We start from the raw sequence: 56,568 nt of genomic DNA on the forward strand, positions 1-56,568 counted from the left end.
CTTGAACGGACCTCGGATGAGGCATAGTAGCCTGAAAACTGTCGTTCGTGCAGGTCGCGGCAGCTGAAAAAGTAGAAACGATGGTAATCGTTCCGAGCCAGTTTGCTCTTAGAGCGTTTCCCTTTCATGTTGGATCGTAGCCACAGGAGTTGAAGAAATCTCGGGCCTATTGCGGCTCTATGAAATCAATCAGTTTTCCGATCCTGTCCCAGAGGCCAAGCCGCTCACCGCTCGCTCGGCTGCCTTTCGCAAAAGGGGCTTAAACTTGTCAAATCTGCTACCTTTTCAGAGTGTTGGCCCGTTCTACGTCAGTTGGCATCACGCCTCGCAACCCACTGCGTATGCTCCCGCGAGAATGCCAATTCGGCCTCATTGACGAAGTCAGAAAGCTCTTCCTCCGTTTTCACGGCATCTGAATTGCTCCTGATGATCCCAATCTCGTGGGCAGTTAGGTTGTAGCTTGCCATCAACTCGCCATGCCGTTTCATCTGCAACCAGCCCAGTGCGGAAGTGACTAAGACAATCATCGGGTCAAAGCCTACGGTAACATTTGGTAAACCTAGCTGCTCCGCGTTCAGTGCAATAGCAGCACCGATGTAGATGACAATAGTCAGGACCACCCAAAATTTGAGGGCGTTTTTGTTTGCCTTAGACTTCTTGGAATACCACGTACGTTGGCTGTCAACGCGGTTCGTAACATAATAGCCCCTACGGTCCTCAAGCGAAAGTTTCCGAATTGCGATCATGGTATCGGTCACTTGCTTAGTCTCAGCAGTTTCGATGTTCGCTGCAATATGCCGGTTCGACTGCAAAATATCGCGCAACAGAATCCGAAATTTATTTTTCGGAATGTTTATACTGCTGGTGTCCTCGAAGGGGTGCGCACGCATCGAAAATCGCCAAGTCGAGGTTTTGACAGACTCTGCTAACGCACGGCACCTATACCAATCCTGATCCAATTTCTTGACTATCTTGAAAACGAACAATCCGGCAAGAATTGCCAGCAAGAGCGTGACCACAATGGGATTTAAGCCGGACGCAGCGCGCGTAGCGCTTGCAACGCTGACGAAAAAAAGCAGGCAGTACTCAGAGCGCACCATCCACAAGAAGTAATTTTGCGCTCTTATCGCCCCTTCGTTTGCACTGCTATAGAGTGCGGGAAATTCGAGATGAGGTGCGCTCACGAAATCTCTCTGATGCCAGCCACAATAGAATCCGAATTCCAATTTACAGCCTTATTGGCAACCTCAGTGATGGCCATTGGCATCAACTGTGCGCCACGAGGACGCACGCCCAAAATTGGCTTACCAATGCTCACCGCGAAGTCTAATTCAAACTTGATCCAATCGCTATGATTGGCCCACATGCCGCCAATGATGATTGCGCAGTTGACGGGGCGTATCTGTTTGCGGAGTTGTTCTTGAAGCGCGGCCTTCGTCATCGACTCAAACGCCTTGTCAACAGGGACTGAATAATTTGTCCACGTGAAATAATTTCGGTTGTCCAACAAATCGACCATCGAGTTATAGCGCTCGCTGTATGACCAAGAATGGCTAATAAAAAGACGTTTTGACATGGAGTATTAAACTTTCCTAATTACGTATATTGCTACCAACATCGGCACTTAAGGTGAACCCTGAAAAACCATAGGCTGTCAGCGCATCTCCGTACATCCTCCGTGTTCCGCCTCCCATATTTTACGAAGATTCGGAGATTTGATATTCAACCCATCCGCTGCGCGCAGACTAAATTACACCAAGCAAAACGACTTCCTGACACGGATCAATCAGACGCTACATACCAGCCATCAGACTGTTTACTGTATTATCCGGCAAGCAATCCGTACTCGGGACACTGCAAGATTTTCATAATCAATTGTTGGCATCATGAAGCCCATCTACAGCCGCATCGTAATGCTGTCTCGCACTTCAGGCATTACGAATTATAGTAACTCGCATTTTCAACGGATATCTCGCTTGCATACATCAAGGCTAGCGTTTATAGTGAGAAGTAACAAGTTTTTTGCTAATATTGTAAGTTTCGATTTGCCATTTTGCTGGCTTTAAAGCTAAGAATTTTTTTTCATATTTCTCGTATTCTTCTATCTTACCCAAGGCTATGCTGCAATTCGCGAGTGTAGCAAAAATCCAAACTTGATCTGACCTTTCGTCAAAGTTGTCGCTCCCAGCAATCTCGATCAAGTTTTTAAAGATTGTTTCGCGAATCTTCGTAGCGGACATTTGATCATACATCGCCTCATCAACGTCTTCTTGCAGGCTCGTGCGGATTTCCAGACAAGTTGCTGCATTTTCACCGTTGTAGTAGTCGCCTCTGAGTTCGAAACCTTTTTCATAAAAACGAATAGCCTGGTCTAACGTTGCCGGATCATTGTTGTGGTCCCACAATCGTTTATAAATCGCACCAGACAAGCCAAGTGTCTCGGGGTCATTCGATCTTTCCGGCTCAAGCGGTTCCAATAGCGATTGCGCTTTCATCAAGGCAAGTGGCTCTGACGGCAACTTCGATTTATATGTGTGCAAGGCAGCTTGTTGACGCAAATACGAGTTGTCTGAACTCATTCCCAATGCTGCAATGAACTTGGTTGCTGCGACAGCATGGTCTGAATTATCCGCTGCTGCTTCTGCGTCACTAAGTAATGCGGAGAATTTTTCCTGCACTTCTTCTGCGTCCGCCAAGACCTCTTCAAACTCGTCGTCCGTAAAAGAGGGTTCCTTGAGGCGTGGGATGTAGGTGTACACCGGACTGTCCGGTTTCGGATCAGCCGAGATCGCTTTAATTAAGGCACCTAGTTCTTTTTGGGCACGCTTTGCCTCCCGGCTTCCAATATCTTCTCCGAGGTGCTCATACATAAACGTAGCTGTATGGTCCAAATCGAAGTGCATTTTGCCAAGCTTTTCCTTCATTACGATTGTCGAGTAAGGTCGCAGCGCATGCCTCACTCCGAGTTCATATACGGCGTTGACGTTACCTGTGGATATGTCGGCGACAACCAAATCGGCTCTTAAGAGCATCTCATACATTTTCAAGTCAATGACGCCCGAATGCAGAATCTCATTTGCGCGGATGCATCTAAAACCATTCGCCTCAACGGCAGGCTGAATGATGGCTTCGTATGTGGCATCCAAATCAAGTTTACGACCGGACTCATAGTCAGTCTTCTTCCCGAACCCCATTACTACAAAACATACTTTTTCTTTGTCGCTCATACCAAACCTACAATACTGTAATACTGAATTCGCAGCTTTTTGCGGAAGAAACCAAGTTCAACCCTAACGTGGTTCGCAGCCCTAGCACAGCCAGCGATTTTCGGGAAATTTTTTTGTTCAACTTCTCGCTTGTCAGGGGGCAATGCGCCTGGCTACGATCTCAATGCAGATATTTAGCAGCTTTCGACGAAATGTGGATTTGTCCTGCAAAACCAATATTGAAGTAAATTGCAACTTGCCGTCGCTTTTTTTGCCACAAACTCCTTTGTGAGCGTACCAATCAATGCGGCTTCATGGCAGCTGCGTTGCTTAATGGAAACCGTGAAGAAGTTGCGTCATCGAGTTCGAATCCTCTGCCTGCAAAGCAGGCCACTTTGCCGTCGCGAAAGGATGATCTTGCTCACCTGTCCAAAAATTATTTGAGCTCAGGAGCCAATCTGGCCCAAGGGACAACTTTTATTCTATTCTCGCCGATCCAACTTGGAGTTTTTCCTGTAAAGCTTGCCCCTGAATGTACAGCAACAACCTTTTTACCCAGTTCAATGCTCTTCTCTACCTCCCATTTTACCCAACGGCTCTTAGACGTCGCACTGGAAATGTAGACGACGGTCAATGACGAGCGATTGATGCGCTCGGTGATTTTTTTCCGAATGTATTCGGCGCGTTCGCTGTCGTAGGGTGCTCGAACCGAGTGATCGTTGAATTCGACATCGCTATTTTCATTTTTTGCTTGGGCACGAAGCAGGTTCACCTCGTTCATGTCTTCAGTGGCGAAACTAATGAAAACATTTCGCTTGCCCCTTGCGAGTGCTTCTCGCGCCTTTTGTTCGAGCGAACTGACATCGCCGAGCTGGTTCCAGCCGCCTCCACCGCCGCCACCCATTTACTCCTCCCCCAACTTAAATTCGTTACACGCGATACAGACACCGCACGCATCATCAAGTCCTAGATGGCAGGAATAGGTCCCGACGATCCCTTTCACCTGAGCCAGAGCCACGACGTTGACCTTGTGGAAAGAAGCAAGTGGTGCAATGACGCGAATGTCGCGGCCCATGCATCGCCTGATCATTGTTTGCGCATCGGAGAGAAAAGCCGATGTCTGATCGGGAAAGAGGCTAGTATCTTCGTGCAGCAACCCTATCGACACAGCATCGGCCCCGCACTGAAAAGCGTAACTCGCAGCTACAAGCAGAAATAGCATGTTACGACCCGGTGTGAACGCCTCATTGAGGACGTCTAGTTTAGGATCGGTCAGACCGGATCGAATAAGGGCCCCGAAGCCAGCAAGCCGAGCCACTTCGGGTGAAGGGAGCTCAAGCCGTGCCAACACGGCCCTGCAGGCCGAGAGTTCCTTCTCCATTGCTCGCTGACCATAGTCAATGAAAAGAGGGTGTTGAGTTAGGCCTTCTTCCTTTGCGAGCAATGCGACCAAGCTGGAATCAAGGCCGCCCGATACGAGTGTCACAACGCTCATGCTTGCTGAACCTCTGATTGTTTAGCGACGCGCATTACGATCCAGATTGCCCAGTCCATGATCCCGACAGAGCAGGTAACAGAATCGGCATGCGTTCTCAGTGTGCTCTCAGCGTTGCGATAACGCTTCAGAGAAGTAATCGCGCCACCATTATGTGGCAACACCCCAGTGATTTCCATATAGCGCAGGACATGGCGATCTATAACTGCAAGATCATAACTCGTGCCAATGTTGCGTAGAAACATGCTGGCCTGCTTAGGGCCTAGACCAGGTGCATGATCCACCAGCCACTTTCGGGCGTCGCTTGCAGTCGAGAACCCAGCAAGCAGTGAGGACAGACTATCGGCTTCGCAATGAATGCGATAGTATGTGCGAGCCAGCTGTGCTGCCTTTGCAGACGGAAATCGATAGGTGCGAAGCCTTCCTGCAATGGTAAGCGGCTTACGCAGTACGTCTTCTAAACGAACTTCGAGCTGATCATCGCAAACAGGATCGAAAAGCAAGTTGGACTGGTCGATCGCGTCGGCTGCGGCCGTTGCAAGCGAATACGGAACCTGACTGCTGAGAACACAGGATGAAAGTTCCCACCACAAACTGCGCTCATCTCCGCATGGGGTGGTCCGATCCACGCGCTGTTGGATTTCAGGGCAGATGCTTGCCACAGCCGTCATTATTTGCGCTGCATCATATTTCATCAATCAAACAGTCCCTCTGTAATGCGATGCAACATTTCGACCGCAACTTTTGGTAGACGCTTATTGACGAATCCCTCGATGCGCTTTTGAGAAACTGCGTCTCGGAGCTCTTGATTGTATCGCATGAAGTAGTCGATGTTATGGAAAGCCGCTTTGCCAGCAAAATCAACTTTGTCATCGTTCAACGCGTCCCTTGCGACCGCGAGGTCAGCAAATTGCGTCTGATCGGTGAATAAGTCAAAATGCTGAAAGTGATTTAGACGATCATCCTGATGATCGACAATTACACGACACCATTCAAGCCCATCAAAAGCATCCGCCCCAGCAGCTGTCATAATTGCAATAGTCCAAGGGTTCCCTGTCCCGAGAAGATGAACCGGTTGGTAGAATGTCAATTTGTTCAGCTCACGTCGAATAGCTTGCATTGTCTTTACGCGCTGTCCCATGCCCGCGCCAAGCTCCCGTTCAGGGATGCCAATCATAGCGGGCTGCAACGCCTCTGCTACACGCCGAGAAATGTCAGGAAGTACATCAACTAAATAGCCGCTTGAGGACAGCCGGGGAGCATGAACGACTGGCAAAATAGGAGCTGAAGTAAGAGCTTGGTCGCACTGGACCCTTTCGAGAATGGTCTCGGTAATTCTTTCAGCAGACATTTCTTTTTTCGGCCAAGATGCTCTTATTTTGTCGAATGCAAAGGCCCAGTCGGGTGGGAATGCCGCCAGAGCTTCTTGGAGGTCGTCAACACGCCAATGTTTCGTGGATAGACGTGACGCTTCGTAATTTCCAGAATCGAGCAAGATGAAGCCACCTGTTTGTCGGTACTCTCGAAGCGCTTCTATCAATGCTTCAGGTTTGCGCCTACGTACCAAGTCCCAGGCTGAGACCAGTATTGCTGGGGCCCTAGCTAGAGCCAGTGCCTTCACGGCTCCTTCTGGGACCAATTGAGTTTCGAAAGAAGATACCGATAAAAACATCGCAGGCAGTGGTATGCGACCATATGCTAACGAGTTCGGTTGAGATGGAGGTTGTGGAGCAGGAAGGACTGACATGAGCCGTCCAAAGAGTAACTTGTAGCCTGGATGATCGTTCTCGCCCATCCAGCCGCTCAGATCGGAAGTGCTATAGCCTCCAAATCCGTAAGCTGGTTCGCTGCCGTCCAATGAAGCACACACAATTTTTACGGATTGCTTCTGTGCAAGCTTAACTTCGTCGATCACTGTGTCCTTTATGCGTGACGCCTTTGACCAAAGGACAACCGCGCAGCGTGTTTTCGCCATTTCAGCAACAATTTCATCAGAAAAACGCTCTTTGACGAGCTGGTCCCACCATACACTCCATCGCGGACTCAGATTGTCGAACAAGTTGCGGGCTGCGCCCTCATCTTCCCGAGCGTAGATTAGGTAGACATCAGCCATACACAAACATTTCCCCCACTCTGCATCCTAAACTAGGATTGCGCTATCCAGCGCAACAATTCAAGGTTGATTAGCGTGTAGCTTCCAACTTCATTGCGGCCCAACAGGCATGATAGAGCGCAGTCGCAAAATCGGCGGTCACCGTCACATTACCACCTAGCCCAATACAATGGTGGTCTCGCGTTTCGTCGAGAATCACAACAGGTAGCCCGCGCTGCCTTTCAAGCACAGACTTAACCATTTCTTCTCCCATACCATCGGCGAGAATTAACATCGCAGAAGGTCTGCGATCATCACCTACATCGAAATGTGCTTGTACATCGGCACCCAGTTCGCGAAGCCGAAACACCGCCTCCTCGAAGGTATAATATCTTCCGATCGTATTCGCCGGGCCGAACACGTTGATAGAGCCTATCAGTTTCGAATTGACCGCGCGGTACTCACAAGTAGCGGTTTCTACTGGAAGTAGTTGTGTAGCGGCGTAGTGCGCAACTCCTTTTGAGGCTTCATACGCAGCATGCGCCGGACTGCGTCCGTGTTCTCCCCAATAAAGAGAAAACAACGCCGAGAAAACGTCGCCGGTACCAATCTTGAACACACGCTGCGACTTGAAGGCAGGAATTGCATAGGACTTTAAAGTTTGATCCAATACCGTCGCGCCAAAAACCCCCCGCTTGATTACTACAACGTTCGCCTGCCCTGATCGAATAAGTTTTCGTGCCGCTTCATTCACGGAGAGATCGGCTTCCATTCTGCTAAGCTCGGTTTCGTTGAGCACGAGAGCTAATTCTTCAGCGAATGACCCGTTGGCGCAAAAGCCCAAAGGGTCTCGCCAACCCTGTGGATCAAAAGTTGCTCGTCTTGCAGAAACGATGGCATCTCCTTCGACGAAACCGAAGCGGAGAACTACGTCACCATGTACTTGAAGCGGCTGACACTTTGTCAAATCGCTCTGCTCGAGGTGTGGCTTGGAAAGCGGGTGAAAATAGGCGAATGCTATGCCAGATTGCCTGGGAGATAGATCAAGTTTGATTCCATGATCACAATAGATCGCAAGATCTGTATTGTCAGCATCTTCAAAATAGCTGTGAAGCACGGGGCTATCAGACTGTCCGACAATTGCGAGCGCTGCTCGACCTCCAGAGCCAAACAAGCCATTCCATGCCGGTCTGAGACAGATCTCCCGGTAAAGCCCACCTGCAATTAGCATCAGATACCCTATAAGTTGCAGTGCCAGAATAAGCTGTCTTCTGTTTCAAATGCGCGCATGCGGCATGTCTAGTCAACGGTCGACAGAATTAATACAATTTCAAAAAAAGCCCCGCGTTGTCGTTCGGGAGGCCGCGAGCACGCTTTCTCACCTGCGGAAAATGCTAACCGGTCAAAGCAAGACCAAAACCTGAACAGGGCTAACTTATAGACGCGGACTCCATGGGGAGCAGGTCAGGTCGAGCGGTTCTAGTGGGACGGACGGCGTTCTTATCCGTGACCGTGAACTCGCGTGCTTGAGAATCGTACCCGTGCAATAACCAATTGTGCGTGCCTAGTGCGTGCCTAAGAAATTTGCGCTACCGCTTAGTATTTGAAAAATTTGGCTGGGGAACCTGGATTCGAACCAGGACTAACGGAGTCAGAGTCCGTGGGTCTACCGTTAACCTATTCCCCAACATGGGCGGACCGGAAAAAATCGGGTCAGCGCGGCGGCTTATAGCCAATAAACTCTCGGGATGCAAACCCGGATTGCACAGTTTTTTGAATTCTGTGCAAACTATATCGATGCGTGCGCAGCAAGGCCTGGGCTTGCACTCAACTGCTGACCGCACAAAAAGGGTTTTGCGTTATGGCCACCGCTTTGCTAATCTTTCCCCAACAACAAACCGTGAAGCGCAGTGCGGGCCTCTTGCTCGCCGCGCATGACAGGACAGACCGTGAAAGACCTTCGGGACGGCGACACGCCAGACGTAGGTGCATCACTGGCAGGTGAAGGGCCGTCTGAACGCGCCTCGAAGGCAGCGGCAGATGGCGTGAAGCAGGGACATGGCAAACCCGTGTCCCCAAGTTCGTCTTCTGATGCAACGCCATCAGAGCGATCTTCGGCCAGTGAATCCACCGACAAGAAGGGCGGCCAGGAGCCGTCGGGACGACGCAGACGGCGGCGGAGGAAGTCTGCGCGCAAGGTCGAAGAGAAGGGTGTTACCCTTCAGTCCGGCTCTGCCGAGACCAGCAACCCGCCGGTTGGCGCAGGTCCCGCAGCGCCCGCTGAAAAGAAGGGTCGCCGTCGCCGCCGCAAATCTGGCCGTGAAATTCAGGGCCGCCCGCTTGCGCCTCAGAAAGCCCCCGGCCAGGCGAAAGCCCAATCGGGTGGAGCGGGCCACGCCCACGCAACTGCAGCTTCGCCACAAGCAGTCGGTGCATCAGCGCCGATCGCGCGCAGGCCTGCCGATGATCTTTACGCAGCCCTTGACCTGGGTACCAACAATTGCCGTTTATTGATTGCCCAGCCCACGCGGCCGGGGCAGTTCCGGGTTGTGGATGCCTTCTCCCGCATTGTCAGGCTTGGTGAGGGGCTCGATGCCACCGGCGAATTGTCGCAAGACGCCATGGACCGGGCCGTCGAGGCCTTGAAGATCTGTGCCGGAAAGCTGAAAAGCCGCCCCGTGCGGCGCCACCGTCTGATTGCAACCGAAGCCTGCCGTTCGGCGCGCAACGGCATTCAATTTCTTGAACGTGTGCTGGCGGAGACAGGCCTCGAGCTTGAGATCGTCACCCGCGAGACCGAGGCCAGGCTGGCGGTCGCAGGCTGCTCGTCGCTTGTCGGGCGGGAGACCGATGGTCTGGTTCTGTTTGACATCGGCGGCGGCTCCTCCGAGATCGCCATGATCGACCTGACAGAAAACCGTTCGAATCGCCTGGCCAATCACATCAAGGCCTGGACCTCGCTGCCGGTTGGCGTTGTCACGCTGTCCGAGCGCCATGGCGGTTGCCTGGTGACGCCGGACGTATTTCAGGCGATGGTCGCGGAAGTCGATGCGATGCTCGCCAGTTTTGATCCGCCGCCATTGCCTGCGTTTTCAGGACGGGGCGAGAGCCGGATTCACCTGCTCGGCACATCGGGAACCGTCACCACGCTTGCCGGTCTGCATCTGGACCTGCCACGCTATGACCGCCGCAAAGTCGACGGGCTCTGGCTCTCGAACGATGAAGTTGACCGTATGCTCGACAGGCTGCTGTCCTGGGATTTTGAAGCCCGGGCCGCCAATCCCTGTATCGGCGCTGACCGGGCGGACCTGGTTCTGGCCGGTTGCGCCATCCTTCAGTCGATCCGAAAGCGCTGGCCATCGGAACGGATGCGGGTTGCCGACCGGGGCCTGCGCGAAGGTCTGCTCAATGAAATGATGGCGTCCGACGGTGCCTGGCGGCGAAGTGGCAGAAACTTCCGCTTCCGGAACCAGCGGTCGAGCCAGGGGGAAAATCCATGACACGTCCTCCAACAGGACCAACCGGGCGCAAGCTCGGACAGAAAGTAAAGCGAAAGAGCAAGCTCAAGGCGTCTTCCAGGCGCTGGATCGAGCGGCATCTCAACGATCCCTATGTCCAGCAGGCCAAGCAGGAAGGCTACCGTTCGCGCGCTGTCTACAAGCTTCTGGAAATCGACGCCAAGCACAAGATTCTCGACAAGGCCAAGCGGATCATCGATCTGGGCGCCGCCCCCGGCGGCTGGTCACAGATTTCAGCTCAGGTCACCGATTCCACCGATGAAGACCCGAAGGTTGTGGCTATCGATTTTCTGGAAATGGATGGCCTGGCGGGCGTCAAGTTCCTGCAGATGGATTTTCTCGATGATGCCGCACCTCAGGCCTTGAAGGACGCGCTGGGTGGCTCGCCGGACGTCGTGCTGTCGGACATGGCGGCACCCACCACCGGTCACCAGCGCACTGACCATCTCAGGACCATGCATCTGTGCGAAGTGGCTGCACATTTTGCAATCGAGGTACTCACGCCGGGAGGGCATTTTCTCGCCAAGACCTTCCAGGGCGGCACCGAGAACGACCTGCTGACCCTGCTCAAACAGAACTTCAAGTCGGTCATACACATCAAGCCACCATCATCGCGCGCCGAGTCGGTCGAGATGTTCGTGCTGGCAAAGGGCTTCAAGGGCCGCAGCCAACCGGAGCTAGCTGCGGACGGGTGATGCCGCGCGCCCGCCAGCCCGCTTGAGCGTGTGCCCTGAAACCTGACCTCCTGCGTCAGGCGGCAGGGCGAGAAACGGTATAACTGCGAAAGCCGTGATGGCTGCCACCACGAAAAACGCGGTGTGAAATGCGCTGAGGTCAAGTACTCCGCCGTTCATTGTGCTGACCACCTCGACAATGCCGCCGGCGACCGCAACCCCGATAGCGATGGCGACCTGCTGGAAAGCCGAGGTAAACGAGCTCGCCTGGGCCGCGGTTTCCGAACTGATCTCGGAAAAAGTCAGGGCATTGACCGACGTGAAGAACATTGACCTGACGAGGCCGCCGAAGAACAGGATGACCATCATGAGCGCAATGGATGTGGCTGGGGTGAAGAACCCGTTGACCGCAATGGACAGGGCCGCTCCCAAAGCGGCCACCAGGAGTGTGGTGCGAAATCCGACAAAGCTCAGGATCCGCTTGATGAGGAATTTCATCATGATGGCGCCGGCAGCCGACACAAAGGTTATCATGCCGGACTGGAACGGCGTCATGCCGAACGCGAGTTGCAGCATCAACGGCAGCAGGAAGGGAACCGCGCCTGCGCCAATCCGAAACAGGTTCGAGCCAAGCAGCGACAGAGCAAATGTCCGGTTCCTCAACAGCTTGGGGTCGAGCAGGGGTTTTGGATGAGCGCGGGCGTGTCTGAGATAGGCGACCAGGGACAGGATGCCGCCGACGGTCGCGGCGATCCCCCAGACAGGCGGCAAGACCGGAAGACTGATGACGGACAGGCCGAAAACAATCCCAGAGGCAGCTGCCCCCGACAGCAGGAAGCCCAGCCAATCCAGCCTGTCGCGAACGCGGACATTATCGTCGGGTAGAATTTTCAGCGCGAACACGATGCCCGCAAGTCCGATCGGAATGTTGATCAGGAAGATCCAGTGCCAGCTCAGGAAGGTGGTGAGAAAGCCGCCCACGGGAGGGCCGACCATCGGGCCGACCAGAGCCGGGATCGTTAGCCACGCCATGGCGCTGACCAATTGCGATTTTTCCGTTGATCTCAGCAGCACCAGCCGTCCAACCGGTGTCATCATGGCGCCGCCCATCCCTTGCAGGAAACGCGAGAGCACGAATTCGATGAGGCTGCTCGAGACCGCACAGGCGATCGATCCGGCCAGGAACACGCCGATTGCAATGGCAAAGATCCGCCGCGCGCCGAACCGGTCGGCCATCCATCCGGAAATCGGAATGAAGATGGCGAGTGACACAAGATAGGCGGTCAGTGCGAGCTTCAGCGAGATCGGGTTTGTCTGAAGGTCGGCAGCAATCGCCGGCAGGGCGGTTGCAATAACGGTTGAATCCATCTGCTCCATGAACAGGGCGACGGCCAGAACAAGCGGAATGGATCGGTTCAAGAGGCGTATCCGTTAGGGGAGGGAGGCTGTTTCGAGGTTGCTCAGCAACGCGGACAACCGGTATTGCAGGAATTCGCCGGTGTCGAAAGGGTGACAATATGTCAATTTTCTCACGCAGTTTGGCTGGGATTGAGTGTTGCGCACTCAAGAGGCTGCAACGAGCCACTGCGCAATTCATGTTCTGCAAAATCCGGAGAAATTCAAGCTTATTGCGGCCTGCGATTACTCTGTCGCGCTAGACGACCTATATGGAGGTAATCAAAAGCGCCATAGGCGCATTTACGCTCAACGAGATGACCGAAATCATTTGACTGACGCAGTCTGACCAGGAGACTTCACAATGAAAGCTGTTGCCCTCACACACTACCTTCCCGTCACTGATCCCAATACGTTTCTCGATGTCGAACTGCCAAAGCCGATTGCCGCGGGCCGCGACGTTCTGGTGTCGGTGAGGGCCGTTTCCGTCAATCCGGTCGACACCAAGGTCCGCGCTCCGAAAGACCAGGTTGAGGACACTCCTCGCGTTCTCGGTTGGGATGCCAGCGGCGTGGTCGAGGCTGTCGGTCCGGATGTCACGCTCTTTCAACCGGGCGATGAGGTCTACTATGCTGGAGACATCACGCGCTCGGGCTCGAATGCCGAGTTCCAGCTGGTCGATGAACGAATCGTCGGGTTCAAGCCCAAAAGCCTCAGCTTTGCGGAAGCCGCGGCTTTGCCGCTAACGACGATCACCGCCTATGAAGCGTTTTTCGACCGTCTGGGCATTGATCGCGATGGCGGCGACAAAGGGCAGTCCATTCTCATCGTCGGGGCAGGCGGTGGTGTCGGCTCGATTGGCATTCAATTGGCCAAGGCGGCCGGACTGGTGGTCATAGCCACGGCTTCGCGCCCCGAAACGACAGAATGGGTCCAGCAACTCGGCGCCGATCACGTCATCAATCATCGTGAACCGATGGTCGAGCAGGTGCGTGCGCTGGGATTCCAGCATGTTGATCACATCGCCATCTTCAATGACATGCGTCACTGGGAGACCGCGGTCGAATTGATCCGGCCTCAGGGAGGGATTGTCTCGATTGACAACACCGATCAGCCAATGCCGATGGCCGGCATGAAAACCAAGTCTGCCAGTCTGCATTGGGAATTCATGTTTGCCCGCGCGATGCACCAGACGCCGGACATGATCGAACAGCACAAATTGCTCAGCTATGTGGCCGTTGAAATCGACGCCGGACGTATTCGCACAACACTCGATACAGTTCTAAGTCCGATCAATGCGGAAAACCTGCGCAAGGCCCATGCGCTCATTGAGACCGGAACAGCCAAAGGCAAGGTCGTGCTCGAAGGCTTCTGATGGAAACCGCCGCCTGATCCAGGATCGTCTAAGGGGATAGAGATCCTGCGCACGGATGCCGCTATATGTAATTGGCCAGTGGTTAGGAAGGGGTGCACTTGCCGGCCAGTGTTGGCGGTGTGTGCTCCCGGAGGTCGTACCAGAACCACTTCGCCAACAGCTCTATGTAGTCGTATCCACCGTTCCGGCCGCCCAGGTGACGAGCGAGAAAATTCTCTGTCAGGCGCGCGACCTGAACCCGGGTTTGCCAATGGGAATAGCAATGGCGTTCATTGTCGAAAAAGACGACCTCGCTACCGTTGCTGGCCGCAAGAAGTTCCCGCGAATAGGCCTGCGCTTGTTCCACAGGGACCACAGTATCTGCATTTCCATGGGTCATCAGGATCGCGCCCCGAATCTTCCCGACCAGATCAACCGGAGATTTCGCTGCTGCATGCCTTGAATGCTGACCTGTCTCGGCAGGAGAAAAATCGTTCTTCATCACGGCTTGCTGCGTTTTCGCTATGAGGCTGTTTTCGGGACGCCGGTCGACCAGATCGATAATCGCAGCATGCACGATAGCTGCCTTGAACAACTCGGGTTCGAGTGACATCGTCATCAGTGCGAGGTAACCGCCGAAGCCTGAACCGATGATCGCAAGAGCCGATGGATCTGCAATTCCCTGGTCGATGAGAGCTCTGGCATCCTCTGCTATGGTGGCTTCGGCGCATCTGCCTGGCTCTGGATCAACAGTTCCCTGGTCTTTGTGAGATCTGTCAATGGTCCCGCAATCGATCGACAGCACCACATAGCCGCGATTGGACAGGAAGCGGACAGTTCGGTCACTATCCGGCCCAGTCCCGCTAGGCAGTTCGCTTTTGATCACGATGACCGCTGGCAATGGGCCGGAAACAGGCCCGGCAGACGGACGGGTCAGTTGTGCCTTGATCTCGCCCGCGCCGCCGCTTTTTGCCTCCCAGACGATTTTGGTTCCGGTCCCTAATGCCAGTTCATCACCGGCATCTTGGGAGGCGGGATACAAATCATGCATCGCAATCAGCGGTGGCAGGTCTGTAACGTTCAAGGTTGGATGTCGGGCAGGCTGGTCTTTGCTGACGAGAGCATACAGGACCAGAAAGGATGCGATGGAGGCGATAATCAGGACGAGCAGCTTCTTCACGATGTGGCTCCCTTCTTGCACACCCTATGCCGCGTACGGAGAAAAAAATTCAACCCTAAATTTACACGGTTGTTCGCCGAATTGCGGTTTTGAACCGATAAATATTTAGTTGTTTTTTAGATTGTTCACGGTGCGTGGACGAACCGTCACCAAGCCGAGCTTTCAAGTGGCACTTGTCGATGACAGGGACTGCGCCAAATCCGGAATGCATTTCCAACTGGCTCCCGGAGGACCTTCACGTGTCAATTCAATCCAGCCTTTCTCGCCGCAATCTCTTCAAGGCGACTGCGCTTGGCGCTGGCGCTTTAGCAGCTCCTCAGCTTCTTGTTCGCGCGGCCCAGGCCGAAGTGCCAATGGCGGCAGCACAGCCGGCGGCATTCAAACGCTTCTCCCTCGGCGACTTTGAGATTACCGTCCTTTCTGACGGGCATCGCGTCGTTCCTGGGCCTCAAAACATCTTCGGCACCAACAAGACCGAAGAAGAAGTGAGTGAACTTCTCAAGTCCAATTACCTGCCGGTCGACAAGATGCAGTTCACCTTCGCCCCGACGCTGGTAAACACTGGATCCGATCTGATCCTGTTTGACACCGGTAACGGAGAAGGCGGCCGCGAGGGCGGCGTCGGCCAGACGCTCGCCAATCTCATGGCATCCGGTTACACGCCGGAGCAGGTCACAGTGGTCGTGCTTACTCATCTGCATGGCGATCACATCGGCGGTCTGATGGAATCAGGTTCCCCCGCTTTCCCCAATGCCCGCTATGTCACCGGTCAGGCGGAATATGATTTCTGGTCGTCGGAAGATCGTATCGGAACGGGCGCCGAAAATGGTCACAAGGGTGTGGTGGCCAAAGTTGTGCCGCTTGCAGAAAAGATGAGCTTTATCGGCGACGGCGAAAGCGTGGTGTCAGGCATCACCGCTATGGCCGCGTTCGGCCACACGCCGGGCCACATGATCTACGGTCTGGAATCGGCTGGCCGCAAGCTGATGCTGACGGCTGACACAGCTAACCATTTTGTGCTGTCTCTGCAGCGGCCCGAATGGGAAGTCGTTTTCGACTCGGACAAGGCCATGGCCGCAAAGACCCGCACGGCCGTCTTCGACATGGTTGCCGCCGACCGCCTGCCATTTGTTGGCTACCACATGCCGTTCCCGTCGGTCGGGTTCATTGAAAAGGCTTCCGAAGGCTATCGCTTCATCCCCGAGACCTACCAGTTCGATCTCTGAAAGGTCGCGTAATCCCGGTGTGAGAGCCAGGGCCCGGGCAGCAATGCCCGGGTTTTTGTTTTATCGCTGCAGTGAATGTGTGCGCCGCAGCGAAATTTGCTGACCAAACGCTTCCCGGCTCTTTCATAAGCTGAGGAAGCGTGGTACTTGCCGCTGCCAACGCAAGACACCCGAAACAGCACCGGGCGGCCCGGTTCGGGCGGCCCCGAACAAGACGGAGCCGACAAGGCGATGGCGACCATTATCCAATCCATAACAGGCGCTGAAGCGCTGACTTTTGATGACGTGCTGCTGCAGCCAGCGCATTCGGAAGTGATGCCGGGCCAGGCCAATGTCGCGACCCGAATCGCCCGCGATTTTGATCTCAATCTTCCCATCATTTCGTCGGCAATGGACACGGTTACAGAGGCGCGGCTGGCAATCGCTATGGCCCAAGCAGGCGGCATCGGTGTCATCCACCGCAACCTGACACCTGAAGAACAGGCCGAACAGGTCCATCAGGTCAAGAAATTCGAAAGCGGCATGGTTGTCAATCCGGTGACCATCAGCCCCGAGGCGCCACTTTCCGAAGCGCTTGGCCTGATGAAGTCTCATGGCATTTCCGGCATTCCGGTTGTCGAGCACCGCGGCACTTCCAGCGGTCCGGGCTATCTCGTCGGTATTCTGACCAACCGGGATGTCCGCTTCGCATCCAATCCGGATCAGAAGATCCGCGAGCTGATGACCCATGAGAACCTGATCACCGTCAAGGAAGGCGTCGAGCAAACCGAAGCCAAGCGGCTTCTGCACACTCACCGCATCGAAAAACTTGTTGTCGTCGATGCCGAAGGCCGTTGCGTTGGCCTGATCACTGTCAAAGATATCGAGAAGTCGCAGCTCAATCCGCACGCCTCCAAGGACGAGCAGGGGCGGCTGCGTGCCGCCGCGGCAACATCTGTCGGTGAAGATGGATTTGAGCGTGCCGAGCGGCTGATTGCTGCTGGCGTTGATCTCTTGGTGATTGACACCGCCCATGGTCATTCGCAGCGGGTGCTCGACGCGGTCACCCGCGCCAAGAAGCTGTCCAACTCGGTTCGCATCATGGCTGGCAACGTGGCCACAGCCGAAGGCGCCAAGGCGCTGATCGATGCAGGCGCGGATGCGGTCAAGGTAGGTATCGGACCAGGCTCGATCTGTACCACGCGTATCGTCGCCGGTGTCGGTGTGCCGCAGCTGAGCGCAATCATGAGCGCCGTTGATGAAGCCCAGAAGCACGGTGTTCCCGTGATCGCTGACGGCGGCATCAAATATTCGGGAGATCTGGCCAAGGCCATCGCTGCCGGTGCATCTGCCGTCATGATCGGCTCTTTGCTGGCCGGCACGGATGAAAGCCCGGGTGAGGTCTATTTGCACCAGGGCCGTTCGTTCAAGGCCTATCGCGGTATGGGCTCTGTCGGTGCGATGGCGCGTGGCTCGGCGGATCGCTACTTCCAGGCCGAAGTTCGCGATACGCTCAAGCTGGTGCCTGAAGGTATCGAGGGCCAGGTTCCCTACAAGGGACCTGTCTCAGGCGTCTTGCATCAGCTCGCTGGCGGCCTCAAGGCGGCCATGGGCTATGTCGGCGCTGCCGATCTGCAGAGCTTTCATGACCGGGCGACCTTCGTTCGCATCTCCGGAGCAGGTCTGCGCGAGAGCCACACCCATGATGTGACCATCACCCGGGAAAGCCCCAACTATCCCGGCGCGATGTAATGAAACGCCTCTGGCCCGGCTGGCTGCTGTGTGTGCTCACGGCCGGGCTGCTCGCCTACATGTTCTACGTCAAGGCGCCCGACATCAGCGGCCTGGTGGGCGGCATGAAAATACCTGACCAGCTTCCGTTGGGTTACGATATGGACGGGGCCCGCGCACTGTTTATGGCTTTTGTCTCCGATCACGCCATTTCACTGGGAAAGAACAGGCCGAGTGCATCGGAAGCATATGTCCTGCTGCATGCGGGCTATGATCTGGTCTTTCCGCCAATGTTGACAGCCAGTCTCGGTTTTTTGGCGTTTGCCGCGCTTTACAGGTTGAGGCAGCCGATCCAGACTCCGCGTATGGCTGCCATCGGCTTTGGCCTCGTCCTCGCTCTGGCCTTCACTTACCTCGCATGCGACTTCATCGAGAACTCGGTTGCCGACGCGATGTTCGGCCCTAAGGCGCTCGAGCTCGCGTTCAACGAGCAGTTTGTTTTCGTGCTGCAGGTCCTGACCCGGGGCAAATTTGCCAGTGCCGGACTTGCCCTTGGTCTGATCGCCGCACTTTGGGTATGGCGATGGACAAACACTCTGAAAGCAGATCCGCCACTAACCGAGGCCTGAGAAACCCAACCCTTGCCGATGACGTGAATGCAGTTTAGGGAAGTTGGGACTTCAGCGACAACGGGCAGTTGGTACCATGACCTCATCTACTGCAATCTTCTGGCCGGTACTGGCTCAGGTGCTTCTGACTTATGTGGTTTATGCGACGGTGTCCGCGCGCCGCGTCGGTTCGATCAAGGCAGGCAAAGCCAAAGCGGCGGATTTCAAGGTTCCTTCAATCGAACCTGAGCCAAGCGCGACTGCGATCCGCAACCTGTCCAACCAGTTCGAACTGCCGGTGCTGTTTTTCGCAGCCAGCCTGTCGCTGTTTGTGACCGGTGCTGCCGGCATGGCAGCCGTCGTGGCTGGCTGGGCCTTCGTATTGGCACGTGCAGCCCACGCCTGGGTCCACCTGACGAGCAACCGCCTCAGGATCCGCCGCCCGCTATTCATCGTGAGCTTGTTGATCAATTTCGTTCAGTGGCTGCTGCTCGCGATCCACATCGCTTGACCACAGGCTCGCCAATAGTCCGAGAGCCTCTAAAGTGGGGTGCAGTCGCGCGGTCTGTCAGATCTACATTTTACGTGGATCTTTTCCTGCGGCCACCGCATCGAGATAATGGCCTGAGAAGTCTGTCTTGATCTCGCACCAGAGCAGGTTGTGGTCGGACAACTGGTGCTTGCGGTAGTAATTGCGGAAGTAGTCCATCGCCTTCTCTTCCGTGCGGGCCGCCCCGTCACTGGTGTTGGATATCTTCGCGATCCCCGACTTGCTCGCGTAGTGATCTGCGTCCTCGCTCCGATACACACTGCTGAAGATGTCCAGAACACCCGAAGCGCCGAGTTTCACTCTCCGCTCTGCGAGCTTGAAGACAATCTGGTCATAGTGGTGCTTGCCTGAAAGGCTGGTCGCAGCATCTTTGATGCCGTCGGTGGTGACAAAGCCGGCGTCCAGCAGCGCTTTCATGGTCCTGTGTTCCGGACTTATGATGTTGAAGTCACCGAGCAGGATCATGTTGGCGTCTGTGCCCGAGTTACGTTTTTCCGCTTTTTGCACATTTGCCAGAAAGCCCGCGATCTTCTCGATCTCGCCGCGACGCTGTTCCATTTCGGGAGAGCCGTCTGCCGACTTTCCGTAATAGATATGCACGGTACACAACTTGAATCGAAACCAGCCCGCCTGAAAAGTCACTGCGAAAGGTGTTCGCGCGAACTGCAGCTTGCGCGTCGCATTTTCCTGATCAGGCGCAACGATCTCCTGACCTTCAGGCAACACGATTTCACCTGCTTCGCGAAGGAAACGAACCTTCGCCTTGCGGTAGACAAAGGCCAGGCGTTCACGATTGCCGCTGGCGTCGGTGAGGATATAATCCCAGTCATCGCCAAGATAGCGCTGCATCAGGAGTTCGAACTTCCTCAGGTCGTGATTGACTTCCTGGATCGCAACCAGATCGAAATGGTCGATGATCTCCGCAATGTAGAGCAGCGATTCCGTCGTGCGATCGTAAGCGCCGCCATCAGAGAAATGCATGATGTTCCAGGTCGCCAGCCGCAGCGAACTATCGCTTGTCTTGGCGTGAATGTCGTCATCAAGCTGCTTCTTGAGTGCCTTGAGACGTTCAGCGACAAAAGCCCGATGTTCATCGGGCTTGATGTAGCGAATGGATGAAATGAACGACATGCCATTTCCTCTCGAAGCTTTCAGCTCAAAGAGTATACGCCAAATTCATCACAATGTCAGGCTGCGTTGTTCCGTCATTTCCCGTCATCTACCAGGCGGGCATTGCCGCAATATCCGGCCTGCCTCTGGAGTCGCGCCGCGACGAGGAACCGGAACCGGCCGTCATCGGTTTTTCTTCGGTGCTGACCGGAGTGATGTTGTCGAGGCTGGCGGCGATGTGGCCACAGATAGCGTTGACCAAAGCAGCCGGAGCGCCAGGCCGTTTCATCAGGCCGATCTGCGCAGGCTGAAGTGCGGGAAACCCGTCAGCCGGCGAAAGGATGCGCATTCCAGGCCGCACAGCGCACTCAGGCAGCAGTGAGACCGCCAGACCTGACAAGACTGCGGATGCCACCACCGTCGCCGACCAGCTGGTAAACAGAACCTGGTAATCCCGACCGGCAGAATCGAGCGCGGTGCAGGCAATGTTCCGCCAGTTGCAGGAGCGGCGGCCAACCGCCAGCGGCACGACAGCGTCCTCGTGAACGGTGTGGTTCATCGATGTCACCCAGTAAAGCGGCTCGGTGCGGACAACTTCCGATGTCCGTTCTCGCGGATTGTGGGTGACCAGCGCTACATCAAGCTCTCCGCGCGCCAGTCGGGCTGCCAGTTCGCTAGACGGCTCGCACTCGATGTACAGTTCAACATTCGGATTGGTCTTGGCGAAGCGGGCGATGATGCCGGGCATATAGCGGTCAGCATAATCATCCGGTGTGCCGATCCGGATCGAGCCTTCGAGTTGTTGATCGTCGAAGGCGGCAATGGTTTCATTGTTGAGCCGGATGATGCGGCGCGCATAGCCAAGCATGCGTTCACCGTCTTCACTCAGCCGGTTTAGCCTGCCATCGCGAACGAACAGGGTCTTGCCCACTCGTTCTTCCAGGCGCCGCATCTGCATCGAGACCGCGCTCTGGGTCTTGAACACCTTGTCGGCTGCGCGTGTGAAACTGCCGGTGTCGACAATGGCCACGAAGGTCTGAAGCTGGTCGATATCAAGTGGCGCAGGCATCTCAGGCTCCTATCAATAGTTCTGATGATAAGGATTAGAAACATTCGCTGGTATGATCAATCATTTTTTGAGAAACAGATTTTGCAAGTTGGGTTTTGCGTCGGCCCGAAGATCAAGCGGCGATATTTTTGTCAAGGATGATACCAATGAACGTCCGCAGTTCTGCTGCCGTCCGGACGTCTGCCCGCTCCATGAGCGTCGGTCCGGCTTTCCTCAATGCCCTGCACGCCACCCCTGGCTATGTGAAAGCTCTGGCGCGCGCGCTGCTCAACCGACGCACCGTTCGCAATCTCGAAAAACTTTCGGATCATCACTTGGCCGATATCGGATTGACGCGCGATGACTTGCGCCATGGCAAATCGATGCCGTTCACTATCGATCCGACGATCGAACTGGCTCGCCGCGCCCGTCGCAACAGCTATTTCTGACCGTTTCTGAAGGTCCCCTGCGGGATACTGCCCTGTATTCCGCCCTTGCCCGGCCGCCCGACAACTCCTGGAGTTTGCGCGGCCGGGTCTTTCATTTCAGGATTTACCTCGACCGGTTCATGCCCTGAAGATACTGGTCGAAGATCGATTCCACATTCTTCTGGTAGCCCTGCTGCACTTCCTTGCCGGACTCAAACATTTTGCCAAAAAGCTCATCATATGGGTTTCGTTGGCGGCCCGATGGCATTCGATCCGGATCAGGCTGTTGTTGCGGCTCAGGGGCTTCTCGGGTCTGGCCGCCCCCCATTGCACCACCGAGCATGTCCTGAAAGATCTGGCCCAGCGGGTTGTCGCCAAACGGATTGCTTGCGCCCTTGGGTGGCTGGCGCTGTGTTCCTCCACCGAACATGCCTTCAAGGATCTGTCCCAGCGGATTGTCCATGGGCGAAGCCTTGGGCGCGGGTTTGGCCTGTGCGCCGCCAATACCCTGACGCATCATCTCGGCGATCAGATCGCCGATCGGATTGGATCCCCCCATTGATCCGGCCTGCGCCTGGTTGGCAGCCTGTCCGGTGGCTTGCTTGAACAGTCCACCCATGATCGAGGTTGCAAGCACAGGAAGCATCCGTTTGAAAATGTCCTGCCCAATCCCAGTAGCGGCTTCTGCCTGGGCAGCCACCGCCCGGCTGACCTCCTTGGAGCCAAACAGGTGCCCCAAAATCCCGTTGCCTTCCTGCTTGCCCTGCGGGCTGAGGGCATTTTGCATGTTCTCGAAATACTGGGCGTGATTACCGCCAGCGAGCGCTGAAAGAAAGTTGGACATGTCCATCGGGTTGGAAGCATTGCGCTTCAATCCGGTGGAAAAGGCAGGCATCAGCGCCGCCGTTGCCTGTTCCATCTGGCTTTCGCTCAAGCCGAACTGCTGCGCTATGGCACGCATTGCGTCGCCGTTCTGGGCATTCATCATCATGTCGTAAAGCGGCATCATCGGACTGTGTCTCTCCTCCATCACCCCGGAAGGGCTTGAGCAAAGACTATACCGCCCGAAGCTTTGTGCCTAGGGCGACAACTATAGATCGGAAGAGCCTGCGCGCAGCAGTCTGGTCGCTGAATTTAATAGGCGTAATCTTCGAACACCGGATCGACGGAGCCGTTCCAGCGCCCTTTGTAAAGCGCCAGCATTTCCTCGGCCAGCGTTGTGCCGCGGGCGACTGTTTCTTCCAGCGGCGCAAGGAAGTGACTCTCGTCATTTCCTTCAGCATTAAAGCGTGCCCGATTGACCAGACCGCGCCGGGATATGCCCAGAACTTCCTTGCCGATGTCACGCAGAGATTGGCCATTGATCTTGACGTTGAGCCCGTCACGCGGCGTGGTGTCACGCAGTGCATTGACCTCATCCATGCTCCAGCCGCGTGTCAGTTCAAGCGCTTCGCCAATTGCGCTTTCATCATAGAGCAGCCCGACCCAGAATGCCGGCAGCGCGCAGATCGTCCGCCACGGGCCGCCATCGGCGCCGCGCATTTCAATGAAGCGTTTCAGCCGCGCGTCGGGAAACAGCGTGCCCAAATGGTTGGTCCAGTCACCAATTGTCGGCATCGGCTGGTTGAGTTCACCCTTCAGCGCGCCGTTCATGAACTGGCGGAAGGTGACATGGGTTGCCTCGTGATAGCGGCCATCGCGAAGCACGAAATACATCGGCACATCGAGTGCCCACTCGACATAATCCATGAAGCCGAAATCATCGGAATAGACAAACGGAAGCTGCCCGGAGCGCTGGTTGTCCGTATCGCGCCAGATGTCGCCGCGCCAGGAAACCAGGCCGTTTGGCTTGCCTTGGGTGAAGGGCGAGGCGGCGAACAGGGCGGTCGCCAGCGGCTGCAGTTTCATGCCGAGCTGCATCTTGCGGCGCATGTCGGCTTCTGACGAAAAGTCGAGGTTCACCTGGATCGTACAGGTCCGGTACATCATGTCGAGGCCCTGACTGCCGACCTTCGGCATGTACCGGGTCATGATGTCGTAGCGGGACTTTGGCATTCTCGGTGTTTCTGCCAGCGACCATGCCGGGCTGCCGCCCATGCCGAGAAACCGGATGCCGAGCGGCTCGGCGATTTCCTGCAATTGCGCCAGATGCGCATTTGATTCGCGGCAGGTCTGGTGAATGGTTTCCAGAGGTGCCCCCGAAAGCTCGAACTGTCCGCCCGGCTCCAGGCTGATGGCACCTGCGCCAGTTGGCTCCACCAGTCCGATGATCTTGCCTGCGTCGATGATCGGTTCCCAGCCGAGCATCATCGCCATGCCTTCAAGAAGTGCCTTGATAGAGCGCTCACCTTCATAGGGCACAGGCTCGTGTGATGCCTTGAAGAACACGAATTTCTCGTGCTCGGTGCCTATGCGCCAGTTTTCCTGCGGTTTGCAGCCTGCAGCCATCCAGCCGGCCAGATCGTCAACCGAGCTGATCGGGGTGTCGTCGGTGGTGTCGCGCGCCATGGCTGGCCCTTTTTCTATCTCGTGAGCGTGGCCTCAAGCCACACATCCTGACGCTGATTGGACCGGAACCGGTCCGCCATGCAAGCGAAAATCCTTGATCGCGGGATCAAAGAAGTTTGATCTGCAGCGGTTGGCTGATCCTACCAGTCGCCGATGGTCATTTGAACAGCCGTCAAGGCGGCCACGGCGGCAGTGTCCGCACGTAAAATACGTGGGCCGAGAGGAATTGAAGTGACAAAGGGGAGGGCAGCCAGCATTTCCCGTTCCCGCTCGGAAAATCCCCCTTCCGGCCCGACCAGCAGGGCCAAGTCCGTCTCGGCAATGTCGTTCAATATGGTGCCCGGGTTGTTGCCGGCCTCGCTTTCATTGCAGAAGATGATCCTGCGTGCTGGTTCCCAGTCCGAAAGCAGAGCCTCGAGCTTCACCGCGTCGCCCAACTGCGGGATGGCCAGGTTGCCGCATTGCTCCGCCGCTTCAAGAATGTTGGCTTCAAGACGTGCTGCGTTCACCTTGTGCAACTGGGTGTGATCTGTGAACACGGGCGTGATCTTGCGAACCCCCATTTCAGTTGCTTTCTGGACAAGATATTCCAGCCGACCAACCTTGAGTGGTGCGAACAGGAAATCGATCCGCGACTGCGGAGCCTGCTCGCGGGTTTGATCGCCGATTTCGAGACTTGCCGATTTCTTCCCTTGCGGACGCAATGTCGCACTGAACTCGCCATCGCGACCATTGAAGACCAGAACCTGCGTACCGTCCTCAAGCCGCAGAACGGTCAGGAGATAGTGGGCCTGCTCCTTGCCAAGGGCCACGAGCTCGCCGGAGGACAGTGGCAGATCCAGAAACAGCCGCTGGAGTTTGTAATTTGCACGCATTCTCGTCTTCTTGCCCAAGCCGTTGTGAAGATCAAGTGTCGGGTATCCACGCGCGGGAGTGAAAAACCGGGCGGTACCCTTGAGATAGTGCACCCAGCGTGGAGAGCGGGGTGGCGAGATAAATCCCGCCGTTATCAAGTGAGCCAACCGTCAGTGGTCCGCCGTATCCCTCAAAAGACCATGGCAGCAGCATTCCCCCGCGCACCGCATGATAAGTGGCGCCTTGCCGGATCATGGCGCCGTCGGGGAGGGATGAAACCGCATTTGAGCCGATCATCCGTTCTGGATCATCGGCGCTCCGTTTTCGCTCACCAGCGAGCATCTTATCCATCACCGGGGCCTTGGGAGGGACGGTCCCGCAACTTCTTCCAAGAGCTTCAGCGAAAAGCACTGCCTCTTTCCTCCGACATTCGAAGCAGGGCCTGTGCCCGGCGGCGAGAGCGGTCACTTCATCCAGAAAGAACAACTCGGTATAACGACCGGGCTGCATGAGCTCTCGCTTCCATCCTTTGAATTCTGTGAGGCAGATAATCCAGGCTCTGCTCTTCTGGGTTCGAACAATTCGTTGATCATCATTGTGCAGCGCGCCGCCACGATTGCCCATGAACTCCCCGCGAGCGGGGGTGAAACAGATCGCACCGCCCGGATCGACCCTGTTTTGCAGACCCACCTCAGCCTGCCCGACGGGTAAGGGCCGCGGCGATGCCTGCCATCATCAACAGTGATCCACCGGTGCGCATCGCCACCTTCATCACCTGCGGACGGCGAATGGTCTGCCGGGCCCCGGCGGCCGCATACGCAAACAGTGCTGCGTTGACTATACCGAGCGCGGTGAAGGTCAGTACATAGGTTGCGGCCTGCGGCGTATAGGGCAGGACGGGATCTATGAATTGCGGCACAAAGGCAACGAAGAACAGGATGCCCTTGGGATTGAGCGCGGTGATCAGGAAGGAATCACGGAAAATGGTGACTGCATGCCCGGGAGCTTCGGGCACGTCGACCTCTGATATCTGCGGAATTTTGACCGGCGCTCGCCACATCTTGTAGCCGATCCATATGAGATAAACCGCGCCGATGAACTTCAGTGCCTGAAACAGCGAGGCCGATGCCGCTAGCAACGCGCCTGCACCGGCGATCGACAGCGATGTCGCCAGCAGGTCACCAAGACCGACGCCCATCACGCTCGCAAACGCGACCTTGCGGCCATGCGCCAGCGCCTGGGTGATGACCATGATGATGGTCGGACCGGGAATGATCAGCAGGATGACGCTGGCCAAAATGAAAGCAGCAAAATGTTCAGGTGAGACGGGCACGGCAAAGGCTCCGGATTTCAGGCAAACAAGAACAGAGCTAGTGCCAAAAAAACCGTATCGTCAACCGTAGGTCTATGTTCCTACTCGACGATAATGACGTGCAGAGCCCGCGGTCCGTGCGCGCCAAGCAAGATGGTCTGTTCGATGTCGCCAGAGCGCGACGGACCGGTGATCAGGTTGAAAGCTCGCGGCATTTCTCCCTTGCCCCGCTCTTTGCGCAACATCGTCCAGACACTCTCCATATCGCCTTTGATGTCGGCAGCCTTGAGCACCACGATATGATGCTCGGGCAGGAAATTGATCGTTGTCGGATTGTCGTGGCCAGACGCCAGCGCCAGCGTTCCGGTTTCCGCAATCCCGGCCATGGCATGGCTGACACCCGCAAGGTCACCGCCATCAGAAGCGCCGTGGCGGATCTCGAGGTTTTTCTCTGTTTCCCATCCCGCCTTCTTCAGGCGCTTGTCAGCACCCATCCGGATTTCAGCTGGCAGGTTCCGTGAACGAAGATATGTAGTGACTTCCTCTGGCACCGCCTTGTAATCGTCGACCCGGGTCAGTGTCGCACCGAATTGGGAAGCCATGGCGCAAAACAGCTCCAGCTGTCCGGCCTTCGGCAAATTGGCTCTGTCGGGGATCACGCCCCTGGGCGCTTCCTCAAGTCGCGCCATGACCGTCTTGCGGCGCTCAGCGTCGGTAGCCGAGACCCGCATCGATGCGCGGATCTTGCCCAGCACCGTATCGCGCGCGCTCATTGTCCGGCCTCCTGTTTCTGCGCTTCACGCTGCGCCCAGGCCTGAAGAAAAGTGCGCCCTTCCGGCGCTGGCAGGTCACGGTAGCGTGTCCAGCCCCCGGCAAAAGGTAGCGAGTGGAAGCGCCGGGAGGTGCCGCCGAACAGCGACAGCAGAGGCATCGCGAATGACGCGCCGAGCCGGTAGAGCTTAGGCCGCTTGGCGAAAAACGCCCAGGCTTTGAGCCCGTAGCGCGCAGTCAAAGGCGTCAGATTTCGCTCGAATTCGCGCTCGCGCCAGTGCCGCATCATCTTTGGCAGCGGGATCCGCATCGGGCACACCGCCTCGCAGCGTCCGCAGAAGGTCGAGGCGTTCGGCAACTGTCCGGTCTCGTCAATGCCGTTGAGCGACGGCGTCAGCACCGCGCCCATCGGGCCGGGATAGACCGAACCATAGGCGTGCCCGCCGACAGCGTGATAGACCGGGCAATGGTTCATGCAGGCGCCGCAGCGGATGCAGCGAAGCATATCCTGATACTCTGTGCCGAGCATGGCCGAACGGCCATTATCCAGAAGCACCACGTGATATTCTGCAGGGCCGTCCGGATCTTCCGGCCGCTTCGGGCCCGTGGAAAACGTTGTGTAGACGCTCATATCCTGCCCGGTCGCGGAGCGCGCCAGCACGCGCAGAATCTGCGATGTGTCTTCAAGCGTCGGAACGATCTTCTCGATCGAGGCGACGACAACGTGCACCTTGCCGAGTGTCTGCGTCAGGTCGCCATTGCCTTCATTGGTCACGATCACCGACGTGCCGGTTTCGGCGATCAGGAAATTGGCGCCGGTGATGCCAACATCCGCTGCAAAATAGCGCTGGCGCAGGACTTCGCGCGCCTCGCTGAGCAAGGACACCGGTTCACTCAGGTCCCGGCCTTCCGGCAGATGCGTGTGCACCCTGCGAAAATCGCTTTCGACCTGCTCCTTGTTGAGGTGAACTGCCGGCGCGATGATATGGCTCGGATGTTCGCCGCGGAGCTGGATGATGTATTCGCCCAGATCCGTTTCCACCGGCTCGATGCCGTTGGCCGAAAGGTGATCGTTCAGCGCGATCTCCTCGGTGATCATCGACTTGCCCTTGGTGACTGTGCGGGCATTGGCTTTCTTGCAGATATCGAGCACGATCCGACGCGCATCTTCCGCCGTTTCGGCCCAATGCACGATTCCCCCGGCGGCAGTGACCTTACGCTCGTATTCCTCAAGGTACAGGTCGAGATGCGCGAGAACATGGTTCTTGATGTCGCGGGCGTTGTCGCGAAGTGCATCGAATTCCGGCAGGGCGTCCGCAGCCTTCTGGCGCTTGCCGATGAAGCCTTTCTCGACATTGCCGAGCGCCTTTTGCAACTGCGCGTCAATCAGTGCCTTGGATGCGTTGGCCTTGAATTTGTTGGCGGTGAGTTCCATCGGTTGTCTCCTGTTCCGCCTATTTGCCGGAGCCGGCGATCGGCGGCTGGCTGGTCATCCCGGCGAGCACCTCGGCGACATGGCGAACCTCGACGTCTGATCCCTGGCGCTTGAGTTTGCCGGCCATGTTCATCAGGCAACCAAGATCGCCAGCCAGCAGCATGTCAGCGCCGGACGTATCTATGTTGCCGACCTTCTTCGTCACGATGGCGTTGGAGATCTCCGAGTACTTCACGCAGAAGGTGCCACCAAACCCGCAACAGACATCCGAATCCTTCATTTCGTGAACTTCAACGCCGCTGACATTGCCCAGCAGCTTGCGCGGCTGCTCTTTGATACCAAGCTCGCGCAAGCCCGAACAGGAATCGTGATAGGTGATCTTGGCTTCGAGCGCTGCTCCGGTGCTGCGCACCATCATCACGTCGGTCAGAAACGAAATCAGCTCGTGGCATTTGCTGGAAAACGCCTTGGCCCGGTCTTCCCAGGCCGCGTCACCCTCAAACAGGCCGGGATAGTGCTTCCGCAGCATCGAGGCACATGAGCCGGACGGCGCGACGATGAAGTCAAACCCCTCGAACGCTTCGATCACCTGTTCGGCGATCTCGCGTGTGTCTGCCCTGTCGCCGGTGTTGTAGGCGGGCTGCCCGCAACAGGTCTGTGCCACCGGCACATGCACCTCACATCCGGCATCTTGCAGCAGCTTGACGCTGGCAAAACCGACCGATGGCCGGAAGAGATCGACCAGGCAGGTCGCAAAAAGTCCCACACGCGGCTGCCGGGCAGCCTTCGTTTCGCTTGACGTCACTCTGCCGCCTCCGATTGTTTCTGTTTGGTTGTTTTGGTGGCATGCGAGAGCTCGGGCGCGCGCTGTTGCAAACGCAGTTTTGACACCCGCTCCCAGTCGCCCGAGCGCTCCGCGTCTTTCATTGCCCTTGAGACAAAGTCGATATGGGCCTGGGCAGCGCGCCGCGCCGCGTCAGGGTTGGCGGCCATGACCGCTTCGTAGATGGCAACATGTTGCGCCAGCAACTGGTCGCGCGCGCCGGGCAGATTGTAGACCAGCGCACGATTGTAGAACACGCCCTCAGCCAGCAGCCTGTAGCAGGACCTGAGCGTATGCAGCAGAATGATGTTGTGTGCACATTCGCCTATGGCGTTGTGGAACTCGACATCAATTTCCGCTTCTTCCTCGAAGTCGTCCTTCTGGTGAGCGGCCTTCATCGACGTGATGATGCGGGTCAGAAGAGACTTGTCGTCATCAGTGGCCCGCCGCGCCGCAAACTCGGCGGCAATGCCTTCGATTTCGCGTCGGTATTCGAGATAATCCAGCGTCGCTTTCTGATGTCGTGCGATCAGCTCCATCACCGGCCGGGTGAACACCTGACCGATGACGTCGGCAACAAAGGTTCCTCCGCCATGCTGCGTGTTGAGCAGGCCACGGCCCTCGAGAACCTTGAGTGCTTCGCGCAGGATCGGTCGGGAGACATCGAACTGCTTGGCCAGTTCGCGCTCGCCCGGAAGCCGGTCGCCAACCCGCAAAATGCCCTCGAGCACAAGGATCTCTATCTGATGAACCACTTCATCAGCTGTTCGGCTGTGCTCTATCCGTGCAAATATGTCCGTGGCCATTGCCGCTTCCCGCTGAGTGCTGAAATAAAGAGTATCAAGGGTCGGGAAAGGTGGTCAATATTTTTATCCACTTTGCGGCAAGTTTCGTGCTGCTGCAGGGTTTATACGCCCCTTCACGCCATCTGTATCTCTTGCCCGTCGACTGCGTGTAAACGTCTGTCGTGTCTGTTCCCTTCGACGGTCCTTACGTTTCTGGCTGACTGCCCCGATGCCGCAGGATGAAGCCAGAAGGTTGCGACTTGGCGCTCACCCCTGGGTTTCCTGAGAGTCCCAGTATGGCGTCGGGCCATAAAGTTCAGCCAGATAATCGATGAACAGGCGAACCTTGGCAGGAAGAAACCGGCGGCTGGCGTAAACAGCATGAATAGCCACATTGCGCGAGCCTTCATAGGCGGGAAGCACCTGAACCAGCCTTCCATTGCTCAGTTCAGTGCCGATGTCCCATGTCGATCGCAGCGCTATACCGATGCCGCCGATGACTGCTTCGCGAACCACTTCGCTTGAATTGGTTTGCAGCGGCCCGAGCGGACGGTGAATCATCTGGCCGTGCGGGCCTTCAAGCTTCCACGAGTCATTGTTGTGTGGCGCCAGGCAGATGTGGCGGTCAAGATCTGCGATACTCTCCGGTTTCCCGTGGCGCTTCAGATAATCCGGCGAAGCCACCAAAACACGACGAACAGGCGCTAGTTTTCTAGCCACCAGGCTGGAATCACTTAATTCGGCGATCCGTATGGCGAGATCGTAGCCATCTCCGACAATATCGACGAATTCATCACGCAACATCAGATTGACGCCGAGATCCGGATTTGCCTGCATGAAGGTGTTGATGTGCGGTGCGATGTGCATGCGTCCGAAGGAGGTGGGTGCCGACACTTTCAGCACACCATGCGCCAGCGCTGAGCGGCGAGAAACAAATGCCTCCGCCTCTTCAATGCCGGCGAGGATCGCCACAACACGCTCGTAAAAGCCTTGCCCGGCCTCGGTTAGGGAGATCTGCCGGGTCGTGCGCTGCATGAGTCGCGTCCCGAGCCGATCTTCGAGCCGCCGAAGCCGCTTTGACACCACTGCAGGAGACAACCCCAACTCGCGACCGGCAGCAGACATGGATCCTGCTGACACGACGCGGGCAAAAATCTCCAAGTCCCCCAAGTTGTTCATGCTGGGTCTTCTCTCCCTTGGCCGATAGGCTTATCTTCTATACGCAGGCAATGTCGCTGCGGATCATATTTGCTGAATCTGGCTGTAAGGTCCAACGCACCAAGTCCGGGATGTTTCCATGTGGCCATCTGAGCGGCATTGCCGAACACAAGATTGAGTGGTAAATAAAAAATACCAGTTTCGACGTAGTCGACGTGCTACTGTTGCGATTTCGAGATGCGAGGGAGGAAGCCATGTCGGATTTGATTGCGTTTTTGGAGCCTGATCGTGCGGTGATGGATCGCCGTCCTGCAATCATTGCCGAGCTTGCCCGATTGTTGCCGGAAAGCTGCCTGATCACCGAAGAGCGGGAACTTGTACCGTTTGATACGGATGCCTTTGTATCCTACCGGCGTATGCCGCTGGCTGTTGTTTTGCCCGAGACCACTGCGCAGGTCGCAGCCGTTCTCAAATACTGCAACGACAACGCCATTCCGGTCATACCGCGTGGTGCAGGTACATCCCTCTCCGGTGGCGCGATCCCGCAGGAAGATGCCATTGTCATTGGCGTTTCCAAGATGAACCGGATCATCGAGGTCGATTTCCCAAACCGCGCGGCTGTTGTTCAGGCAGGCGTGACCAATATTTCGATCAGCCAGGCGGTTGAGGCGGATGGCTTCTTCTATGCCCCTGATCCCAGCTCGCAACTTGCCTGCACCATTGGCGGCAATATCGGCATGAACTCGGGTGGCGCGCATTGCCTGAAATACGGCGTGACCACCAACAATCTGCTGGGCGTCAAGATGGTCATGTTCGATGGCTCCATCGTCGAAATCGGCGGCAAGGCGCTAGATGCTGCGGGCTATGATCTACTCGGTCTGATCTGCGGCTCGGAGGGACAATTGGGCATCGTCACCGAGGCAACAGTCAGGCTGATTGCGAAACCTGAGGGTGCGCGCCCGGTTCTGTTCGGCTTTGAAAGTTCTGTTGCCGCCGGATCGTGTGTCACCGATATCATCGGATCGGGCATCATTCCTGTCGCCATCGAGTTCATGGACAAGCCGGCAATCGAGATCTGCGAAGCCTTTGCCCAGGCTGGTTACCCCATGGATGTCGAAGCCTTGCTCATTGTCGAGGTTGAGGGATCCGATGCAGAGATGGATGCCATGCTTGAACGCATCATCGAGATCGCGCGCAAGCACGGCGTCAAGACCATCAGGGAAAGCCAGTCCGCAACCGAAGCAGCGCTGATCTGGAAGGGGCGCAAATCGGCCTTCGGTGCCACCGGGCGCATTGCTGATTACATATGCATGGATGGCACAGTGCCGCTCGGGCAATTGTCCTATGTGCTCGAAAAAACCAGCGAGATTATCAATCGCTACGGATTGCGCGTCGCCAACGTGTTTCATGCCGGTGACGGCAACATGCACCCGCTCATTCTTTTCGATGCCAACGATCCTGGGGAAAGTCTCAAAGCGGAGATGGCCGGCAACGACATTCTCAAGCTCTGCGTCGACGCTGGCGGGTGCCTGACCGGCGAGCATGGCGTTGGCATCGAAAAACGGGATCTGATGCGGCATCAGTATTCTGATGCGGATCTTGCCCAGCAGATGCGGGTGCGCGCCGCCTTCGATCCGAAATGGATCCTCAACCCGTCCAAGGTGTTTCCGCTGGATCGCCGAAACGGCAGTCAACCAGGCAACCAGAGTGCGGGTGATGAAGGCAGGACAGCAGCATGAGTGCGGCGGATATCCAGTATCCCGAAACTGAAGACGAAGTCGCACGTATTGTCACTGACGCAAACGCGGCCAAACGGTCGATAGAGGTCAGGGGCGGTGGCACCAAGCTGGGCCTTGGACGACCGGTGCAATCCGCCTCGACGCTGTCGGTGGCAAAGCTCACCGGGATCACCAATTACGATCCGTCCGAACTGGTGATGGCGGCACGCGCCGGCACGCCGCTTTCCGAGATCGAAGCGGCACTGGCTGCCAACAACCAGATGCTGACCTTTGAGCCGATGGATCATCGCCCGCTTCTGGGCGCAACGGGTGAGCCGACAATCGGCGGCGTCTTTGCAGGAAACGTTTCCGGTCCGCGGCGTATTTTGGCGGGCGCTGCGCGCGACAATCTGCTCGGTGTCCGCTTCGTCAACGGATCCGGCGAGATCGTCAAAAGCGGCGGGCGGGTGATGAAGAATGTCACCGGGCTGGATCTCGTCAAGTTGCTGGCCGGTTCCTGGGGTACGCTGGGTGTGATGTGCGAAGTCATCTTCAAGGTGCTGCCGAGACCGGAAACTGCCGTTACCGTCGCTGTCGCCGGGCTCAATGATGCGCAAGCCGCCGAAGCCATGGCTGCAGCACTGGCAATGTCGGTTGAAGTGTCCGGGGCAGCGCATCTGCCGGAAAGCGTCATTCACAAGTTCGCGGGTGGCGGCCTCAAGGGTGGACCGGCAACCGTTCTAAGGCTTGAGGGGCTCGCGCCTTCTGTTGAGGTGCGCACCGAGAAGCTGATCGCGGAAATGAGCCGCCGTGGTGCGGTTTCCGTGCTTGAAGGTGAAGTGTCAGTCGATCTCTGGCGCGATGTTCGCGATGTGGCCCCCTTCGCCGACGGAACCATGAAACCCGTCTGGCGCGTATCCGTGGCACCCTCCGCAGGGCATCAGCTGGTTGCCGCATTGCGGCTCAAGACCGGCGTCGACGCCTTTTATGACTGGCAGGGTGGTCTGGTCTGGTTGCGCATGGAAGCCGATCCGGAAGCTGATCTTGTGCGCCAATACATCAAGGTGCTTGGTGGTGGCCACGCGACGCTGGTGCGGGCCGATGCCGCAACGCGCGCGTCAGTCCCCGTGTTCGAGCCGCAGCCCAAACCGCTGGAAGCCCTGGCGCGCCGCATCAAGGACCAGTTCGACCCCAAAGGCGTGCTCAACCCCGGACGGATGACCGAAACCATGTGAACAGGTTTTGGGCCTGCCTTTCCCGGATAGGCGGCAGACTGACATACACTTGAGGAATTCTCGACATGCAGACCAATTTCACCGCCGAGCAACTCACCGATCCCGGTGTCGCCGAATCCGAAAAGATCCTCAGGAAATGCGTGCATTGCGGCTTCTGCACGGCCACGTGCCCGACCTATGTGACCCTCGGCAACGAGCTCGACAGCCCGCGCGGCCGGATCTACCTCATCAAGGACATGCTGGAGAACAACCGCCCGGCAGATAAGCAGGTTGTGACCCACATCGACCGCTGCCTCTCATGCCTTGCCTGCATGACCACCTGTCCGTCCGGCGTCAACTACATGCATTTGGTCGATCATGCCCGCGCCCATATAGAGAAGACCTACAAGCGGCCCTTGATGAACCGCATCACCCGCGGGCTGCTGGCTATGGTGCTTCCATATCCGGGGCGCTTCCGAGCCTCGCTCTATGCTGCACGGCTTGGCCGGCCCTTCGCACCTTTGTTCCGGGCATTGCCGGGCATGAAGCCGATGGCCGCGATGCTGGAGCTGGCTCCGGCGTCAGTCCCGGAACCCTCGAAATTCGCCAGGCCCGCAACACATGCCGGCGTGGGCGCGAAACGCGGCCGCGTCGCCATCCTCACCGGCTGCGCGCAACCGGTGCTCAAGCCTGGCATCAACGAGGCGACCATCCGGTTGTTGAACCGCGTCGGCATTGAGGTGGTAGTGCCCGAAGGCGAGGGCTGTTGCGGCGCGCTCGTGCACCATATGGGCCGTGAGCATGATGCGCTGGATGCGGCACGCAAGAATGTCGACGCCTGGACGCGGGCAATCGACAATGGCGGCCTCGACGCCATCATCATCACGGCCTCGGGCTGCGGCACCACCATCAAGGATTATGGCTACATGCTGCGCGAGGATAGCGCCTATGCCGAGAAGGCCGCGCGTATTTCGGCACTCGCCAAGGATGTCACCGAATATCTCGCAGGCATCGAAATGCCGGAACCGGTAAACGGCGCAAATCTGGTTGTAGCCTATCACTCGGCCTGTTCCATGCAGCACGGTCAGAAGATCACCGTTCAGCCCAAGGCGCTGCTCAAGGCTGCCGGTTTCACCGTCAAGGATCCGCCCGAAGGTCACCTGTGCTGCGGTTCGGCCGGCACTTACAACATCATGCAGCCCGAAATCGCCCGGACGCTGCGCGACCGCAAGGTCAGGAACATCGAGCGGACAAAGCCGGATCTGATCGCCACCGGCAACATTGGTTGCATGACCCAGATCGCCGGCGGGACAGATATTCCGATCATCCACACGGTGGAATTGCTCGATTGGATCTATGGCGGCGAGAAGCCTGCAGGCCTGCCCGTGGCCAAGACCGCAAAAATGGAAGCGGCGGAATAGGGTTTTCGGCCAAGGTTCTTTCAATCAGAAAAAAGGCGGGATCCGGAAGATGCCGCCTCTTTGTTGAGCTGTGATTTTCGTTCGAACCGGCCTCAGCCGCCGCCGAACAAAGTGCCGAGGAAATCCATGCCCCGATCGGTGTAAACCCTCTCGGCGCCCTTTCCGTTGGGGCCGATGACAATCACCTTGGAGCCGACATCAGCGCGGCTGTAGAGGTGCTCGACATCCTTGTTCATCATCCGGATGCAGCCCGATGACATGTTCTGGCCGATGGTCCATGGCTGATTGGTGCCGTGGATACGGAAGATGGTATCGCGTCCGCCCTTGTAGAGATACATGGCGCGAGCCCCGAGCGGGTTGTTCGGCCCGCCTTTCACATAGGTGGGAATATTCCGGCCTTTGCGGCGTTCGCGCGCGATCATGGTGGCCGGTGGCCGCCAGTCTGGCCATTCGGCTTTCCGCCCCACCTTCACTGTCCCCGACCAGCCGAAGCCCTCGCGACCGACGCCGACGCCATAGCGCGTGGCGCGGTCCTTGCCCTCGACATAGTAGAGATATTTCGTGCTGGTATCGATGATGATGGTGCCGGGCTTCTCGTCAGTCTTGAGCCTGACTTTCTTCCGCATGAACTCCGGCTTTGGTTTTTTCGATTGTGCGACTTTCACAACCGGCATTGCTGTCTCTGTGACAGCCGGTGCGGCCGAACGCGGCATCGCCGATGCATCCGTCAGTGCAGGCGCAAGCAAGAGCGCAAGTCCGCTGGCGGCAACGACAGCGAATCGCGTTGAAATTCGTTTAAGTGTCATGGGTTCCCCTCGTTCTTTTTCTGGCAGCCAATATCAAGGGTACCATCGATTTCCCGCTGATCAAGCTTGTCCTAAAGTTAAACTGAGTTCGGTTTGTTGATCAGAGCACTAAAAAGCCCGGCGCAGACGTGGAGCCGGCCGGGCTTGTTATGTGGCTGCAAGTCAACCTGTGATTACATTACGATAACCTTGGCGCCTACTTGTGCGCGCTCGTAAAGCTCGGTCACATCCTCGTTCCGCATCCGGATACAGCCGGACGAAACAGCCTTGCCGATGGTCCAGGGCTGGTTGGTGCCGTGAATCCGGTAGAGCGTGGAGCCGAGATAAAGCGCCCGCGCGCCGAGCGGGTTTTCGGGCCCGCCGACCATGTGAACCGGCAGGATTCGGCCTTCCTTCTCGCGCACGCGTTTGATCATCTCTGCCGGCGGACGCCAGTCCGGCCATTCGGCCTTGCGGGAGATTTTCTCTGTGCCGCTCCAGGCATGGCCTTCCTTGCCAACGCCAACGCCGTAGCGGCGAGCCTGGCCATCGCTCAGGACGAAATACAGGTAGCGTTCGCTGGTGTTGATGATGATCGTTCCCGGCTTCTGGTTGCCGTCATAGAACACAGTCTGCGGCAGGAACCGCTCATCGAGCTGCCTGCTGGGCGCTGGTTTCACCCGCGGTGCGGCCAGCGATACATTTGTCACCTGGCGGGTTTGAGAACGCGTCAACTGGCGGGACTGGGAGCGCAGCATGCGCGGCTGTGCAGCAACGGAGCGCACGGTGCGTGGCTGTGTCCGGTAGACAACACCGCCGCGCGGCGCGGCCTGGCCGCTGAGTTGCATGACCCAGGGGGCGGAGAGATCCGGGCTCAGCACCACGGGTGGGAGCTGCCCGTAACGGTCACCGGCAACGGCCGGATTGGAAAATGCGGCGAGGCTCAACGCCACGCCTGACATGAGAAGGAGAGCAAGTTGTTTCATCGGACGCACCAAATACCTTTCGTCTGATCACGACAGATCTGTCGCCGGACTACGCCGATGGATCTGTCTTCCTGCATCCATGCTGGGGCAGCGGTGGAATCAATTGGTGAATCCGCATCAATAAAAAGCCGGTTTGAGCGGAAAGCTCTTCTTAGGGTTATCGCTGTCTTGCCAAACGCGGTGAACGTCCGCTTAATTGGCCGCGATTCCCGATTAACCATGACGACGAGCGGTTCCATGGCGCATGACAACGGCCTGATCACCGGCGATGACGGCCACACGCGCTGCTTCTGGCCAGGCACTCTTCCCGACTATCTGGCCTATCATGACGCCGAATGGGGCCGGCCGGTGACGGACGACATCCGGCTGTTCGAGAAGATCTGCCTCGAAGGATTTCAGTCTGGCCTGTCCTGGCTGACGATCCTGCGCAAACGCGAGAATTTCCGTGCCGGGTTTGCCGGTTTCGATTTTCGCAAGGTCGCACTTTTTGGTGACGTGGACATCGAGCGGCTGGTTGCCGACAAGGGTATCATCCGCCATCGCGGCAAGATTGTCTCGACCATCAACAATGCCAACCGCGCCATCGAGATGGTCGAAGAGTTCGGCTCGCTTGCAGCCTATTTCTGGCGCCACGAACCGGGTCCGGATGAGCGGCCCGAAACGGTAGACTACGATACCCTGAGGGCAAATCCGACCACTGCGGTCTCCACCCGCATCTCCAAGGATCTCAAGAAACGCGGCTGGAGCTTTGTTGGCCCGACGACAGTCTACGCCTTCATGCAGGCCATGGGGCTGGTCAATGATCACCTTGAGGGTTGCTGTTGCCGGCAAGAGGTAGAGACCTTGCGCAATGCTCTGGTACGACCGGCATGACGCCCGAGAACCTCAAGGCGCTGATCCATGAGGTTGCGGCAGGGACGCCGGAGATCGGCCCGCTCGAGGAAAGCCTCAAATGGGGCGAGCAGAGTTTCACACCGCAAAAGCGCAACATTGGCAGTTCGGTGAGAATCCAGCCGCGCGGGGACGGTGGTGCGGCCCTGATGTTCATCTGCCATACCAATCTGGTCGAGGAGTTTCGCGCACTCTATCCGGATGCGCTGACATACGAAGGCAACCGGGCGATCGTTCTGGATTCGGGCAACACGGTTGACCACGATGCGCTGTCGCATTGCATCGGTCTGGCGCTCACCTACAAGCTGCGCAAGAAGCGCAAATCGAACTGAGATCAGATCCGCCGCTGCTTGGCCGTGATCGCCAGGGCCACGCCGCCAAGAATAAGCAGTGACGAAACAATCAGCCTGAGCGTCCAGTCCTCACCTAGCAACAGTGTTCCCCCGGTTGCCGCAATAACCGGCACCGTCAGCTGCACGATCGCGCCCTGGGTTGCGCCGATCTGCCTGAGCACCCGGTACCAGAGCGCATAGCCAAGGCCGGAGGTGACAGCGCCCGAGACGACGGCCAGCAGGAGCCCCCTTGAACTGGCGTGCATTGGCATCTGTAAAATGAAGACCAGGCCAACCAGCGCCGCCACAAACGCCACCGAGCGCAGGAAATTGTCAGCCGTCGCCTTCAGCGGATCAGGCAAACCACGACCGCGAAGTGAATAGATGCCCCACGCGAACCCCGACAAGGCCATCAGCGCTGCCGCGAACGGATCGGGCGCCGACAGGCCGGGCGAAACCAGCCAGATGAAGGCGCCGAATGCGACGATCAGGCCGAGCCATTCAAGTGGGGAAGGCCGGTCGCCCTCTTTCAGGCCCCATCCAATCATCGTGGCCTGCACGCAGGCAAACAGGATCAGCGCGCCAGCGCCGATGTCCAGGAACCTGACCGTGGTAGCGCGCTGCCACCACGCCGGTCGGTGAGCGCCACGAGTGCTGCCAGCATGATCGCGCCACTGACCAGCCGCACCGCCGAGTAGCTTGCAGCATCGATAAGCGGCGTCTCGCCGGATCCGATCGCCATCCGTCCAAGCACCGAATTGGCGGCGAACGCGATCATGGTCAGAATTGTGATCAGAACCAGGCGCAAAACAGGACCGCTTTCTTAAAATGGGGCGGGGAGGGCGAAGACACTACCTATCGCCCGCTTGACGCCGCCTGTCGATCACGGCTGTCGATTTCCACAGTCTCGCCACTGCAATGGCGGGGCAAATTCTTCTGAACGTGATGTGAACCAACCGGTCAGCGGGCGTTCAACCTTGGCGCGATAGCTGTCTTTCATTGAATGAAACCAACATTGAAAAGGGAAGACAATGTCCAAGACAAAAATCATTTCATCCGCCATTCTCGCCACAGCTGTTCTTGCGACAGGTCTGGCCTTGCCAACTGCCGCTTCGGCCAAGGACTGGGTCGAGAAGGTAGAGGTCACCCGCGACGGGATCGACTTCAAACCAATCGAGGTCTCGGCCAACAAGAATGGCTACACTGGCATCAAGTCCAAGAACCACAAATTCCTTCTGGGTCTCTATGCGCGTGCCACCAGTGGCGAGCGCATCGTCGCCATGAAGGTCGGCGCGTCCGGAGGTGTGAAGTATTTCGAAAGCGACGACAATCGGTGGACCCAGGATTTCTCCAACCGCGATGTCGGTGCCGGCAGCAAGAGGACTGTATCGATCCATTACGATGCGACATTGCCAATCAACAAGATCTACTGGTTCGGCCCCAATCCGAAACAGGCCTGCGATATCAATCTCAAGAGAATGATGCAGAAGGGTGCCAAAAAGCACCAGGTGCTTAATCAGCCGCAGGAGATCAGGGCATATGCCTATTTCGAGCTCGACGCAGTGGCGGCGCGCAAGAACAAGGCCGCAAAAGGCTGGAACATGTACAACACCACCAATCAGCGGGATGGCTACAATTACGAGGTCCGCGTGATCTGCAATGCATCCGGCGCCAAGGTCGGCAGCTGAGTGCGGGTCGAAGGTAATCTCGAAGTGCGAAATCCCACAACCGGCGCGCTCCGTGCGCGCCGGTTGTGGGCGTCATGCTTCAGCAGGAATGCAAGAAATGACTCATTTGGATAGGATTGTTCCAGTCAACGTCAGTTGACCGGAACCAAAAAACGCTCACAGCGTTACATAAGTGAAGGGACAATTCTGACCCAACATGAGGATTGCGGAATGCTGAAGATACTTATGAAGAGCATGATATCGGCCTCTTTCTGCCTTGCGGCGCTTGTGCCTGCAGGTGCTGAGCCACTGGACGTCCCCAACCAGGGCATCGGGGTTCACGGCGGATACTATCAGGATGATGTCCGCCACAACAGACGCGGCTTTTACCACCACAACAAGCGTGGCTATTACAACGGCCATCGTGGCTATCGCCAGCAGCGCCGCGGCTATCGCGAGTACAACGGCTATTGGTTCCCACCATCAGCCTTTTCCTTCGGTGTCATCATCGGCGGACAGAACCGCGGCTTTTCCAACGTGCGCCCGGGCTACACCAACCCGCAGCATGTGCGCTGGTGCGAGAGCCAATACCGCTCCTACCGTGCACGGGACAATTCGTTCCAGCCCTACCATGGCCCGCGTCGTCAATGCAGCTCGCCTTTCTATTCGGCGAGGTAACAGCCTCCAAGCCGTGGTCGAGCTGATTTTTCGCCTCGACCCAGGCTTGCCCCACCCAAGCCTTGCAGCAAAAGGGCCTGTCGGTTAGGAGAAGCGCAACAAACGTTTCTCTTTTCGCAGGCCCTTTTTCATGTCCGACAAGAAGCAAAAGAAGCCCCAGAAACTCAAGGCCCGTCTGGCGCGCGGTTTTCCCGACCGCTCGTCGTCCGATATCCGCGCGACCGATCAGATGATGGCCAAGATCAAGCTGGTCTATGAGCGCTTTGGCTTTGAGCCGGTGGAAACGCCCTTTGTCGAATACACCGATGCGCTGGGCAAGTTCCTGCCAGACCAGGACCGGCCCAACGAGGGCGTGTTCTCATTTCAGGATGATGACGATCAGTGGCTCTCGCTGCGCTATGACCTGACTGCGCCGCTTGCGCGTCACGTGGCGGAGAACTTCAACGACATCCAGCTGCCCTACCGCACCTATCGCGCCGGCTGGGTGTTCCGCAATGAAAAACCCGGTCCCGGCCGTTTCCGCCAGTTCATGCAATTCGACGCCGACATCGTCGGCGCGCCGGGCGTCCAGGCCGATGCTGAAATGTGCATGATGATGGCCGACACCATGGAAGCGCTGGGCATTGAGCGCGGCGACTATGTGATCCGGGTGAACAACCGCAAGGTGCTGGATGGTGTCATGGAAGCCATCGGCGTCACTGAGGCTTCCCAGAAGCTTGCAGTGCTGCGCGCCATCGATACGCTTGACAAATTTGGTACTAAGGGGGTGCTAGAGCGATTAGGAAAAGGTCGGTGGGATGGAGGCAGCGAAGGCGAGGGTGACTTCACGCCAGGCGCCGGGTTAAACGAAGAGCAGTCAGATCGCCTCATTAAATTCTTAACGATGCAGGCGGTAGAACAAGCGGGAGCGGAGCTATTTGCCTACAAGAAGCCTAACAAGAGCGACAGAGAAGTTAGTGATTTCGCTAATGATGTGCTCAGCTATTTCGCATCGAAATCTGATGTATGCAGCGAAGGTTTTGAAGAACTCCGCGCGATAGACGCACTCACTACTGCTGCCGGCTACGGTCAAGACCGCATCAAGATCGACACCTCCGTCGTCCGCGGCCTCGAATATTACACCGGCCCGGTCTTTGAAGCTGAACTCCTCTTCGACGTCACCAACGAGAAGGGCCAGAAGGTCCAGTTCGGCTCAGTCGGCGGCGGCGGTCGCTATGATGGCCTCGTGTCGCGCTTCATGGGCCAGCCTGTGCCCGCCACCGGATTTTCCATCGGTGTGTCGCGCCTGATGACGGCGCTCAAGAACCTCGGCAAGCTCTCGGGCGATGTGGCCAACGGCCCGATCCTCATTACCATCATGGACCGCGATCGCATCGGTGATTACGCCAAAATGGCGCAGGAACTGCGCGTTGCGCTCAACCCGCTCGATGAAAACAACCAGCCGCTCGGCCCGACCATTCCGGTCGAGCTGTTCCAGGGAAATCCCAAGGATTTCCCCAAGCAGCTGCGCTATGCCGACCGCCGCGGTTCACCCATCGCCATCATCCAGGGCGGCAATGAGAAGCAAGAGGGCAAGCTCATCGTCAAGGATCTGATCGAGGGCAAGCGCATCGCCGAAACCATCACTGACAACGCCGAATGGCGTGAAGCCAAGGCCGGCGAACACCTGGTCGATGAGGGCGATCTCGTTGTCACCGTCAAACGGATCCTGGCCGAACAGGCTTCTGATGCTGCAATTGACGCCGCCGTCGGCGCTGACGACCGGCAGGGCTGAGAGACCATCATGCTTCAAGTCGGACTTCCAGGCTTTGCCGGCGATCTCGCCCGTTCGCTTGATGCGTTGAATGCACCGCGTGTCGACATCCCGGTGATTCAGCCGGCCGAGCCGTTTCTGGACATGGCCGGGGAGGATCTGCGTCGCCGTATCTTCCTCACTGAAAGCGAGACCGGCGAGAGCCTTTGCCTCAGGCCGGAATTCACCATTCCGGTGTGCAGCGCCCACATTGCCGAGAACGTCGCCACGCCGCGCCGCTACTCCTATCTGGGTCAGGTGTTCCGCCAGCGCCGCGAGGGCGGCAACGAGTTTTTCCAGGCTGGCGTCGAGGATCTCGGCGAACCCGATGAAGCTGGCGCCGATGCTCGGGCTCTGTCGGAAGCCCGCGCACTGATCGCAGAGTTCGCGCCCGCTGCAAGCCTGTCGATCATCCTTGGCGACCAGGCGGTGTTCGAGGCCGTTGTCGCAGGCCTTGGTCTGCCCGCAGGCTGGCAAAAGCGGCTCATCCACGCCTTCGGCAACGAGCAGGCGCTCATCGCGATGATTGCCCGCCTGGCCAATCCGGATAGCGCCACTCAGCCCGATCCCTCCGTCGCAGGCTTTCTTGCCAATGGTGATGTTGATGGGCTTGAGGCCCATATTGAGGACGTCATGCAAGCCACCGGCTATTCGACAAATGCCAGCCGGTCGCCCGCCGAAATTGCCGCACGGTTGATTGACAAGCAGGCGCTCGACGCAACCCGGCTGTCTGCCGGATCGCTCGAGGCGCTGAAAGCGTTTCTCGCGCTTGATGTGCCCCTTGATCGTGCGGCCTCCAAGCTGGCTGATTTTGCCCGGGATGCCGGTCTTGATATCAGTGTCGCGCAGCAGGCTTTCGAAGCCCGGCTTAATGCCCTGGCCGAGCGCGGCGAGGATCTGTCTGTCATTCGCTGGCGTGCCGCCTTTGGCCGTCCACTCGATTACTATACGGGCCTCGTCTTCGAGATTTCCGCAAGCGATCACAATCTGGTTCTCGCCGGCGGTGGCCGCTATGACCGGATGATGACCTTGCTCGGCGCAAACGAGCCGATCCCCGCCGTCGGGTTCTCGCTGTGGCTGGACCGGATCGAAACCGTGAGGGCAGGCCGATGACATTGACTGTTGCGCTGCCATCCAAGGGCCGCATGAAAGACGACGCCATCGCCGTTTTCGCCCGTGCCGGGCTGACTGTTTCGGCCATCGGCAATGATCGCAGCTATCGCGGCCGTATCGAAGGCATTGAGGACGTCGAGGTGGCGTTCCTTTCTGCTTCCGAGATCGCACGGGAACTGGGCACCGGAGCGATGGATTTCGGTGTCACCGGCGAGGATCTGGTCCGTGAAAGCCTGGTACGCGCCGATGAGCGGGTGGAAATCACGGCAAGGCTCGGTTTCGGCAATGCCGATGTGGTCGTGGCCGTGCCGGACATCTGGAAGGATGTCGACAGCATGGCCGATCTTGGTGATGTGGCGGCTGATTTCCGGACCCGCCATGGCCGACGGCTGACCATTGCGACCAAATACTGGCGGCTGACCCAGAATTTCTTTTCCACTCGCCACGGTATCCAGCTCTACCGCATCGTGGAAAGTCTGGGCGCCACCGAAGGTGCACCGGCTTCAGGCGCTGCCGACATCATCGTTGACATCACCTCCACCGGCTCGACACTGACCGCCAATCATCTGCGTATCTTGTCAGATGGCGTGATCCTGAGGTCGGAAGCGTGCCTGGTGCGCTCTCGCAAAGCCGAGCACCAATCTGATCCGCGCGTCTCGGCCCTCATTGAGGCGGTTCGCTCCGCGAGCTGAACGCCTGGGATCTTTTGCATAGTCTGAAAAAGAAAAGGCCGCCTCACGAGGAGGCGGCCACGGCGACAGGGGATCGGGAGCCCTGTCAGCCAAGTCAGTCGCAGGATGTCAGATCGGGGGGAACTTTGCCTGCGACTTATTCAGGTTTACGCGGGTCGCGCTCTTTCGGATCACCCTCCCGGTTCCAGTTTCATAAAATATTTTTCACCGGCCCTCAGGGGGGCTTGTGTTCCTGCAGGGTTGAGGCAATGTGCTCACACCCGGGAAAGACCCGGCCTGAACGCGTCCTTCGCATCTCTGCGGCCTTTGATGGCAACGGTTAGAGGCGAACGGCTCCGCCAACCACAAAGCCGCTTCTCCACCGGTTCAGCCTCGTCCCAGGCACCGGGATGATTTTGGATTGTGGGGTTTATCATGGAATTCACCATCGGTTCGATCGTGTTCCTCTCATCAATGCTTCTGCTTGCCATACTGGCCCGGATTGCAGCCGTGAATCCAGCCGCTCCGATCTTGCGCGGTGAAATCATGCCCGCCATGCTGGCTGTCCTCCTTGCAACCGGCGTGACCATCGGCCCGTTGATGATGGCGCTTGGCGGCGAGGGGTATTTCTCATCACGCAGTGTGGAGCTGGCAGCGATCGTGGCGTTCACGATCGTGTCGATCTGGGTCATCACCAAACTCGTCAGCCGCGCCCCGCAAGGGCTGACTGCTTGAACTGACCGCTCTCGGTCGGGTTTGCATTAAGGGCAAAGAAAAACCCGGCGCATGCAGCGCCGGGTAGGGTCTTCTTTATGCGTTGAAGCGGTAGTGCGATTAGTTGCGACGTGCGTCCACCGAGAAGCTGCCTGCGCCGGCAGCTGCCAGTGCCAGGAAACCGCCTGCCATGGCAAGGTTCTTCATGAAGCTTATCATCTGCATCTGGTCATCAGGCTGATAGTGGCCGAGATAACCCGACGCGACACAGAATGCTGCCAGCGCCCATGCTGCATAGCGGGTGAAGAAGCCGACGAGAATGGCAATGCCGCCGAGGATTTCAAGCGCGATTACCAGCCAGACAGTGAGGCCGGGGGCGGGAACGCCCATGCTGGCCATATAACCGGCAGTGCCTTCGACTGCTCCCAGCTTACCGAAGCCGGACATGAGGAAGATGACGCTCATGAGCACGCGGCCGACGAGAAGCTGAATATTGTTGGACATAGGTGGTCTCCTGTTTTCTAAACTGGAGAGACATCTATCTGTAATTGTGCGCCGCGGAAAGGTGAACGTTCATGAACGAATTGTTCACAAAAACCCAACAATAGTCACTGTGTGTTCAAAGGTGTCTTGTCGAGCAGTTTGAATTTTGGAAAAACGAATACGCCGTTGATAGCGCCTTCGCCATCATCTGAAAAATTTGACGATTCCCCGATGCACATTACCGGCAGCTGGCTACCATCCTCATGAACGATCGTGGCCGAGAAGCAAAATGAAGAAGGCCGCATAGCCGCCAGCTCATAGAGCTCCAGCACATGATTGCGGTACTCTTCGTCATAACACTTGACCAGATTGTAAAGCCCGAATTCGCCTTGGTCAGGCAGCTGGTGATGGTCTCTTGCCGACGGCCCCAGCTTGAAAGCACCCGTCGCGAGATTGGCCTCAAATGCCTCGACAAGGCAATATTGAGATATCACGTCGAGATCAGGCATGGCAAAGCCCTGCGACTGAGCGCCAATTCCTGCAATATTGTCTGCCCTAGCAATTTTGAACAATGTTAACCTCGGCAGTGCCTGATGAATTCCAGCATGTCTCTAAGCCCTGAATGTCCGGCTTAAACAACATGCACTGTCCTTTTTTCGTGCAAATCGTATTTTGGTCTTGTCGCGTTTTGGCAGCGCAAGTACCCGCTAATCAGACTTCGTCAACGAATATGGTTGATGAAAGTTTAAGGTAAAGCATTTTGTCAATAAAGCGTTATGCCTCTTTTGGCCAGTTTTTTCGTTTATTTTCAGTGAAATCAAAATCTCGCACTAGTGGCTACGAGTGACCTAATTCGCAACTAGGTCAACTCCCAAAGTTCAAGGGGACTAATTAGGGCCACCCCGAGCAGCAAAAAGGGCGGTTCGAAAACCGCCCTTTTCTTTGGTCACGTTGAATGTGTGAACCGGCATGTAATAAGGCGGATGCCTTATTACATCATGCCGCCCATTCCACCCATTCCGCCCATGTCAGGCATGCCGCCGCCGCCGCCGTTATCCTTCTTCGGGATTTCGGCGATCATGGCTTCGGTGGTTATCAGCAGCGAAGCAACCGAAGCTGCGTTCTGCAGAGCCGTGCGAACAACCTTGACCGGATCAACGATACCCATGGCAATCATGTCGCCATATTCGGAAGTCTGGGCATTGTAGCCCCAGTTTTCCTGGTTCTTTTCGAGGATCTTGCCAACAACGATCGAAGCTTCGTCGCCTGCGTTGGTTGCGATCTGGCGAACCAGTGACTGAAGTGCACGGCGAACGATGTTGATGCCGGCTTCCTGGTCCTGATTTGCACCCTTGACGCTGATCTTCACGGAAGAGCGAAGCAGTGCAGTACCGCCGCCTGCAACGATGCCTTCCTGAACGGCAGCGCGGGTCGCGTTGAGAGCGTCGTCGACGCGGTCCTTGCGTTCCTTGACTTCCGTTTCAGTTGCACCGCCGACGCGGATGATGGCAACGCCACCAGCGAGCTTGGCAAGGCGTTCCTGCAGCTTTTCACGATCGTAATCGGAAGAAGTTTCTTCAATCTGAGCCTTGATCTGTGTGATCCGGCCTTCGATTTCCTTCTTCTTGCCAGCGCCATCAACGATGGTGGTGGTTTCCTTGGTGATCGAAACCTTCTTGGCGCGGCCCAGCATTTCGAGGGTCACGTTTTCCAGCTTGATGCCGATATCTTCGGAAATCACCTGGCCGCCGGTCAGGATGGCGATGTCTTCGAGCATTGCCTTGCGGCGATCGCCGAAGCCAGGAGCCTTGACGGCAGCGATCTTCAGGCCGCCACGCAGCTTGTTGACCACGAGCGTTGCAAGAGCTTCGCCTTCAACGTCTTCCGAGATGATGAGCAGCGGCTTGGAGGTCTGCACCACGGCTTCGAGCACAGGCAGCATGGCCTGAAGGTTCGAAAGCTTCTTCTCATGAAGAAGGATGTAGACGTCGTCGAGTTCGGCAACCATCTTGTCTGGGTTGGTCACGAAGTAAGGCGACAGGTAGCCGCGGTCAAACTGCATGCCTTCAACGACTTCAAGTTCGCTTTCAGCGGTCTTGGCTTCTTCGACGGTGATGACACCCTCGTTGCCGACCTTCTGCATGGCTTCGGCAATGTCCTTGCCGATCTGGCTTTCGCCGTTTGCCGAGATCGTGCCGACCTGTTCGACTTCAGCCGAGGTCTTGATCTTCTTGGCCTTCTTCTGAAGGTCAGCGATGACTTCAGTCACAGCCATGTCGATGCCGCGCTTGAGGTCCATGGGGTTCATGCCGGCAGCAACAGCCTTGCCGCCTTCGCGAACGATCGCCTGGGCCAGCACGGTTGCTGTTGTGGTGCCGTCACCGGCAATGTCATTGGTCTTCGAAGCGACTTCGCGGACCATCTGCGCGCCCATGTTCTCGAACTTGTCTTCCAGTTCGATTTCCTTGGCAACGGTCACGCCGTCCTTGGTGATGCGCGGAGCGCCGAAGGACTTGTCGATGATGACGTTACGGCCTTTCGGGCCGAGTGTTACCTTCACCGCATCGGCGAGGATGTCGACGCCGCGGAGCATTTTCTCGCGGGCAGTACGACCGAATTTTACTTCTTTAGCAGCCATTTAACTTAACTCCCGGGCCTGAGGCCCATCGTGTTGAGGCAGATTGGATTTGTTGAGCAACTGTTCGGCTTAGCCGAGGACGCCCATGATGTCGCTTTCCTTCATGATCAGAAGGTCTTCGCCATCAAGCTTGATTTCGGTGCCGGACCATTTGCCGAACAGCACGCGGTCGCCAGCCTTGACGTCGAGCGGCACGAGCTTGCCGGATTCGTCGCGAATGCCGGAGCCGATAGCGATGATTTCGCCTTCCTGCGGCTTTTCCTTGGCGGTATCCGGAATGATGATCCCGCCTTTTGTTTTTTCTTCGGACTCAACACGACGAACGACAACGCGGTCGTGGAGCGGACGGAACTTGGTTTTTGCCATTGTCTAAATTCCTTGATCGAATGACAGAAGCGGCTGAGGCCCCGAATGGGCCCCATGGAGTTGAAGTTAGCACTCACCTCTGTCGAGTGCTAACGACGCCGAGATAGGGGTGGCTGGGCCAAGAGTCAATATATTGGGGAACATTCAAGCCGGATGTTTTTGCGCCCGCTCGCCATTTTTCCGGCAGGGACTTGTAATCAGGGGCAAGCTGGGCGACATCGTTGTGCCGAAAGGAACCGTTCGCCCATGGCCCGCAGGATTACCGATCTTGATCAGCTGACCGACAGCGCCGACGTCTTGTTGTGCGACGTATGGGGTGTCATCCATAATGGCGTCAACCCCTTTCCGTTATCTGTCGAAGCGTTGAAGGCGGCCCGCCAACGTGGCCAGACGGTGGTTCTGATCACCAATTCGCCACGGCCGGCCGACGGTGTGATCCGCCAGTTTGAAACCATCGGCGTCGATCCGGACTGCTGGGACGATATTGTCACATCTGGCGATGTCACCCGGCAACTGGTGAAAGAAGCGCCGCGCGCACTCTACTTCCTCGGTCCAGATCGCGATCTTTCGCTGGTTGATGGTCTTGATGTGGATCTGGTTGATCCGGATGCGGCTGCTGCAATTCTTTGCACCGGCCTTTTTGATGATGAAGTCGAGTCTGAAGAGGACTATCGCAGTCTGCTTGAAGGGTTCCGTGCCCGCGGGCTGCCTTTCATATGCGCCAATCCTGACCGTATGGTTGAACGCGGCGATCGCCTGGTGCCTTGCGCGGGAGCCCTGGCTGACCTTTATGTCGAACTCGGCGGGGAAACGCGGATTGCGGGCAAACCGCATGCGCCAATCTATCGTGAGGCAATGGCGCGCGCCCGCGCCATCCGGGGCAGCGCTGATCAGGCGCGCACGCTGGCGATCGGCGATGGCGTGCACACCGATATTCGAGGCGCCCTGGATAACGGGATTGAAGCCCTTTTTATTGCGCGTGGAATACACGCCAGCCACTATCTCAACGGTCGATCGACTGATGGGGCGAGGCTGGAGGCCTTCCTGAGTGAAGAGGGTGTAGCTCCGGCTTACTGGATGGAATGGCTTGCCTGACAAACGTGGGATAAGGACAGAAATGGCGCGGCGATTTCACGATGTCGGGACGTTCGAAGACGAACTGAAGGGCGGTGTTGTGGCGATCGGCAATTTTGACGGCGTTCACCGCGGTCACCAGGCTGTATTGGCGCGCGCCACTGAAATTTCTCAGGCTGTCGGCGTGTCCTCCATCGTGCTGAGTTTTGAGCCACACCCGCGTACTGTTTTCCGCCCCGACCAACCCGTATTTCGCCTGACGCCGGCCCCGATGAAGGCGATGATTTTGGGCCAGCTCGGGTTTGACGCAATCGTCGAGCAACCCTTTGACAAGACATTCTCGTCTCAGAGCGCCGAAGATTTCGTGACCGGAACCCTGTGTGGACGGCTTGGCGTCCATCATGTGGTCACCGGCTACGATTTTCACTTTGGCAAGGGACGCGAAGGCAATCCTGATTACCTCATGAAGGCCGGTGTAAGGCATGGTTTCGGTGTTACGCTTGTTGAGGAATATCAGGATGAAAGCGCCGAAGTCGTATCTTCGAGCCGCATCCGTGAGGCACTGGCAAATGGCGACGTTGCAGAGGCAAACGGATTGCTTGGCTATCGCTACGTGGTCTCGGCAGAGGTGCTGCACGGCCAGAAGCTCGGACGCACGCTGGGTTACCCGACGGCCAACATGGCGCTGCCACCTGAAACAGGCCTGAAACCGGGAATCTATGCGGTGCGTTTCCGCCGCGCCGACGGTTCGCTATACGATGGCGTGGCCAGTTTTGGCCGCCGGCCGACGGTGGCTGAAGATGGCGCGGCGTTGCTGCTTGAAACCTTCCTTTTCGATTTTGCCGGTGATCTTTACGGAGAGACGTGTACGGTTACATTTGTGTCACGACTTCGCGGCGAGGAGAAATTTGATGGCCTCGATGAATTGGTTGCCCAGATGAAGATAGATGAGGCCGAGGCGCGCGCCGTGCTTGGCTCGTTGCAACCGCTGTCGCCGCTGGATTCCAAAATAACATTCGGGGCTGCGGGATGATCGGCGCCAAGCAGCGCCGCATCCTTATAACTGGCGGAAACGCCGGTCTGGGTTTGGCGCTCGCAAAGAAACTGGCACGCCGTCACACACTTCTGCTGTCTGGCCGCAAATCTCAAAACGAGGTTGCGGGCACCTTGCCTGCCGGTGCTGGCTATGTTGTCGCCGATCAGAGCGAGCCGGAAAACTCAGCGCTGGCGCTCGTTAGGGGTATCCGCGACTTTGGCTGGGACGGTCTTGACAACGCGGTGCTCAATGCGGGCATCGGGATTGCAGCAGTTGATGGCGTCGACAGCACCGATGCAATTCGCGAAACGCTCGATGTCAATTTGCTGGCCGCCATCATGCAGGCGCAAGCCCTGTTCCCGCTGCTCAGAAAATCCAGAGGAACGCTGACCTTGATCGGATCCGTGGTGCACAAGGGCTCGGCCACCATTCCCGCCTACGCAGCGTCAAAGGCCGGCTTGCACGGATTTGCCCGCGCGCTCCGCTCCGAATGGAACGGGCAGGTCTCGGTGCAGGTGCTGCATCCCGGTCCGGCGAAAACCGATATCCATGACAAGGCCGGATATGACCCCGGCCGCATGCGTTCATTGTTTCTGGCGCCTGACGATGTGGCGTCAATGCTGGCGTCGGCGATTGCCGCGCGGCGTTCGCCGGTCACTCTGTCCTGGGTCCGCTATCTTAATGGCGGTGCCTATACCGGGAGGCGGCTGTGACCCGAGACCCGATGTGTGCCCTCGTGACCGGCGGCAGTGCCGGTCTTGGAGCGGCAGCGGTCAGCTGGCTGCAGGCAAGAGAGTTCGATGTTGTCGTTCTGGATCAGGATCGTCCATGGTCTGAAAAGGCGGCGGTTGACTTCGTTCACTGCGATCTGGCAAGCCGCACCCAGCTTGATAATGTCATACCCAAACTGATCGCAGCCGGCCCTTATGATCTGGTGTTCTTGAATGCCGGCATTAATGCCACGGGAAAATTTGAGGCTCAGGAAGCACAGACCCATATCGATATTATGCGCGTCAATGCCGAAGCGCCAATGGTCATCGCTGCACGTTTGCTTGAAGCCAAGGCGATCAGGACCGGCGGGGCGGTGGTATTTGTCTCATCGCTTTCACATTTTACCGGCTACCCGGGAGCGGCCAGCTATGCGGCCTCGAAAGATGCCCTGGCGGTCTATGCCAAAAGCATGCGCCAGTATGCAAAATCCAGAGGCGTCACCCTGACTGTCGCCTTCCCGGGGCCGCTGAAGACCGATCACGCCGAGCGCCATGCGCCAGAAGGCGCCGATGCCAGCAAGCGCATGGAGCCGGATCAGGCTGCAGACCTCATCCTTACGGATGCCTGTGCAGGTCGGAGAACCTCAATTCCCGGGAAGCCAAACCGGTTTATCGCGATTGTCGGCAGGCTGTTTCCGAAATCGGCAACGGCCCTGATGCGCCACTTGATCTATTCTCGGCTCAAGCCATAGCCGCAAGAACGGCAGGCGCGCAGGTTTACTCGGCGCAATGTTCTTTTCACGCGCCACAAAAACCAGTATGAACCCGTTCCATGACCAAGGCTGTCCCGATCACAGGCTCTCCGCCGATACGAATTATGGTCCCGGTTTCCCGCTGAGCTGAGCTCGCTGGAGACCGGGCATTCTGGCGTGACAACGCGCCCACTTCCGAATTCTCCGATACACTGTCCACCACGGGCCATCGGCCCAAAAGATTGCGACACCATGACCGATACCAACGAAACACTCGATTATTCCAAGACGCTCTATCTGCCCGAGACCGATTTCCCGATGCGCGGAGGCCTGCCGCAGAAGGAGCCCGAACTGGTCGCGCGCTGGCAGGAAATGCGGCTTTACGACAAGCTGCGCTCCACCTCCGCCGGACGGCCCAAATATGTGCTGCATGACGGCCCGCCCTACGCCAACGGCAACATCCACATCGGCCACGCGCTCAACAAGATCCTGAAAGACGTGATCACCCGCTCGTTCCAGATGCGCGGCTTTGATAGCAACTATGTGCCTGGCTGGGACTGTCACGGCCTGCCGATCGAGTGGAAGATCGAGGAAGAGAACTACCGCTCCAAGGGCAAGGAAAAGCCAAACCTCAAGGAACCGGCGGCGATGCTGGAGTTCCGAAAGGAATGCCGCGCCTATGCCCAGCACTGGGTCGACGTGCAGTCGGAAGAGTTCAAGCGTCTCGGCATCGAGGGCGATTTCGACAAGCCTTACAAGACCATGGATTTTCATTCTGAAGCCCGCATCGCCGGCGAATTGCTGAAGATTGCCAAATCCGGCCAGCTCTACCGCGGCTCCAAACCGATCATGTGGTCGGTGGTCGAGCGCACTGCCCTGGCTGAAGCCGAGGTCGAGTACCAGGCCTATGAGAGCGACACGATCTGGGTGAAGTTTCCTATTGCAAAAAGGCACGACACCCAGGGATTGGTCGGAGTAGATGACTCCAACCGTGAAGCGGTCATACAGGAAGGCATAAATCTCGCTCAAAAGACGAGCGAGTTGCTTGGGGCCTCCGTCGTCATCTGGACCACCACACCCTGGACCATCCCCGGCAACCGGGCTGTCTCGTTCTCGACCCGCATCGGCTATGGTCTTTATGAGGTTACTGCGGCGGAGAACGACTTCGGGCCGCAGCCCGGCGAAAAGCTGATCTTTGCTGATGCGCTTGCCGAAGACTGCGCCACCAAAGCAAAGCTAGAGTTCAAGCGTCTGCGTGATGTCTCGGCTGATGAACTCGGTGCGATAACGTGCGCCCACCCGCTCAAGGGCCTTGGCGGCGGCTACGACTTCGCCGTCCCGCTGATCGCGGGCGACCACGTCACCGATGATGCGGGTACAGGTTTTGTCCACACCGCACCGGGTCACGGTCGCGAGGACTTTGAAGCCTGGATGGATGCGGCTCGTGACATCGAGGCTCGCGGCATCTCATCGGCGATCCCGTTCACCGTCGATGATGCAGGCTATTACACCAAGGATGTTCCCGGCCTAGGGCCTGACCGCGAAGGCGGGCCAGCCCGCGTGATCGACGACAAGGGCAAGAAGGGCGACGCCAACCAGGCCGTGATCACTGCATTGATCGAGGCCGGCAACCTGTTCTCCCGCGGACGCCTGAAGCATGATTATCCGCATTCCTGGCGCTCGAAGAAGCCGATCATCTTCCGCAACACGCCGCAGTGGTTTGTCTATATGGACAAGGATTTTGGCGATGGCACGACGCTTCGGTCGCGCGCGCTCAAGGGCATCGAAGACACACGTTTCGTGCCCTCCGCCGGACAAAACCGCCTGCGCGGCATGATCGAGGACCGGCCCGACTGGGTGCTGTCGCGCCAGCGGGCCTGGGGCGTGCCGATCTGCGTCTTCGCCGATGTCGATGGCAATGTGCTGTTGGACGAGGCCGTCAACGCCCGTATTCTTGAAGCTTTTGAGGCAGAAGGCGCCGATGCCTGGTTCGCCGAAGGCGCGCGCGAGCGCTTCCTGGGCGACAAGGCCAGCGATCCAAAATGGATCCAGGTCACCGATATTCTTGATGTCTGGTTCGATTCGGGCTGTACCCATGTCTTCACCCTGGAAGATCGTCCTGATCTCAAATGGCCGGCCGATGTCTATCTCGAAGGCTCGGATCAGCATCGCGGCTGGTTCCATTCGTCGCTGCTCGAAAGCTGCGCCACCCGTGGCCGTGCGCCCTATGACGCAGTGATCACCCATGGTTTCACAATGGCCGAGGACGGCCGCAAGATGTCGAAGTCGCTGGGCAACCAGGTGTTCCCGCAGGATGTCATGAAGGAGTCCGGCGCCGATATCCTCCGGCTCTGGGTGATGAACACGGACTATTGGGAAGATCAGCGTCTTGGCAAGACCGTGATCAAGACCAACATCGATGCCTACCGCAAGCTCCGAAACACCATCCGCTGGATGCTGGGCACGCTCGCCCATGACGCGGGGGAGCCGGTTGCGCCCGCCGACATGCCTGAGCTCGAACGGCTGATGCTGCATCGTCTGTCGGAACTCGATCAGCTGGTGCGTAACGGCTACGATAACTTCGATTTCAAGAAGATCTCGCGAGCACTTACCGATTTTGCCAACATCGAGCTTTCGGCGTTCTACTTCGACATCCGCAAGGATGCGCTTTATTGCGATGCGCCGTCGAGCCAACGCCGGGGCGGTTCGCTGCAGGTGATCCGGACCATCTTTGATTGCCTGGTGACTTGGCTGGCGCCGATGCTGCCCTTCACGATGGAAGAGGCATGGTTGTCCAACAAGCCGAATGCCGAATCGGTTCACCTTGAACAGTTCCCGGAAGTTCCTGCCGCTTGGCGTGATGAGGCGCTTGCCACCAAGTGGAAGAAGATCCGCACCGTGCGGCGCGTTGTCACTGGCGCGCTCGAAATCGAGCGGCGCGAAAAACGCATCGGTTCATCGCTCGAAGCGGCACCTGTGGTTTACATCACCGATCCGGCGCTGGTTGAAGCGGTTGGCGACAGCGATTTTGCGGAGATCTGCATCACTTCGGGTGTGCGGGTCGAGACCAGCGCTGGTCCCGATGACGCCTTCCGCATCGATGATGTCAGCTCGGTTGCTGTTGTTCCGGCGCTTGCCGAGGGCAACAAGTGCGCTCGCTCCTGGCGGATCACTGACGATGTCGGGTCCGATCCGGAATTCCCTGATGTTTCAGCCCGGGACGCTGCTGCACTGCACGAGCTCAAGGCGCTGGGGCGCCTGTGATATTCCGCCCGACCCCGGAAAAGCGGGGTCGGGCGGTCCGCGCCAACGGATCTTGGGCAATTTTTTGCGGGTCAATTGCCCTTGTTGTCCCAATCCGGTAAAACCCTGCCTGAAAATGGCCGGAATGTGCGGCGACAAGCAGTATGAATTCCAAATGACTGTCTGAGACGGGATCGTGTGCATGACAATGAAGATCGAGTACCGCGCCGGCGTGACAATAGGCGCACTCATTGCGGCCAGCCTGGCGCTGTCGGGCTGCATGGGTCCGACCTATGGTACTGACAAGACGTCAACCGCTCAGCTGATTGATGACCTTGGCAACATCGCTTCGTTTGGCGCGGTGAAAAAGGGCGAGAATATAGAATACAGGCCGCGTCCGGCGATCATCAAGCCGACTGATAGCACCGATCTTCCGGCACCTCAGCAGAATGTCGTCGAAAACAACCCCGCATGGGTCGAATCGCCTGAGCAGACCCGCCAGCGTTTGCTGGCTGAGGCCGACACCAACTCAGGCACCACGGGGTTCAGCTCTCCCTTGTCCAAGGTCGAAAAGCCAACACGCCCGTCGGGTCGCAGGTTGGTCGGGAAAGCGGCTGAGGCGCCACCTCCTGTGAACACTGCAGCCCAGCGTCAGGCCTATCTGGATGCGCAGAACATCAAGAGAGGTGCCTATTCCGACCGGCGCCGGTTCCTGTCTGATCCGCCTTTGACCTACCGTCAGCCGGCCGAGACAGCGCCTATAGGAGAACTCGGCGAGTCCGAGCGGACCAAGGAAAAGCGCTGGAAAGAAGAGGCGACTAAGGCCGGCACCGGCAAAAGAAAATGGTGGCCCTGGTAAGCAGTTGCGCGCTTGATTGACGGAAATGGCGGCTGAAAGGCAGCAGTTTCCAGTCTGAGCCGTTTGTTCAGCGACGCTCCTTGAAGAAGCTTTTCAACAGTTGCATCGCTTCCTTGGAGGCGATGTCGGGATAGACATCAGGACTGTGGTGGCATGTCGGCTGGTTGAAGAACCGCACACCGCT

56 protein-coding genes and 1 tRNA gene (1 of these 57 running past the window's edge) are annotated in these 56,568 nt (G+C 57.4%); 25 read left to right on the plus strand and 32 right to left on the minus strand.

Features of this window, described 5'->3' with window-relative positions; genetic code table 11:
* Positions 1–308: 308 nt before the first annotated feature.
* The 9 genes from WNZ14_RS09395 to WNZ14_RS09435 all read right to left on the minus strand — a co-directional run bounded on the left by WNZ14_RS09395 (position 309) and on the right by WNZ14_RS09435 (position 8,480).
* Positions 309–1,184 (minus strand): DUF4231 domain-containing protein, encoded by an 876-nt coding sequence (locus WNZ14_RS09395; protein WP_342868299.1) that lies wholly within the window; start codon positions 1,182–1,184, stop codon positions 309–311.
* Positions 1,181–1,576 carry a TIR domain-containing protein gene (locus WNZ14_RS09400; protein WP_342868300.1) on the minus strand — a complete coding sequence of 132 codons (396 nt, stop codon included), beginning with the start codon at positions 1,574–1,576 and terminating at the stop codon, positions 1,181–1,183. Before WNZ14_RS09400 ends, WNZ14_RS09395 begins: the two co-directional genes overlap by 4 nt.
* Positions 1,577–1,991: 415 nt before the next feature.
* Positions 1,992–3,227 carry a TRAFs-binding domain-containing protein gene (locus WNZ14_RS09405; protein ID WP_342868301.1) on the minus strand — a complete coding sequence of 412 codons (1,236 nt, stop codon included), beginning with the start codon at positions 3,225–3,227 and terminating at the stop codon, positions 1,992–1,994.
* A 415-nt stretch (positions 3,228–3,642) separates the two neighbouring features.
* Positions 3,643–4,110, minus strand: a complete 468-nt coding sequence (locus tag WNZ14_RS09410; RefSeq protein ID WP_342868302.1) for a TIR domain-containing protein — start codon at positions 4,108–4,110, stop codon at positions 3,643–3,645.
* On the minus strand, positions 4,111–4,701 hold the full coding sequence (locus tag WNZ14_RS09415) for a 7-cyano-7-deazaguanine synthase (protein ID WP_342868303.1): 591 nt from the start codon (positions 4,699–4,701) through the stop codon (positions 4,111–4,113).
* The gene (locus WNZ14_RS09420) at positions 4,698–5,396 is read right to left on the minus strand and encodes a DNA lyase (protein WP_342868304.1); all 699 of its coding nucleotides are present in this window, start codon (positions 5,394–5,396) and stop codon (positions 4,698–4,700) included. The genes WNZ14_RS09415 and WNZ14_RS09420 overlap by 4 nt, the downstream gene beginning before the upstream one ends.
* Positions 5,396–6,814, minus strand: a complete 1,419-nt coding sequence (locus tag WNZ14_RS09425; RefSeq protein ID WP_342868305.1) for a toll/interleukin-1 receptor domain-containing protein — start codon at positions 6,812–6,814, stop codon at positions 5,396–5,398. Before WNZ14_RS09425 ends, WNZ14_RS09420 begins: the two co-directional genes overlap by 1 nt.
* A gap of 70 nt (positions 6,815–6,884) precedes the next feature.
* On the minus strand, positions 6,885–8,024 hold the full coding sequence (locus WNZ14_RS09430) for a hypothetical protein (protein ID WP_342868306.1): 1,140 nt from the start codon (positions 8,022–8,024) through the stop codon (positions 6,885–6,887).
* Positions 8,025–8,406: 382 nt separating this feature from the next.
* A tRNA-Gln gene (locus tag WNZ14_RS09435) sits at positions 8,407–8,480 on the minus strand.
* A 262-nt stretch (positions 8,481–8,742) separates the two neighbouring features.
* Here WNZ14_RS09435 and WNZ14_RS09440 point away from each other — a divergent pair.
* Together WNZ14_RS09440 and WNZ14_RS09445 are read left to right on the plus strand one after the other, a co-directional pair.
* Positions 8,743–10,293, plus strand: coding sequence for a Ppx/GppA phosphatase family protein (locus WNZ14_RS09440; RefSeq protein WP_342868307.1), 1,551 nt, complete (start codon positions 8,743–8,745; stop codon positions 10,291–10,293).
* Positions 10,290–11,006: an RlmE family RNA methyltransferase gene (locus WNZ14_RS09445; RefSeq protein ID WP_342868308.1), complete on the plus strand. Its 717-nt coding sequence runs from the start codon at positions 10,290–10,292 to the stop codon at positions 11,004–11,006. The genes WNZ14_RS09440 and WNZ14_RS09445 overlap by 4 nt, the downstream gene beginning before the upstream one ends.
* On the opposite strand, the gene WNZ14_RS09450 is transcribed toward WNZ14_RS09445, so the two are convergent.
* A complete protein-coding gene (locus tag WNZ14_RS09450) occupies positions 10,989–12,404 on the minus strand; it encodes a DHA2 family efflux MFS transporter permease subunit (RefSeq protein ID WP_342868309.1) in 1,416 nt (471 codons plus the stop codon). The genes WNZ14_RS09445 and WNZ14_RS09450 overlap by 18 nt on opposite strands.
* 340 nt (positions 12,405–12,744) lie before the next feature.
* On the opposite strand from WNZ14_RS09450, the gene WNZ14_RS09455 reads away from it, so the two are divergent.
* The gene (locus WNZ14_RS09455) at positions 12,745–13,755 is read left to right on the plus strand and encodes a zinc-binding alcohol dehydrogenase family protein (RefSeq protein ID WP_342868310.1); all 1,011 of its coding nucleotides are present in this window, start codon (positions 12,745–12,747) and stop codon (positions 13,753–13,755) included.
* A gap of 82 nt (positions 13,756–13,837) precedes the next feature.
* On the opposite strand, the gene WNZ14_RS09460 is transcribed toward WNZ14_RS09455, so the two are convergent.
* Positions 13,838–14,914, minus strand: coding sequence for a prolyl oligopeptidase family serine peptidase (locus tag WNZ14_RS09460; RefSeq protein WP_342868311.1), 1,077 nt, complete (start codon positions 14,912–14,914; stop codon positions 13,838–13,840).
* 239 nt (positions 14,915–15,153) lie between these two features.
* Here WNZ14_RS09460 and WNZ14_RS09465 point away from each other — a divergent pair, with 239 nt between their 5' ends.
* The 4 genes from WNZ14_RS09465 to WNZ14_RS09480 all read left to right on the plus strand — a co-directional run bounded on the left by WNZ14_RS09465 (position 15,154) and on the right by WNZ14_RS09480 (position 18,969).
* Positions 15,154–16,140 (plus strand): MBL fold metallo-hydrolase, encoded by a 987-nt coding sequence (locus WNZ14_RS09465; protein ID WP_342868312.1) that lies wholly within the window; start codon positions 15,154–15,156, stop codon positions 16,138–16,140.
* A 231-nt stretch (positions 16,141–16,371) separates the two neighbouring features.
* Positions 16,372–17,871, plus strand: coding sequence for an IMP dehydrogenase (gene guaB / locus WNZ14_RS09470; RefSeq protein ID WP_342868313.1), 1,500 nt, complete (start codon positions 16,372–16,374; stop codon positions 17,869–17,871).
* Positions 17,871–18,479 (plus strand): hypothetical protein, encoded by a 609-nt coding sequence (locus tag WNZ14_RS09475; RefSeq protein WP_342868314.1) that lies wholly within the window; start codon positions 17,871–17,873, stop codon positions 18,477–18,479. Before guaB ends, WNZ14_RS09475 begins: the two co-directional genes overlap by 1 nt.
* A gap of 76 nt (positions 18,480–18,555) precedes the next feature.
* Entirely contained in the window at positions 18,556–18,969 is a 414-nt protein-coding gene (locus WNZ14_RS09480; protein ID WP_342868315.1) for an MAPEG family protein, read from the plus strand.
* A 63-nt stretch (positions 18,970–19,032) separates the two neighbouring features.
* Here the strand turns inward: WNZ14_RS09480 and WNZ14_RS09485 are convergent, their stop codons facing one another.
* Together WNZ14_RS09485 and WNZ14_RS09490 are read right to left on the minus strand one after the other, a co-directional pair.
* Positions 19,033–20,139, minus strand: a complete 1,107-nt coding sequence (locus WNZ14_RS09485; protein WP_342868316.1) for an endonuclease/exonuclease/phosphatase family protein — start codon at positions 20,137–20,139, stop codon at positions 19,033–19,035.
* 88 nt (positions 20,140–20,227) lie between these two features.
* Positions 20,228–21,187 (minus strand): LysR substrate-binding domain-containing protein, encoded by a 960-nt coding sequence (locus WNZ14_RS09490; protein ID WP_342868317.1) that lies wholly within the window; start codon positions 21,185–21,187, stop codon positions 20,228–20,230.
* A 146-nt stretch (positions 21,188–21,333) separates the two neighbouring features.
* Between WNZ14_RS09490 and WNZ14_RS09495 the strand changes: the two genes are divergently transcribed.
* Positions 21,334–21,615 carry a DUF1127 domain-containing protein gene (locus WNZ14_RS09495; protein WP_342868318.1) on the plus strand — a complete coding sequence of 94 codons (282 nt, stop codon included), beginning with the start codon at positions 21,334–21,336 and terminating at the stop codon, positions 21,613–21,615.
* A gap of 103 nt (positions 21,616–21,718) precedes the next feature.
* On the opposite strand, the gene WNZ14_RS09500 is transcribed toward WNZ14_RS09495, so the two are convergent.
* The 10 genes from WNZ14_RS09500 to WNZ14_RS09545 all read right to left on the minus strand — a co-directional run bounded on the left by WNZ14_RS09500 (position 21,719) and on the right by WNZ14_RS09545 (position 31,262).
* On the minus strand, positions 21,719–22,603 hold the full coding sequence (locus WNZ14_RS09500) for a DUF937 domain-containing protein (RefSeq protein WP_342868319.1): 885 nt from the start codon (positions 22,601–22,603) through the stop codon (positions 21,719–21,721).
* A 125-nt stretch (positions 22,604–22,728) separates the two neighbouring features.
* Complete coding sequence (locus WNZ14_RS09505) at positions 22,729–24,102, minus strand: glutamate--cysteine ligase (RefSeq protein ID WP_342868320.1); 1,374 nt, start codon at positions 24,100–24,102, stop codon at positions 22,729–22,731.
* Positions 24,103–24,242: 140 nt separating this feature from the next.
* Positions 24,243–24,977, minus strand: coding sequence for a 16S rRNA (uracil(1498)-N(3))-methyltransferase (locus WNZ14_RS09510; protein ID WP_342868321.1), 735 nt, complete (start codon positions 24,975–24,977; stop codon positions 24,243–24,245).
* A 31-nt stretch (positions 24,978–25,008) separates the two neighbouring features.
* On the minus strand, positions 25,009–25,581 hold the full coding sequence (locus WNZ14_RS09515; protein ID WP_342868322.1) for a hypothetical protein: 573 nt from the start codon (positions 25,579–25,581) through the stop codon (positions 25,009–25,011).
* Between the two features lie 67 nt (positions 25,582–25,648).
* A complete protein-coding gene (locus WNZ14_RS09520) occupies positions 25,649–26,290 on the minus strand; it encodes a LysE family translocator (protein ID WP_342868323.1) in 642 nt (213 codons plus the stop codon).
* Between the two features lie 80 nt (positions 26,291–26,370).
* The gene (locus WNZ14_RS09525) at positions 26,371–27,042 is read right to left on the minus strand and encodes an LUD domain-containing protein (RefSeq protein WP_342868324.1); all 672 of its coding nucleotides are present in this window, start codon (positions 27,040–27,042) and stop codon (positions 26,371–26,373) included.
* Entirely contained in the window at positions 27,039–28,475 is a 1,437-nt protein-coding gene (locus WNZ14_RS09530) for a LutB/LldF family L-lactate oxidation iron-sulfur protein (RefSeq protein WP_342868325.1), read from the minus strand. The genes WNZ14_RS09525 and WNZ14_RS09530 overlap by 4 nt, the downstream gene beginning before the upstream one ends.
* A 19-nt stretch (positions 28,476–28,494) precedes the next feature.
* Positions 28,495–29,280, minus strand: a complete 786-nt coding sequence (locus WNZ14_RS09535) for a (Fe-S)-binding protein (RefSeq protein ID WP_342868326.1) — start codon at positions 29,278–29,280, stop codon at positions 28,495–28,497.
* Positions 29,277–30,104, minus strand: coding sequence for an FCD domain-containing protein (locus WNZ14_RS09540; RefSeq protein WP_342868327.1), 828 nt, complete (start codon positions 30,102–30,104; stop codon positions 29,277–29,279). The genes WNZ14_RS09535 and WNZ14_RS09540 overlap by 4 nt, the downstream gene beginning before the upstream one ends.
* A gap of 246 nt (positions 30,105–30,350) precedes the next feature.
* Positions 30,351–31,262 carry a LysR family transcriptional regulator gene (locus tag WNZ14_RS09545; RefSeq protein WP_342868328.1) on the minus strand — a complete coding sequence of 304 codons (912 nt, stop codon included), beginning with the start codon at positions 31,260–31,262 and terminating at the stop codon, positions 30,351–30,353.
* Positions 31,263–31,495: 233 nt separating this feature from the next.
* Between WNZ14_RS09545 and WNZ14_RS09550 the strand changes: the two genes are divergently transcribed.
* The 3 genes from WNZ14_RS09550 to glcF all read left to right on the plus strand — a co-directional run bounded on the left by WNZ14_RS09550 (position 31,496) and on the right by glcF (position 35,594).
* Positions 31,496–32,980 (plus strand): FAD-linked oxidase C-terminal domain-containing protein, encoded by a 1,485-nt coding sequence (locus tag WNZ14_RS09550; RefSeq protein WP_342868329.1) that lies wholly within the window; start codon positions 31,496–31,498, stop codon positions 32,978–32,980.
* The gene (gene glcE / locus WNZ14_RS09555) at positions 32,977–34,194 is read left to right on the plus strand and encodes a glycolate oxidase subunit GlcE (RefSeq protein ID WP_342868330.1); all 1,218 of its coding nucleotides are present in this window, start codon (positions 32,977–32,979) and stop codon (positions 34,192–34,194) included. The genes WNZ14_RS09550 and glcE overlap by 4 nt, the downstream gene beginning before the upstream one ends.
* Positions 34,195–34,259: 65 nt before the next feature.
* A complete protein-coding gene (gene glcF / locus WNZ14_RS09560) occupies positions 34,260–35,594 on the plus strand; it encodes a glycolate oxidase subunit GlcF (protein WP_342868331.1) in 1,335 nt (444 codons plus the stop codon).
* A 92-nt stretch (positions 35,595–35,686) separates the two neighbouring features.
* Here glcF and WNZ14_RS09565 read toward each other — a convergent pair whose 3' ends face one another.
* Complete coding sequence (locus tag WNZ14_RS09565; RefSeq protein ID WP_342868556.1) at positions 35,687–36,307, minus strand: L,D-transpeptidase; 621 nt, start codon at positions 36,305–36,307, stop codon at positions 35,687–35,689.
* A gap of 266 nt (positions 36,308–36,573) precedes the next feature.
* Positions 36,574–37,365 (minus strand): L,D-transpeptidase, encoded by a 792-nt coding sequence (locus tag WNZ14_RS09570; protein WP_342868332.1) that lies wholly within the window; start codon positions 37,363–37,365, stop codon positions 36,574–36,576.
* Between the two features lie 237 nt (positions 37,366–37,602).
* Here WNZ14_RS09570 and WNZ14_RS09575 point away from each other — a divergent pair, with 237 nt between their 5' ends.
* The gene (locus WNZ14_RS09575; protein WP_342868333.1) at positions 37,603–38,238 is read left to right on the plus strand and encodes a DNA-3-methyladenine glycosylase I; all 636 of its coding nucleotides are present in this window, start codon (positions 37,603–37,605) and stop codon (positions 38,236–38,238) included.
* Positions 38,235–38,588: a DUF1801 domain-containing protein gene (locus WNZ14_RS09580; RefSeq protein WP_342868334.1), complete on the plus strand. Its 354-nt coding sequence runs from the start codon at positions 38,235–38,237 to the stop codon at positions 38,586–38,588. Before WNZ14_RS09575 ends, WNZ14_RS09580 begins: the two co-directional genes overlap by 4 nt.
* A 2-nt stretch (positions 38,589–38,590) precedes the next feature.
* On the opposite strand, the gene WNZ14_RS09585 is transcribed toward WNZ14_RS09580, so the two are convergent.
* Both WNZ14_RS09585 and WNZ14_RS09590 read right to left on the minus strand, forming a co-directional pair.
* Positions 38,591–39,136 carry a DMT family transporter gene (locus tag WNZ14_RS09585; protein WP_342868335.1) on the minus strand — a complete coding sequence of 182 codons (546 nt, stop codon included), beginning with the start codon at positions 39,134–39,136 and terminating at the stop codon, positions 38,591–38,593.
* A gap of 26 nt (positions 39,137–39,162) precedes the next feature.
* Positions 39,163–39,366 carry a hypothetical protein gene (locus WNZ14_RS09590; RefSeq protein WP_342868336.1) on the minus strand — a complete coding sequence of 68 codons (204 nt, stop codon included), beginning with the start codon at positions 39,364–39,366 and terminating at the stop codon, positions 39,163–39,165.
* A gap of 253 nt (positions 39,367–39,619) precedes the next feature.
* On the opposite strand from WNZ14_RS09590, the gene WNZ14_RS09595 reads away from it, so the two are divergent.
* From WNZ14_RS09595 to WNZ14_RS09620, 6 genes are all read left to right on the plus strand, one after another.
* Positions 39,620–40,276 (plus strand): hypothetical protein, encoded by a 657-nt coding sequence (locus WNZ14_RS09595; protein ID WP_342868337.1) that lies wholly within the window; start codon positions 39,620–39,622, stop codon positions 40,274–40,276.
* Positions 40,277–40,486: 210 nt separating this feature from the next.
* Entirely contained in the window at positions 40,487–40,933 is a 447-nt protein-coding gene (locus WNZ14_RS09600) for a BA14K family protein (protein WP_342868338.1), read from the plus strand.
* A 130-nt stretch (positions 40,934–41,063) separates the two neighbouring features.
* A complete protein-coding gene (hisS, locus tag WNZ14_RS09605; protein WP_342868339.1) occupies positions 41,064–42,707 on the plus strand; it encodes a histidine--tRNA ligase in 1,644 nt (547 codons plus the stop codon).
* A 9-nt stretch (positions 42,708–42,716) separates the two neighbouring features.
* Positions 42,717–43,838 carry an ATP phosphoribosyltransferase regulatory subunit gene (locus WNZ14_RS09610; protein WP_342868340.1) on the plus strand — a complete coding sequence of 374 codons (1,122 nt, stop codon included), beginning with the start codon at positions 42,717–42,719 and terminating at the stop codon, positions 43,836–43,838.
* On the plus strand, positions 43,835–44,530 hold the full coding sequence (gene hisG / locus WNZ14_RS09615; RefSeq protein WP_342868341.1) for an ATP phosphoribosyltransferase: 696 nt from the start codon (positions 43,835–43,837) through the stop codon (positions 44,528–44,530). Before WNZ14_RS09610 ends, hisG begins: the two co-directional genes overlap by 4 nt.
* A gap of 414 nt (positions 44,531–44,944) precedes the next feature.
* Positions 44,945–45,244, plus strand: a complete 300-nt coding sequence (locus WNZ14_RS09620; RefSeq protein ID WP_342868342.1) for a hypothetical protein — start codon at positions 44,945–44,947, stop codon at positions 45,242–45,244.
* A gap of 99 nt (positions 45,245–45,343) precedes the next feature.
* Here the strand turns inward: WNZ14_RS09620 and WNZ14_RS09625 are convergent, their stop codons facing one another.
* From WNZ14_RS09625 to groES, 4 genes are all read right to left on the minus strand, one after another.
* A complete protein-coding gene (locus WNZ14_RS09625; RefSeq protein WP_342868343.1) occupies positions 45,344–45,727 on the minus strand; it encodes a DoxX family protein in 384 nt (127 codons plus the stop codon).
* A gap of 104 nt (positions 45,728–45,831) precedes the next feature.
* Entirely contained in the window at positions 45,832–46,215 is a 384-nt protein-coding gene (locus tag WNZ14_RS09630; protein ID WP_342868344.1) for a hypothetical protein, read from the minus strand.
* Between the two features lie 482 nt (positions 46,216–46,697).
* Complete coding sequence (gene groL, locus WNZ14_RS09635) at positions 46,698–48,344, minus strand: chaperonin GroEL (protein WP_342868345.1); 1,647 nt, start codon at positions 48,342–48,344, stop codon at positions 46,698–46,700.
* A gap of 69 nt (positions 48,345–48,413) precedes the next feature.
* Positions 48,414–48,710, minus strand: coding sequence for a co-chaperone GroES (gene groES, locus WNZ14_RS09640; protein WP_035528712.1), 297 nt, complete (start codon positions 48,708–48,710; stop codon positions 48,414–48,416).
* Positions 48,711–48,956: 246 nt separating this feature from the next.
* Between groES and WNZ14_RS09645 the strand changes: the two genes are divergently transcribed.
* The 6 genes from WNZ14_RS09645 (at position 48,957) to WNZ14_RS09670 (ending at position 56,384) form a co-directional block, all read left to right on the plus strand.
* Positions 48,957–49,805, plus strand: coding sequence for a TIGR01459 family HAD-type hydrolase (locus WNZ14_RS09645; RefSeq protein WP_342868346.1), 849 nt, complete (start codon positions 48,957–48,959; stop codon positions 49,803–49,805).
* Positions 49,806–49,827: 22 nt separating this feature from the next.
* A complete protein-coding gene (locus WNZ14_RS09650; RefSeq protein WP_342868347.1) occupies positions 49,828–50,817 on the plus strand; it encodes a bifunctional riboflavin kinase/FAD synthetase in 990 nt (329 codons plus the stop codon).
* Complete coding sequence (locus tag WNZ14_RS09655; protein WP_342868348.1) at positions 50,814–51,533, plus strand: SDR family oxidoreductase; 720 nt, start codon at positions 50,814–50,816, stop codon at positions 51,531–51,533. Before WNZ14_RS09650 ends, WNZ14_RS09655 begins: the two co-directional genes overlap by 4 nt.
* Positions 51,530–52,282, plus strand: coding sequence for an SDR family NAD(P)-dependent oxidoreductase (locus WNZ14_RS09660; RefSeq protein ID WP_342868349.1), 753 nt, complete (start codon positions 51,530–51,532; stop codon positions 52,280–52,282). The genes WNZ14_RS09655 and WNZ14_RS09660 overlap by 4 nt, the downstream gene beginning before the upstream one ends.
* A 252-nt stretch (positions 52,283–52,534) precedes the next feature.
* Positions 52,535–55,546: an isoleucine--tRNA ligase gene (ileS, locus tag WNZ14_RS09665; RefSeq protein WP_342868350.1), complete on the plus strand. Its 3,012-nt coding sequence runs from the start codon at positions 52,535–52,537 to the stop codon at positions 55,544–55,546.
* Positions 55,547–55,727: 181 nt separating this feature from the next.
* On the plus strand, positions 55,728–56,384 hold the full coding sequence (locus tag WNZ14_RS09670) for a hypothetical protein (protein ID WP_342868351.1): 657 nt from the start codon (positions 55,728–55,730) through the stop codon (positions 56,382–56,384).
* Positions 56,385–56,451: 67 nt separating this feature from the next.
* Here the strand turns inward: WNZ14_RS09670 and WNZ14_RS09675 are convergent, their stop codons facing one another.
* A protein-coding gene (locus WNZ14_RS09675) for a nucleoside deaminase (RefSeq protein ID WP_342868352.1) crosses the window boundary here: on the minus strand, positions 56,452–56,568 show its final stretch. 330 nt of this gene lie beyond the right edge of the window; 117 of the gene's 447 nt are visible here — the last part of the coding sequence; the start codon falls outside the window, past its right edge — the gene reads right to left on this strand; it ends in the stop codon at positions 56,452–56,454.

It is taken from the genome of Hoeflea sp. AS60 (assembly GCF_038900115.1).
Lineage (GTDB): Bacteria > Pseudomonadota > Alphaproteobacteria > Rhizobiales > Rhizobiaceae > Hoeflea.

Bases quoted from the DNA above. Each gene is read 5' to 3' on its own strand.
- WNZ14_RS09400 (WP_342868300.1), bottom strand. From the start codon at position 1,576: ATGTCAAAACGTCTTTTTATTAGCCATTCTTGGTCATACAGCGAGCGC.
- WNZ14_RS09405 (WP_342868301.1), bottom strand. From the start codon at position 3,227: ATGAGCGACAAAGAAAAAGTATGTTTTGTAGTAATGGGGTTCGGGAAG.
- WNZ14_RS09410 (WP_342868302.1), bottom strand. From the start codon at position 4,110: ATGGGTGGCGGCGGTGGAGGCGGCTGGAACCAGCTCGGCGATGTCAGT.
- WNZ14_RS09415 (WP_342868303.1), bottom strand. From the start codon at position 4,701: ATGAGCGTTGTGACACTCGTATCGGGCGGCCTTGATTCCAGCTTGGTC.
- WNZ14_RS09420 (WP_342868304.1), bottom strand. From the start codon at position 5,396: ATGAAATATGATGCAGCGCAAATAATGACGGCTGTGGCAAGCATCTGC.
- WNZ14_RS09425 (WP_342868305.1), bottom strand. From the start codon at position 6,814: ATGGCTGATGTCTACCTAATCTACGCTCGGGAAGATGAGGGCGCAGCC.
- WNZ14_RS09430 (WP_342868306.1), bottom strand. From the start codon at position 8,024: ATGCTAATTGCAGGTGGGCTTTACCGGGAGATCTGTCTCAGACCGGCA.
- WNZ14_RS09445 (WP_342868308.1), top strand. From the start codon at position 10,290: ATGACACGTCCTCCAACAGGACCAACCGGGCGCAAGCTCGGACAGAAA.
- WNZ14_RS09455 (WP_342868310.1), top strand. From the start codon at position 12,745: ATGAAAGCTGTTGCCCTCACACACTACCTTCCCGTCACTGATCCCAAT.
- guaB (WP_342868313.1), top strand. From the start codon at position 16,372: ATGGCGACCATTATCCAATCCATAACAGGCGCTGAAGCGCTGACTTTT.
- WNZ14_RS09475 (WP_342868314.1), top strand. From the start codon at position 17,871: ATGAAACGCCTCTGGCCCGGCTGGCTGCTGTGTGTGCTCACGGCCGGG.
- WNZ14_RS09480 (WP_342868315.1), top strand. From the start codon at position 18,556: ATGACCTCATCTACTGCAATCTTCTGGCCGGTACTGGCTCAGGTGCTT.
- WNZ14_RS09485 (WP_342868316.1), bottom strand. From the start codon at position 20,139: ATGTCGTTCATTTCATCCATTCGCTACATCAAGCCCGATGAACATCGG.
- WNZ14_RS09490 (WP_342868317.1), bottom strand. From the start codon at position 21,187: ATGCCTGCGCCACTTGATATCGACCAGCTTCAGACCTTCGTGGCCATT.
- WNZ14_RS09495 (WP_342868318.1), top strand. From the start codon at position 21,334: ATGAACGTCCGCAGTTCTGCTGCCGTCCGGACGTCTGCCCGCTCCATG.
- WNZ14_RS09500 (WP_342868319.1), bottom strand. From the start codon at position 22,603: ATGATGCCGCTTTACGACATGATGATGAATGCCCAGAACGGCGACGCA.
- WNZ14_RS09505 (WP_342868320.1), bottom strand. From the start codon at position 24,102: ATGGCGCGCGACACCACCGACGACACCCCGATCAGCTCGGTTGACGAT.
- WNZ14_RS09510 (WP_342868321.1), bottom strand. From the start codon at position 24,977: ATGCGTGCAAATTACAAACTCCAGCGGCTGTTTCTGGATCTGCCACTG.
- WNZ14_RS09515 (WP_342868322.1), bottom strand. From the start codon at position 25,581: ATGGGCAATCGTGGCGGCGCGCTGCACAATGATGATCAACGAATTGTT.
- WNZ14_RS09525 (WP_342868324.1), bottom strand. From the start codon at position 27,042: ATGAGCGCGCGCGATACGGTGCTGGGCAAGATCCGCGCATCGATGCGG.
- WNZ14_RS09530 (WP_342868325.1), bottom strand. From the start codon at position 28,475: ATGGAACTCACCGCCAACAAATTCAAGGCCAACGCATCCAAGGCACTG.
- WNZ14_RS09540 (WP_342868327.1), bottom strand. From the start codon at position 30,104: ATGGCCACGGACATATTTGCACGGATAGAGCACAGCCGAACAGCTGAT.
- WNZ14_RS09545 (WP_342868328.1), bottom strand. From the start codon at position 31,262: ATGAACAACTTGGGGGACTTGGAGATTTTTGCCCGCGTCGTGTCAGCA.
- WNZ14_RS09550 (WP_342868329.1), top strand. From the start codon at position 31,496: ATGTCGGATTTGATTGCGTTTTTGGAGCCTGATCGTGCGGTGATGGAT.
- glcE (WP_342868330.1), top strand. From the start codon at position 32,977: ATGAGTGCGGCGGATATCCAGTATCCCGAAACTGAAGACGAAGTCGCA.
- glcF (WP_342868331.1), top strand. From the start codon at position 34,260: ATGCAGACCAATTTCACCGCCGAGCAACTCACCGATCCCGGTGTCGCC.
- WNZ14_RS09565 (WP_342868556.1), bottom strand. From the start codon at position 36,307: ATGCCGCGTTCGGCCGCACCGGCTGTCACAGAGACAGCAATGCCGGTT.
- WNZ14_RS09570 (WP_342868332.1), bottom strand. From the start codon at position 37,365: ATGAAACAACTTGCTCTCCTTCTCATGTCAGGCGTGGCGTTGAGCCTC.
- WNZ14_RS09575 (WP_342868333.1), top strand. From the start codon at position 37,603: ATGGCGCATGACAACGGCCTGATCACCGGCGATGACGGCCACACGCGC.
- WNZ14_RS09580 (WP_342868334.1), top strand. From the start codon at position 38,235: ATGACGCCCGAGAACCTCAAGGCGCTGATCCATGAGGTTGCGGCAGGG.
- WNZ14_RS09585 (WP_342868335.1), bottom strand. From the start codon at position 39,136: ATGATTGGATGGGGCCTGAAAGAGGGCGACCGGCCTTCCCCACTTGAA.
- WNZ14_RS09590 (WP_342868336.1), bottom strand. From the start codon at position 39,366: ATGATCGCGTTCGCCGCCAATTCGGTGCTTGGACGGATGGCGATCGGA.
- WNZ14_RS09595 (WP_342868337.1), top strand. From the start codon at position 39,620: ATGTCCAAGACAAAAATCATTTCATCCGCCATTCTCGCCACAGCTGTT.
- WNZ14_RS09600 (WP_342868338.1), top strand. From the start codon at position 40,487: ATGCTGAAGATACTTATGAAGAGCATGATATCGGCCTCTTTCTGCCTT.
- hisS (WP_342868339.1), top strand. From the start codon at position 41,064: ATGTCCGACAAGAAGCAAAAGAAGCCCCAGAAACTCAAGGCCCGTCTG.
- WNZ14_RS09610 (WP_342868340.1), top strand. From the start codon at position 42,717: ATGCTTCAAGTCGGACTTCCAGGCTTTGCCGGCGATCTCGCCCGTTCG.
- hisG (WP_342868341.1), top strand. From the start codon at position 43,835: ATGACATTGACTGTTGCGCTGCCATCCAAGGGCCGCATGAAAGACGAC.
- WNZ14_RS09620 (WP_342868342.1), top strand. From the start codon at position 44,945: ATGGAATTCACCATCGGTTCGATCGTGTTCCTCTCATCAATGCTTCTG.
- WNZ14_RS09625 (WP_342868343.1), bottom strand. From the start codon at position 45,727: ATGTCCAACAATATTCAGCTTCTCGTCGGCCGCGTGCTCATGAGCGTC.
- WNZ14_RS09630 (WP_342868344.1), bottom strand. From the start codon at position 46,215: ATGCCTGATCTCGACGTGATATCTCAATATTGCCTTGTCGAGGCATTT.
- groL (WP_342868345.1), bottom strand. From the start codon at position 48,344: ATGGCTGCTAAAGAAGTAAAATTCGGTCGTACTGCCCGCGAGAAAATG.
- groES (WP_035528712.1), bottom strand. From the start codon at position 48,710: ATGGCAAAAACCAAGTTCCGTCCGCTCCACGACCGCGTTGTCGTTCGT.
- WNZ14_RS09645 (WP_342868346.1), top strand. From the start codon at position 48,957: ATGGCCCGCAGGATTACCGATCTTGATCAGCTGACCGACAGCGCCGAC.
- WNZ14_RS09650 (WP_342868347.1), top strand. From the start codon at position 49,828: ATGGCGCGGCGATTTCACGATGTCGGGACGTTCGAAGACGAACTGAAG.
- WNZ14_RS09655 (WP_342868348.1), top strand. From the start codon at position 50,814: ATGATCGGCGCCAAGCAGCGCCGCATCCTTATAACTGGCGGAAACGCC.
- ileS (WP_342868350.1), top strand. From the start codon at position 52,535: ATGACCGATACCAACGAAACACTCGATTATTCCAAGACGCTCTATCTG.
- WNZ14_RS09670 (WP_342868351.1), top strand. From the start codon at position 55,728: ATGACAATGAAGATCGAGTACCGCGCCGGCGTGACAATAGGCGCACTC.